The following is a 57,671-nucleotide window of genomic DNA, read 5'->3' on the forward strand; positions in this document are numbered from 1 at the left end:
GTCGATTCCGAGGCGGCAACTGCATTTCGCGGTGCGCCAGACCCTTGGTCAGGTTCCAATCAAACCGATTGAATTACCCGACAAGTAGTCTGACACAGGGGGGTGATGGTAGGCGAGCCTGACGTTCAACGGCCCTTTGGCATATCCCACCGAGCCGCCCAGCGAGCGGTTGGCGCTGCTGTCGCCCGCTACTTCTCCCGCTGCCGCCATGAAGTCGGCGCTGAAGCCATTCACGTCGACCGTGCGGAAGAGCACCGAGTTGCTGGCGCGGAAGCCGGTCGAAGGCATCAGGTTATTGGAGCGCGCGATGCCGTTGCGCAGCGGGTCGACCACGGTATTCAGGGTGGTGAACAGCGGCGTATCCTGCAGGCCGGCGGACACCGAGCCAAGCCTGGCGCTGCGCAGTCCGACAATGCTGGTGCGCCCAAACAGGGTGTTGTTCTGGGTTGAATCGCCCGCGTCGCCGTGGATGCCGCCTTCGATCACGAAGAAGGCCGACGTGCCGCCACCCAGGTCCTCGCTGCCTTTGAAGCCCCAGCGGCTTTGGGTTGCCATGCCGCTGGTCACACGGGTCGACGTGCCGGCCACGCCGCCACGATCCTGCGAAATGCCCAGGTCCATCACGCCGTAAAAGGCGACAGTGCTTTGCGCCAGCGCGGCGCTGCTGCAGGCGGTTAGGGCGAGCGCCGCCACCGCATGAATGCGTTTGTTCATTTTGTCTCCGGAGTTAAATAGGGCGGTGCGCGCTCAGGCAGGGACGGTGCTGCCGCGCGGGGAAGGATCCGGCAGCGGTTCGATTTTTCCAAGCACGAAGACAAAGGACACAATGCCAACCAGCAGGATCACTCCCGCGACCATGAAGGCATTGGCGAAGGAGTTGGTGGCGCCGACGATCATGCCGGTAACGATAGGTGCTGCAGCACCCATCAGGTTATTGGCGAAGTTCATGATGCCGCCGACCGTGCCTGCGCCGCCTTTCGGTGCGATCAGCGATGGCAGCGACCAGCCTACTGGTGCAGCGGAGGCCAGGCCTCCCAGCGCAATCGAGATCCAGAAGATAGCCCATGCGGGATCGGTGGTTTGCGTTGCACCGAAGACGGCAAGGCCGAACAGCATGCCGATCACCAGTACGCTCTTGCGCACCGTCGATTCGTTCTTGCCTTTGGCGATCAGATGGTCGATCAGCCAGCCGCCGACGAAGAGGTCGGTCACGGTGGCCACGGCCCATGGAATGGCGGCCAAGCCGGCGGACTTGATGATACTCATGTGCATGGTCTGTACCAGGTAACCCGGCAGCCAGGTCAGGAACAGGTAGAAGGTATAGCCATAGGCAGCGAAGCCGATGGTCAGGCCCCACACCTTGCGCCTGGTGAGCAGGTAGCCCAGCATATTGACTGCACCGCCTTCAGCCGGGCCTTCCGGTGCGGCACCGCCGCGTTGAATGTATTCGAGTTCGGCCTTGCTCAATTTAGTGTCGGCGCTTGGATCGCGATAGCACAGCAGGAAGGCGAAGAAGTAGCTGAAGCTCAGCACCGCAGTCAGGCCAAAGCCCCAACGCCAGCCAAAGGCCACCACGGTGACAGCGACCAGCGGCACGCCGATCACATTGGAGAATTTGGCGGCAGCATCGAAGATGGCGGTGGCGGTGCCGCGTTCATTGCGCGGGAACCAGTAGCCGGTGGCTTTGGAGCTGACCGGGAAGGCCGGCGCTTCGGCGATGCCGAGCAGGACGCGGGCCGCAAAGATGCCAGCGAAGCCGCTGGAGAATGCTGTAATGACCGAAGCCAGCCCCCACAGGAAGGCGCCCCAGCGGCCGACGCGGGTCGGGCCGAAGCGGTCCAGCACCATGCCGACCGGGATTTGCAGCAGCGAGTAAGACCAGGCAAAGGCGCTGAACAAAAGGCCCATGTCGACCGGAGTCAGGTTGAAGGCTTCCTGGATCTGGGGCGCGGCGACCGAGAGGCCGATGCGGTCGATGTAGTTGATCAGGACGCCGATGCCGAGCAGGGCGCCGATGCCCCAGCGGCGTTTAGCGACCTTGGTGGTGATGGCTGATTTCATGCGGTCTCCAATCTTGATTTTAGGCTTGCTATTGCAGGGTTTGCAGGATCATGTTGACCAGTTGCTGCGGCGACTGGGTCAGGTCAAGGCGCACGCCGTTTTCATCGGCTTGCAGTGGCTCCAGGTCGCGCAATTGGCTATCCAGGAGCGAGGCCGGCATGTAATGGCCAGGGCGGGTGCGCATGCGCTGTTCCAGGATCTCGCGCTTGCCGTGCAGGTGGGCGAAGCGCAGGTCCGGATCGCCATCGCGCAGCAGGTCGCGGTAGCGGCGCTTGAGCGAAGAGCAGGACAGCACCAAGCCTTCGTCGCGTTCGCGCGCAGCGCTGATTTTGCTGCGCAGCTTCTCCAGCCATCCGGCGCGGTCATCGTCATCCAGCGGGATGCCGGCCGACATCTTGGCTACGTTCTCCGGTGGGTGAAAGCTGTCGCCTTCGAGGAAAGGGACGCCAAGCGCGGTGGCCAGCCGGGCGCCAATCTCGCTCTTGCCGGCCCCGCTGACGCCCATGACGACCCAGCGCAAATTCGTATTGTTTTCCATATTTCTCCTAATGACTGATAGCGCTAACAGCGATGACAAGTTTAGACTAGCGCAAGAATTTGTAAAGAAGTTTGGATTGTGCGGCGCAGCAAGTGTCGCATCAATGATAGCGCTAGCATCGCGCTCACGGCGCGGCGACTGGGGCGGTATTTGAGGATTGCCGAGACGAAAGCGGATGTTTCCTGTATAATCTGCTTTTGCGCCTATAGGAAATACTATGCGTCTGCTCCAAAAAGCACTCACTTTCGATGACGTGCTCCTCGTCCCCGCGTATTCCAACATTCTGCCTGCGGATACGTCCCTCAAGACTCGCCTGACCCGTAACATCTCCCTCAATATTCCCCTGCTGTCCGCAGCAATGGATACCGTTACCGAAAGCCGTTTGGCAATCGCAATGGCACAGGAAGGCGGCATCGGCATCATTCACAAGAACCTGACGCCGAAAGACCAGGCGCGTGAAGTGTCGAAGGTAAAGCGTTTCGAGGCCGGCGTGCTGCGCGATCCTATCACCATTCCGCCGGACATGAAGATCCGCGACGTGATCAAGCTGACCGAGCAATATGGTATTTCCGGCTTCCCGGTTGTGCAGGGCAAGGAAGTGGTCGGCATCATCACCAACCGCGACCTGCGCTTTGAAAAAGAACTGGATGCGGAAGTGCGCGCCAAGATGACCCCGCGCGAAAAGCTGGTCACCGTCAACGAAGACGCCAACACCGAAGAAGCCAAGCGCCTGATGAACAAGCACCGCCTGGAGCGCGTGCTGGTGGTGAACGAAGCGTTTGAACTGCGCGGCCTGATCACCGTCAAGGACATTCAGAAATCCACCGAGCACCCGAACGCATCGAAAGACCAGCACGGCAAGCTGCTGGTTGGCGCGGCAGTCGGCGTTGGCGCAAAAGACGAAGAGCGTATCGACCTGCTGGTAGCGGCAGGCGTGGACGTGCTGGTGGTCGATACCGCCCACGGCCACTCCCAGGGCATCCTGGACCGCGTAAAGTACATCAAGACCAAGTACCCGCACGTTGACGTCATCGGCGGCAATATCGCCACCGCGGCCGCTGCGAAAGCGCTGGTTGAATACGGCGCGGACGCAGTCAAGGTCGGCATCGGCCCAGGCTCCATCTGCACCACCCGTATCGTTGCCGGCGTAGGTGTACCGCAGATCACTGCGATCTCCAATGTGGCTGAAGCGCTGGCGGGCACCGGCGTTCCATGTATCGCCGACGGCGGCATTCGCTTCTCGGGCGACATTTCGAAAGCACTGGCAGCCGGCGCATCCACCGTGATGATGGGCTCCATGTTCGCAGGTACTGAAGAAGCACCGGGCGAAGTGATCCTGTACCAGGGCCGTTCGTACAAGTCTTATCGCGGCATGGGCTCGCTGGGCGCGATGGCCGATGGTTCGGCTGACCGCTACTTCCAGGACGCCAGCGCCAAGCAGGACAAGTTCGTCCCGGAAGGCATTGAAGGCCGCGTGGCCTACAAGGGCTCCGTTCTGGCGATCCTGTTCCAGCTGGTGGGCGGCGTGCGCCAATCCATGGGCTATTGCGGCTGCGCCACTATCGACGAACTGAAAGAGAAAGCAGAATTCGTCGAGATCACGTCTGCCGGCATGCGTGAATCGCACGTGCACGACGTCCAGATCACCAAAGAAGCGCCGAACTACCGCTCCGAATAAGTACCTCCGCAAAGCGGCGACCACTGGTCGCCGCAATTTTTTTTTGCCCCCGCTATGCACTCAAAAATCCTCATCCTTGATTTCGGTTCCCAGGTTACCCAGCTGATCGCACGCCGCGTGCGCGACGCGGGTGTGTTCTCCGAGGTGTACCCATACGACGTTAGCGAAGAGTTCATTCGCAGCTACGGCGCATCGGGCGTCATCCTGTCCGGCTCCCACAATTCCACGCTGGAAGGCGATTCCCCGCGCGCACCGCAAGCCGTGTTTGAAATCGGCGTGCCGGTTCTGGGCATCTGCTACGGCATGCAGACCATGGCTGCGCAACTGGGCGGCAAAGTGGAAAACGGCCTGGTGCGCGAGTTCGGCTACGCTGAAGTGCGCGCCCGCAACCACACCGCACTGCTGAACGGCATCAACGACTTCGTTACCGACGAAGGCCACGGCATGCTGAAGGTCTGGATGAGCCACGGCGACAAGGTGCTGGACATGCCTCCTGGCTTCAAGCTGATGGCATCCACCGACTCCTGCCCGATCGCCGGCATGGCCGACGAAGACCGCAAGTTCTATGCCGTGCAATGGCACCCGGAAGTGACCCACACCGTGCAGGGCAAGGCCATGCTGGGCCGCTTCGTGCACGAGATCTGCGGCTGCAAGGCAGACTGGAATATGCCGGACTACATCTCCGAAGCAGTGGAGAAGATCCGCGCCCAGGTCGGCACCGATGAAGTGATCCTCGGCTTGTCCGGTGGCGTCGATTCCTCCGTGGCAGCGGCCCTGATCCACCGCGCCATCGGCGACCAACTGACCTGCGTCTTCGTCGACCACGGCCTGCTGCGCCTGAACGAAGGCAAGATGGTGATGGACATGTTCGCCAAGAACCTGGGTGTGAAAGTGATCCAGGTCGATGCGACCGATCAGTTCATGGGCCACCTGGCCGGCGTCACCGATCCTGAGCAGAAGCGCAAGATCATCGGCCGCGAATTCGTCGAAGTGTTCCAGGTTGAATCGGCCAAGCTGGTCAACGCCAAGTGGCTGGCACAAGGTACCATTTACCCTGACGTGATCGAATCGGCGGGCAAGGGCAAGAAAGGCCAGACCATCAAGTCGCACCACAACGTGGGCGGCCTGCCGGAGACCATGAAGCTGCAGCTGCTCGAGCCGCTGCGCGAACTGTTCAAGGACGAAGTGCGCAAGCTGGGCGTGGCCCTGGGCCTGCCGCACGAGATGGTGTACCGCCATCCATTCCCAGGCCCAGGCCTGGGCGTGCGCATCCTGGGCGAAGTGAAGAAGGAATACGCCGACCTGCTGCGCCGCGCCGACGCCATCTTCATCGAAGAACTGCGCAACACCCCGTACGAAGGCGCCGTGATGGCAGGCGAGGACGCACCGCAGAACTGGTACGACGCGACCTCGCAGGCATTCGCTGTGTTCCTGCCGGTGAAATCGGTGGGCGTGATGGGCGATGGCCGCACCTACGATTACGTCGTAGCCCTGCGCGCCGTGCAGACCCAGGACTTCATGACCGCACACTGGGCGCACCTGCCGCACACGCTGCTGGGCAAGGTCTCCAACCGCATCATCAATGAAGTGCGTGGCTTAAACCGCGTGGTGTACGACATCAGCGGCAAACCACCAGCGACCATTGAATGGGAATAACTTCCCGTCTGGCTGCCACTGGCAGCACCCGGTTAAAAACCTGAGCCAAGCCCCTGATTTTTTCAGGGGCTTTTTGGTTTTCTGGTGGCGAAATCTGGCAAGGATTGGCAGCGTCAAGCGGCTCCCAATGTTGGTGCTTCCGATGGTTTCCGCCAAAAAGGGTCTCAACAGGCGCCGAAATACCATCATCGCGAAAAAGTCGGATTGATGGCATCAGAACGCGCTGAGGAAAGGGGCTCCGTTTGTAGCACGTATTCAAGCGCGAACTGGGTTGTGCACCGGCCATGTACTGGAACAGCGTGCTCAGCCATGCCCTACAATGAGGGTCATGGCAGAGTCAGAAGAAGCGGGCTAGTTGGTCGACAGGACCAGCACGGTCACCGAATAAGGTGCGAAGTTGTAGCTGAACTGCTTACCAAGCCCCTTCACTTCGCTGGTCACCGGCACCACCTTGGTCGGCTCGGCGATGGTGTTGGTATCTTCCTTTTTCGCTGAGGCGAGCACGATCGCCTTACCTTGCGCAGCCACCTTGCCGGCGCCGGTCAGGTCGACCTGCACGGTTTGCGCACTGCCGATCGCGTTGACCACCTTCAGGTAAATCTCGCGGCGCTGATCGGACTTGGTCGCCGAGAAGAACATCGTCGGCACCTGCATGACAGGCGGCAGCTCCAGCGGCGTTTCCTTGTTGGGCGGCCGCTGCCAGCTTTGCGTGCTCACTTTCTCGGCATGCAGTGGCAGCGAAACATTGCCCAGGTAGTTGCTGAACATCTTCTGCATGTGGTACGACGGCGAGCCGTAGCTGGACTGCACATCGTAGCCGATCAAGTTGCTCGTCCACTGCATGCCACCCGGGTTCGCGTTCACCAGCAGCGGCGCGTAGCAGGACATCTCGACCACGTCGGCATTGCGTTCCATGCCGGCCATGAAAGCGGCGTCGGCCAGCGCGGAGTGCAGGTTGGTGGTCGGTTCACCTTCGCGCGCGGCCCACTCGCCAATGAAGACTTTCGGCCCTTTGCGCTCGTAGCTGTCGTAGCGCGCGGCGTCGTTCATCATCTCCATCGGGCTGTAGTAGTAGTGCTCGTCGACCAGGTCGGGCACCCGGCTGGTCAGCTTCTGTTGCTGGCTCAGCCAATCCTTGCCGTTGACGGTGGAGATCAGCTTGAGCTGCGGGTACTTCGCCCTGATGGCGTCGTGGAACTGGGTGTAGCGGCCGTCGTAGGTCTTCTGCTTGTCGAAGCCGTCCTCGTTGCCGATCTCGACGTAGCGCAGCTTGAACGGCGCCGGATGGCCATCCCTGGCGCGTTGCGCGCCCCATTTCGTGCTCAGGTCGCCGGTCACATATTCGATCTCGTCGAGCGCTTCCTGGACGAAGGGCTGTAAGTCCGGGCCGCCCGGAATGGTTTCGCCGTGGAGCGCATAGCCGGCGAATACCGCCAGCACCGGCTCTGCCCCCATGTCCTCGCACCACTCGAGAAATTCGAGCAGGCCCATGCCGTCGGACGAGCGGTAGCCCCAAGTGCCGCGATGGCCGGGACGCTGCTCGATCGGGCCGAGCGTTTCCTTCCACTTGAAGCGGGTCGCTACGGTCTCGCCTTCGAGAAAGTTCCCGCCCGGGAAACGTAGGAAGGCCGGCTTCATGTCGACCAGCTTTTGCATCAGGTCGACCCGGTTGCCGTTCGGCCGGTCCCGATAGGTCGGCGGGAAAAGCGACACCTGGTTGAACCAGACGGTGCCCGGACTTTCGGTGGCAATCACCAGGCGCGCGTTGGTGGTCGGCTTGACCTTGGCGCCGGTGTTCAGGTTGACGCTATAGCGCTTCCATTCACTGTTGATGCGGCCACCCTCGGCCTGCGCGTATACGGTCTTGCCGTCTGCGCCTTCAATGCTGACCGTCAGCGGCACGCCGCCGGCGTTGGTGGTTCTGGCGTAGAAGCTGGCGCGGTAACGGGTGTTTGGCTTGACGGGAATGCCCCAGTAGCCGGCGTTGGCGATGCCGACCCGGTGGCCCTGCGCGGCATGCATGGCGTCCAGCCGCAGGCTGGTGGTCAAAGCTGTGTCGGCGACGGGAAAGCGCTGGTCGAGCGCGATCGCGGCGCTGCCGCCGGCGTCTTGCACCACCGACCAGTGCACCGGCGCCTTGTCGTCGTCCTTGAAGACGCGGTTGCGCACCAGTTCAGCGTACAAGCCGCCATCGTAGGAGTAATTGATTTCTTCCGTCATCAGGCCGTACAAGGTCGGACTGAGGGGAATGCCAGGTTTGGCGAGGTCGATCTTGATGGCGGTCTGCGCCATCGCCAGCGGCGCGATCAGTGCCGCCAGCGACAGCAGGCGAGGGGCGCGGAAGCGGCGTCGCGCGACCGGCATAGCGGCACTGCGCGATAAGCTGTTCGGGTTCATTGGTGGGTAGGGCCTTATGTGATGTTCGCAACATTTATACCGCGAAGGCGGTGAAAAAACAGAAGGCCTGGCGCGCGACAAGATTGCGCCTGGCCCTATCGAATGGTCTCCAACCTTTGTCCACGATTCTGCGCACTCCTCATGTGCGTCGCAATTCTCAAAATCATCAATGCGCAGAATCATTTTTCATCATTCCTTCGCCAGGATCGGCGACAGGGAGCCGGCCGGCGGCCGACCTATCAGGCTGCGCGGGATGTAGCCGAAATCGGTCGCGCCCGGCTTTTTCCAAGCCAGCATCAATGCGAGATCCGGCCCAGGTCCCTGGAAGTAGCGCACGCGGAAGTTGTGCAAGCCCTGTTCCAACTTCAACGTCGTCGCCACCGGTGTTGGCACGTGGATGCCATCGTTGTCGATCACGTTTTCATCGTCAACACTGAGCACGGCGCCATCGTCTGCCAACAGCATCAGTTGATATGTGGCGGTTTCCTGAATAGTGACGGTAAAGCGAATATCCAGACCGAACCATTCGTTCGTCGAGCCCAGGCCGGGAAAGCCTTCCTTGAAAGAGCGCGGGGTGATGTCGAGCTGGGCCATGCAAACCCGCTTGATCGGCTTGCGCCGGCGTATTTCGGAGACCGATTGGTTGCCGACACTAAGGCGATAGACGTCGGCAATCATGCGCCGATCTGACCCTTCTGCGCATTCTTCAAATATCTTGGGTGGCGCGCTGGTCACGACTTCCTTCGCCGGCGCAGGAGCCGGCGGAGGCGGAGCCACGGCCAGGGCAGGGACTGGCGCCGGCGCCGGGGACCGGATAGCGTCGGGTACGATGTCGAGCACTGGCAGCGTGGGCATCACGAGTGGAGGCGGCGCGACGGTGGGAGGGGCAATATCCGGCGGAGTTTCGGCGATCTTTTCTTCCGGAATTATTTCCTGGAGCATGACCACGTCAACGGCACGCTGTGGTGGCTCAGGTTTGTGCGCGCGCGACATCATCATGGCAGCCAGCAAGGCAAGGTGGATGAGCAACACGACAACCATCGCAAGGCGCCGGTTCCCGCGCCGAAAGGTAGGCTGCCCTTCAGTTTCGGGCGGGGTCGAACTGGATTCCGGTGATGTACTCATACGATTCCCAATAACATTTCAATTGAACTAAATCTTTGGCCTTTGCGGACCGGCACGGTTTCATCGTGATCGCCCGGTCCGGTAGTAATCAAAGTCCACACGGCCGCCGGCGCTTTTCGTCGAATAGTAGAAGAGGGCGTAGCGGTAACCCATGAAGTGCGGGAAGGTGTAGGTAAGGCGCGAGGGCCGGCCGATGGCGGTCCAGGATTTGCCGTCAAGGCTGTAGGAGAAGCGGGCGACTTCGGGCTTCCCTGGTTTGCCGTAGATCTTGACGCTATGCCCGTCGATGCCGAAGCGGGCGTCATCGGGCGCAGATTCAAATTCGCATTCGACCCTGAGGTGAACGGTATTGCCGGAGAGGGGAATGGAGGCGAATTCCTCGAGCGGGCCGGCGTCGGCGCTTACCATGACGAGAGATTTGGCTCCGCCGCTCATTTTGACGCCAACAAAACCGTACTGTTTCTGAAAAGCGGACAGTCCGGCCCAGTCGCCGTCTTTCATGCCGCTCACGTCGATGCTGGTGGTGGCGAAACTGTTAGGGCCAAAGGTGCGTTGCGTGAGGGTATTCCTGGCCTCGGACAGGCCGGAGTCGATCCGGCTGGTGACAAAGCTCATGTAGCCCGGGCGCTTGGTGAGCGACCAGTTGCGCGGCTCGGGATTGTGATTCCATTGCCAGGCCAGGGGTAGGGGAGGAGCATCGGGCAGGCGGTCGAATTCGTCGTTGGCAACAATGCCGGAGGCGCCGGAGGCGCCCTGTCCGCCGGCTGCGATGTCGAGCGTCATGGGCACCTCGCCATCCTTGCCGAGCACGGGCCAGCCTTCCTTCCATGTCACAGGCACGAGGTAGGGGATGCGGCCGACGGCGCTGTTGTCCTTGAACAGGTAGGCATACCATTTGCCTTCCGGGGTGTCGACGAGACCGCCCTGGGCGATACCGCGGTCATCAAGCGCAATGCGACCCTCGTAGGGACCGTCGATGCTGTCGGCGCGGTGGATGGTGACAGTACGCGCCCAGCGGGTCTTGGGCGAGGCGATGTTGAACAGATAGTAGCGGCCGTTGATCTTGAAAAGCTGCGAGCCCTCGCCTCTGAGCCCGCCCTGGTCGGTGCCGAAGAGTTCATTGACGTTTTCGATAATGACCTTGTCTACGCCACCGGGCTTGATTCCGGAGAGATCGGGTTTCAGTTCGACGAGCGAAATCCGACCGCTTCCGCAAACCATGTAGACGCGACCGTCGTCGTCGAAAAACAGGCTGTGGTCACCCAGCGAAGGCGCGAAACTCGTCTCTTTCCACGGCCCGTGGTCCGGATCGCGCGTGCTGTAGATGTGGGTGCGTTCCGTGTTGGCGGAGAAAGTCGTGGCATAGAACACGCCGTCGTGGAATCGCAGGCTACTGGCCCAGGAGCCTGCGCCGTACGCGTTTTTGCCGTTTTCGAGACGCAAGGCTTCATTGTCAGCAAGGGTGTCATAGGCGTAGGAGGCCATGCTCCAGTTGACCAAGTCCGTCGACTTCATGATCGGCAGGCCCGGGCTCATGTGCATCGTCGTGCTGCTCATGTAGTAGGTTTTTCCGACACGGATGACTGCGATGTCCGGGACATCGGCCCAGATCAGGGGATTATGGGCAGGATGCGCCGGTGCCGCCGCGAGGGGCTGGGATGTGGCGGAGGCGAGTTCGGCAAATTGCCAGTAATCGAACTTGAACAGCTCTTTGGCGGCCGCACCGCGGAACACGAAGACGAGATCATGGATGCCGGAGGCACCGGAGACCAGCACGGACTGCGGCTTCCATTGTCCGGCCGTTCCGGAGACTGGCAGCGTGCCGATCAACTGGCCGCCGAGCTTGTCCAAACGAATCTCGACCTTCGCCCCAGTGGGCGCCGTCGCCTTGGCAGTGCTTGAGATGCTGGCCATGAAGGCGCGCGCACCGGCTGCGCCGAAATCGACATTGCGCACCCGGATGCTGTCCCCGTCGTGGATGTCTTTCACATTCTGTCCGCCGGCGCTGTTAGGCTCAATTTTGACACCGGAAGACCAGGCGATGGTCTCGGCTTCTACGCGCTTGTAGGGATCGAGGGTTGCGACCGGTGCTGGTCCTTCCTTGGTCGGCTGCACCGTCGGGACCGAACCATCCGGGTTGAACTTCAACTCTTCGACCGACACGGAACGTTTGAAGCCGTCGCCTCCCTTCAGCGCGGCGTTGTGGTAGAAGAGGTAGGTCTTGCCCTTGAAATCGACTACGCCGACGTGGTTGGTGAAGGCACTTTGCGGGGGCATGACGACGCCGCCGTAGGTCCACGGGCCTTCGGCTGTGGGACCGGTGGAGTAAGCGAGATGTTCAGGGAGGGGGCCACCGGCAAAAAACAGGTAGTACAGATTCTTGCGCTTGTAGAGCCAGGGTCCCTCTTCGTAGGATGTCCCGCGCAGAGCAGGCTTTGGTATCGTAAAACCTACCGTGTCCGGCGGGGTGCGCTTGCCCAAGGCCGCGACGGTCATCGGATGGCGCATGATGCCATTCTCCCCGACGCTGGTGTCGTAGGAAATCATGTCCTTGTTCAGCTTTACCGACCAGAGATTGGGATTGCCCCAGGCCAGAAAGGCCTGACCCTTGTCGTCAATGTAGACGGTCGGATCGATGCTGTCGTACAGGCCACCAGCGTGGCCGGCGATCAGCGGCTTTTTGATGGGATCGGTGTAGGGCCCCAATGGACTATCGGCCACCAGCACCCCGATGCCCCGGCCTTGCACCGGAGCATACAGATACCATTTTCCATCCCGCTCAATCACCTGGGGCGCCCAGGCGCCATTATCAAAACCGTCCCAGCCGGAGATCTCTTTGGCGGCCCAGGGGAAGTCGTGAAGTGAGGCGACCACGCCATGCTGCGTCCAGTTCACCATGTCCGTCGTCGTAGCGAGCACCCAATTCTTCAGGTTGAAGCTGTTTTTTTCCCCGACGTCTTCGTCGTGGCTGGAAAACAGGTAGAGCGTGCCCTCGTGGACCATGGGCGCCGGATCCGCGGTATACATGGTTTGAATAACCGGGTTGACCGCAAATGAGGCCGGGGGCAGCGAAGCCAACACGGACAAGAGAACTACAGCGGAGCAGCTTGTTTTTTTCATGAAGGTCGGAAAATCGGGGGGCGAAAAGCGGATAGGCGATTTAGGTGAACGAGCTTGCGGCATGGCCCAAGGCCGATAGCGAGCGACCAGATTGGATCATCATGATTTGCCTCGGGTGGTTTCATTTTTCGCGCACCGTGCTGCGATTCGAACCCATTGTGCGGGCCGGAATCGATCGCAGCAATTGAGAAAATCACCAACTTAGAACATGAAATCGGCCAATCCAGCCCTAAATACGCCCTTATCGACGGCCGGCGCGAGTGATGGCAAAGCCGTTGTTCTTAGGATATGGCGGGGCCCGAGTCCGTTAGCCAGGATAACGCCATGATGATGTTCTTTCCCTCAAAAAGGGCGAGACCACGCATGATTGGCACGGTCAGAATCACGGTCGACAGCGAAGCACCCAGTGCGATATTCACCACTGGTTGCATGCGATTGGCAATCGCCGCGCGCACGGCGGTGAGGATTTCAGGGCTTGCCGATATGAATGCCACCACGACAGCGGCGATGTTCGGCGGGACGCCGCTTTCGGCTAAGCCCGCATCCAGTGTCTTGGCCATGACTTCGGCCAATAGGCCGATGCTGATGACAGCAACGACCAGAAGCACGATCGAAGCGTGTGCGCTTCCCGGATGGCCGTGCCCGGCCACACCGGTTTCGGCGTAGCTGTAACTGAAGAAATAACTACCGGCTGCTGGGGACAAGAAGGCTGGGACGATCATCGAAATGCCGATAGCCGTCAGGATCATCACGACGTATGTGTTGCCTGAGTCGACGTTGTAGGGCTGCTCGCCATGGCGCAAGCCGCCCAATACAGCGGCTATGCCAAGGATAACGACTTCCACCAATACTGCCGCGAGCGTGAGAGTCATGCTGCCATAGGGTTCGCCAACCTTTTCGGCAAGGACTTCGGCGTGGTGGGCAACGCGCCGCGACGCCAGCATGATGGCAGCGATCAGGAGTCCAGCAGCTGCAAGTGATGCAGCCTGGCCCGCTGCCAGGGCTGCATGTTCCAGTGGGAAGGTGAAAGCTGCCATCGGGGCAGCAATACCCTAAGATGCCGGCGGAGCCGGTGTGGGCCGCCGCCGGTGGGGATTGTTACTTGATCGAGAAGCGCACGCTCATGGTGCTCTTGTCGGGGAACACGATGGCGGCCACCACTTTGGTGCCGGCGGTGACTTTGTCGCCAGTCTTGGCAACCAGGGTGTTGCCGCTGCCTGCGGTGAGCGGCGCTTCCGATTTCTCGGTGCCTTTCAGGACGGTCAAGGTGCCGGAGCCGCCAGCCATTGCGACTTCTTTGCCGTGATCGTCGACGTAGATCGTGGTCTGGCCATCCTTGTTGACCAGCTCAAATGACATGTCGCCGGCGGATTTGACAATGCCGCCATGTTTTGCCGGGCTTTCGTGAGCCATTGCCTGGCCACCTGCCATGGCGAGCGTGAAGGCCATGAGTGCCATTAGTTTTTTCATTGCAGACTCCTTAGAGAATTGCGGCAGCTTGCTTGGGCGCTGCCGCATGCCCATTTTGCGTCAATATGTTTCGTTGGCGCTACCCGCCACAAGTTGCTCCAGCGGCTTGCGGCCCACCTTCCAAAAGATCAGTGGGGTCAGGAGCGAGTCGAGTAATGTGGAACTCACCAAACCGCCAAAGATCACCACGGCAACAGGGTGCAGGATCTCCTTGCCGGGTGCTTCCGCCGAGAGCAGCAGCGGCGTCAAGGCGAAGGCTGCCACCAGTGCGGTCATCAGTACCGGTGTCAGGCGTTCCAGCGAGCCGCGGACGATCATCGGCCAGCCAAACGTTTCCCCCTCGAACTTGCACAGGTTGACGTAGTGGCTCACTTTGAGAATCCCGTTGCGCGTGGCGATGCCTGCCAGCGTAATGAAGCCGACCATCGACGCCACCGACAGCGCTACGCCGGCGATCCACATGGCGATGACGCTACCGACAAGCGCGAACGGGATATTGCCCATGATGACGAGTGCCAGCGTGCCAGAACGATAGCGGGAATACAGGACCAGGAAGATCATCAGCAGGGAGCCGAGCGAAAGGCCGAGGATCAGGCGTTGCGCCTGCTCCTGCGCCTGGAACTGTCCCTCAATGCTGATAAAGTAGCCGCCAGGCAGAGGAGTAGCGTCGACCGATTTACGAACGTCGCCGATAATGCGCGACATGCTGGAGCCGTCGGTGTTGGCATATACCACGATGCGGCGGCGGCCATTCTCGCGTCCGATCTGGTTGGGGCCATCGCTCTCCTCAACGGTGGCCACACTGGAGAGCGGAATGCGGCCCGCCGGGCTGTCCAGCATCAGGCGCTCCAGGTCTTGCGGCGTACGTTGCGCATCCGCCAGGCGCACCACCAGATCATACCGGCGCGCACCGTCGATTACCTGGGTGACCCGTGTGCCTTCAGCCAGCGCTTCAATGGCCGTCAGCACTTGTCCTGGCGCCAAGCCATGCTGGGCGGCCTTACGGTAGTCGATGTGTACCTTCACTTGCGGGATCAGGACCTGTCGCTCAACCGACAGGTCAACCAGGCCCGGTACCGATTGCAATTTGCCGCGCAGCGTATCAGCCAGTCCACGCAGCGTATCGATGTCGTCGCCGTAGATCTTCAATGCGATCTGCGCGCGCACGCCGGACAGCAGGTGGTCAAGTCGGTGCGAAATCGGCTGGCCGATGGCGACCGATGCGGGGATCGCCGACAGCTGGGCGCGGATTGCGGCCATGACCTCCTCGCGGCTGCGCTTGGACGGCTTGAGATCGACGTCGATCTCGGAGGAATGGACGCCTTCGGCGTGTTCGTCGAGTTCCGCGCGCCCGGTGCGGCGCCCCACCTTGGTGACCTCAGGCACCTGGCCGATTAACGTTTCGGCCAGGGAACCCAGCCGGTTGGCCTCGGCCAGCGAGGTGCCCGGCGTGAACATCATGCCCATCACCAGCGAGCCTTCGTTGAATGCCGGCAGGAAGGCGCGCGGGAAGAAGGGCACCGAGGCGGCGGCAAGTACCACGAGCACCGCTGCGCTCGACAGAATGACCTTCATGCGGGGGAAGCACCACGCCAGCAGTCTTTCATCGAACGCCTTCAAGCGCGTGACCAGCGGACTGTCGCGGTGCACTTTGAGCAGCGACGCTGGCAGCAGGTAGTAGGCCAGGACCGGTGTCACCGTCATCGATACCAGCAGCGAGGCCAAAATCGAAGCGATGTAGGCGATGCCGAGCGGTGCAAATAAACGGCCTTCAATACCGGGCAGCGCGAAGAGCGGTACGAATACCAGTACCACGGTTGCGGTAGCGTAGACGATGGCCGAGCGCACCTCCACCGAGGCTTGCCAGATCACCTCCAAGACCGACACGCCCTCTTCGCGGCGCTGGCGTAGGCGGCGCTGGATGTTCTCCACGTCCACCACCGCATCGTCGACCAGTTCTCCAATCGCAATGGCCAGGCCGCCGAGGGTCATGACGTTGATCGATTGTCCGAGCAGGTGGAAGGCGAGGGCGGTCAATGCCAGTGACAGGGGGATTGCAACCAGCGAAATGGCCGTGGCGCGTGCGCTGAGCAGGAATGCAAACAGTACCACCGCGACCAGGATCGCGCCGTCGCGCAGGGCGTCCTGTACGTTACCTATCGAAGCATCAATAAAGTTCGCCTGCCTGAACAGCACCTGCGGCGCAGCGATGCCTGCCGGCAGGCCTTGTTTGAGCTCGGCTAGTGCGCTTTCGATATCGCGTGTCAGGCGCACGGTGTCGCCGGCTGGCTGCTTTTGCACGCTGACGATGACCGCTGGCTTGCCGTTCATACCGGCGTCGCCGCGCTTGAAGGCTGGCGCATAGCGTACGCTGGCCACTTGCTCCAGCAATACAGGTGTGCCGTTGCGCCAGGCAACGGCCAAACCTTTCGCGTCCTCCAGCTTGCTGGTGCGTCCAAGATTGCGGATCAGGTATTCGCGGCTGTTCAGGTCAATGAAGCCGCCGCTGGTGTTGGCTGCGTAACCGCGCAAGGCACTGGTGACTTGCTCCAGCGTCACGTTGAATTGCGCCATGCGCGCCGTGTCCGGCGCAACCCGCAATTGCCGCACCTCGCCCCCGATGGGGATCACCTGCGAAACGCCGGGAATCGACAGCAAGCGTGGACGTAGCACGAAGTCCGCATATTCCCGTGCGCGCATCGGATCGGTCTTCGCCTGGTCGATCGGCAGCGCGATCAGCATGATCTCGCCCATGATGGACGATACCGGACCCATGATCGGGGTAACCTGTCCCGGCAATTGTTCTTTGACCAGTGCGATTCGCTCTGAAACCAGTTGGCGATTGCGATAGGGATCGGTGCCCCAATCGAACTCAGCGTATACGATGGAGAGGCCAACGCCGGACACGGAGCGCACTCGGCTCACGCCGGGCATGCCGTTGAGTGCTGTTTCAATCGGGAACGATACCAGCTGCTCCACTTCCTCGGGCGCCATGCCGCCAGCCTCCGACAGTACCGTGACCACCGGCTTGTTCAGGTCAGGGAACACGTCGACTGGAGTGCGCCCTGCCGTCAGCGCGCCATATACCATCAGGAGCGCGGCAGCGGCCAGCACGAACAGTCGGTTGCCCAGGCTGAAACGAACTAAGTAACTAAACATGGCGCTCCTAGCGGATCTGGTTGATCAGCGCGGCACCAGACACCACCACACGGTTTTCCGGGCTCAGGCCCTTAGTGACGACGACCGTGTGCGCATCCAGTGACTTGGCCTCGACAGGCTGGGCGATGAAGCGCATGGCGCCGGACTTGATCCACACCACCGTCTCATTGGCTGGATTGCGAACCAAGGCCGCAGCGGGCAAGGCGATGCCTTTCTCTGTCGTTTTCAAGCGCGCCAGCACGGTGACCGGCTGGCCCACGGCGAGCTGTAAGCCGGCTCCCTTGGCCTGGAAGTGCACCGGCAATGCACCGTCACGCAGGCTGCGCGCGCCGCCTAGCAGGCGCAGTTGCGCCTCCGGTGCCTGCACCAGGCTCGCCGTCGCAATGCGATTGGCAAGGCTGACATCTGGAGTGGTGGCCTCGACCAGCATGCGTTCCGGGTGGACCACTTCGAACAGCACGTCGCGCGACTCGACGATCTGTCCAGTCATCACGAGCGCGCTGGCCAGGACTCCATCGGTGGGGGCAACAATCGGTTCAGCACCGCCGACTGCCGCACTGATCGCTTTATCGCGCCCTTGCAAGCTTGCCAGTTCGGCGCGCGCGGCGTCGATATCCTTTTGTGGAACCGTGCCTTCCAGTGATTCGAGGCGCTTTACGCGCTGCTCAAGCAGGTTGCGGTTGGCGCGGAGGTCTGCTAGCGCCGCCTGCTGGGCGCCTCGTTCCGCCGCACTGGCGACAGGGCGCAGCAGTGCCAGGACTTCTCCTTTGCGTACCGCCTGGCCGGGCACCGGCAATCCCTTCGGACCGGCTTCGATGCGACCGGCAAACGGCGCCTGGACGCGACCTCCGGCGTTGGGATCAATCGCGGTGCGTCCATTCAGTTCGACCGTGACAGGATGTTCTCCGGCCTCCGCTCTGACGGTGCGAATCGCCATGCGGCGCTGCGCCAACTTCGGCACATTGACGCTGCCATCGGGCAGCCGCGCCAATCCGCTGGCGCTCGTGGCGTTAGCGCCGTCGAGGTGTTCGCCGTTCGGGCCGTGCGCCCCAGGGGACGCTTGTGCAGCAACGCTGGAAGCAAGCAATGAAGCCAGCGCTATTAGTTTCAGTTTCGTGTTCATGGTGTTCTATTCACTTCTTGGCAGTCAGGCGGCGGCGCAGGATCAAGCCGCCCGCCAGCAGGAACAATGCAGCGCCGCCAGCCCAGTAAGTCCAAAGCGGCAGGCCCGCTTGCGCGTGCTGCGCTGCGCGCGGCACGTCCAATGCCCCTTCCAGCAGGTCGCTTTCATTGCCTGCGACGAAGGTGAACATCAACTGGTGCTTTCCGGGGGTAGATATCGCCTGCAGAAACTTTGGATCGTCAATCGCGTAATCGCCGAGGTCCGAATGGAACTTGGCCTGCGCCTTTATCCCTTGGTATTGGACTTCCAGCTTGCCGTTCAGTACAGGCTCGTTGGTGTCATAACGGTCGATCATGACCGACAATTCGCCGCCTGACAGGTGACCGACGAGTTCAAACAACTCGGTAAAGGTTTCAATGCGTGGGACGCTGCCGGTACTGGTAACCGATGCCGGGCCGTCCAGGTGTTCGCCGTTGGGGCCGTGTGCGCCTGGCGAAGCGAAAACTGGCGCGACTAGCGCCAGCAAAAACAACAATGTGGTCAGTCGTTTCATGGAATGATTCCTAATGCTTGGTTAAGTTCAGCCCGCGCCATACCCAAGGCTACGCGCTGCTGGCGAAGCGCGATCTGGGCCTCATGGCTCAGAATCCTGGAGCGCAGCAGTTCCGGCAGCGCGCGCTCGCCTGCGGCAAAAGCTTTGTCGAAGAGTCGGGTGTGCTCCTGCATGGCGCCAGCACGCTGCTCGGCCAGGCGAAGCGCTTCTTCGGCATCGGCTAAGCGGTCGCGCGCGAGTGCAATGTCTGCCTGTGCCTGGGCCTCTAGCTGGGCCAGGTCGGCGCTGGCCGAAGCCAGCTGCGTGGTCGCGGCGGCTTCCGCGGGACGGTTGCGCTGCTGACCGATCAGCGGGATTTGCAAGGCTATGCCGATGCTGCGATCGTTTGGCATACCGACGCCATCGCGCTCACGCCGCATTGATACCGCCACCGTCGGTGCTGACGCCGGCTGGGCCCGCACTGCCGCAATGGCCGCGCGGGCGCGTAGCTCGGCGGCCCGTGCCGCTTGGAGGCGCAGGGGAATCGGTTCGCCAGATGGCGCCACAGGCTCGATTTCAACGTCGGGCAAGGTGGTCATCCCGGTCAGGACGGAAAACCGTGCCAGTGCAGCTTTCGCGTCGGTTCGGGCTGCGATGAAATTGCTGTGTGCCAGTGATACTTCTTGGCTCGCAAGCAGTACATCACTGCGCGCCAGATCGCCAGCCTTGACGCGCCGTTCGACGTCATTAGCCAGTTCTTGCAGGTGGGACCAGTGGTCGGCGCGCTCGATCTCAATTTCCTTGGCGGCGCGAGCCTGCCATAGCCGTGTTCGCACCTGGCCGGAAATTTCAAGCTTGGCCTGCGCCAGTTGTGAGGCAAGTTCGTTGGCACTGGCATTGGCGAGATCCGTGCGGCGTGCCTTTTGACCAGGAGTCCAGATTGGGGCCGATAACGATATCTCGGATTCTCGTCGCTCGTGCCGGTCTGTCCATTGGTCAGTACGCTGTAAAATGCCCAGCGTCGGCGCGCTGGCGAGCCATGAATCCGCAAGTGCCAGGCCAGCGGCCGCTTCATCCTGTCGCGCTTCCAAGGTGCGGACTTGGGGCGAGCGCTGCCAGGCGTTTTCGACAAGGATATGAAGGGTAGCCTGCGGCGCAGAGGGCTGCGCAGGCTGCGCGAACGCCAAGGCTGGCCCCAACAGGGCCAGCCCGGCGAAAGCGCGGGGCAGTCTAAAGACGTGCATGGGTACTACTCCATCGGATGATTAGGAATCAGCGAGGAATGCGGGCACGATGCGGCTTTGCCGCAATCAAAGGGATGTGCTGGGCACCCTCGGCAGTTTAGCCGAGGGCGAGTGCGGGAGGCCGGTGCGGTAGCTCCAGCATTGGATCAGGAATATAGGCGATAACACGGGCAGAAACGATCTCTACCAGCTGGTCAGGCGCTGCGGCGACTGCCGGGAGCAGCAAACCAGTAGGCTGTGGTGAACAGGAATGATCCTGCACATGCTGGACCGATTCGTCGGACGCGTCGAAGTGAATTGACCCGTCGGCCTCGTGGTGATGGCTCACGTGCTCGTCATGCAGTACCCCGTGCGCAAACGAGCGATCCCCAGTTTGAATATCCTCGCTCCAATGCCTGGCAAAGCCTTGCAATGGTAGGCAAAACATTAATAGGATACAGAGAAGTTGGCGCATAGGTGAGGGCGATTATAGCAGTGGGAACGCCACGTGCAAGTTGTACTCGACTTTGCTCGTCCGATTGGGCGCCTTATGGTTGCGGAGTCCAGAAAGTGATTGCAGTTGCCGCAACCATCCTCGCTAGCTGACCGAGAATGAATCTGGGCCGCCCCGGTGGACTATATTCGCTAGCGTTCGGCAGCGCGGACGAGCTTGTTCCAAATGAACAGGGCTGATTGCATCATCGTCGAGGTGTAGCGGGCACACGAACATCCTTACCTCGATCTCCGACCGCCTGGGCTGCAAGATATGCACGGGACGCCGCAAATGAATCGACCGCCGCCAGGCCATCGTCTAAGGTGAAGCCTTTGGTATCTTTGGGCGTTCTATGCGTGTATTGCTTTCTATTCGTCGGGTGATCGAAACGCTAGAATTGCGGAATTGCATTGTTGGAAACCCCGCGTGAAAGTCGAAACCCCTTTACTTGTTCCTGTGCTGGCCGCACTGCCGGTGTCAGCCTGCATGGTCATTTTGGGCCTACCCGCCGTCAGTGATCACTATATCGTTGCCTTTCGTACGCTGTTCCTGGTCGCCTGCATGCTATGGCTTATTCCGCTGACGCTGCTGCAGCGGGCCATGTGGCGTCGCGATTGGTCCTGGCTGCGCATGGGATTGATACTGCTGGTGATTACCTATGCCATGGCCATTACGAACGCCCTGCTGGGGCAGTCTTTCGGGATCGCGCTCGGAATGGAAACCGGCTATCAATGGGGCCGGCTGGCACGCGGACTGGATAGCTGCTGGCTGGCGCTGATCGCCTTTTGTGCGGTCCACGCGATGGGTGCCTACTATCTGTCCCTGCAACAGGTGCGTTTGCATCTGGCCCAGGCGCAAGGCGCCGCGCGCGATGCCGAGCTGCGCGCACTGCGACTGCAGGTCAATCCACACTTCCTGTTCAATTCCCTGAACGCGGTATCCGCGCTGGTGTCGGCCCAGTCCAACCGGGAGGCCAATCGCATGCTAGCGTCACTGTCCGACTTTCTGCGCGCCACCCTGGCGCATGACGGTCGCCACGAGCATGCGCTGGCCGATGAACTGGCCCTGCTCGATGCCTACCTCGCCATCGAAAAGGCGCGGCTTGGCGAACGCCTGCGCCTGACGATGAAGGTCGGCCCCGACCTGCTGGACAGCGTCGTGCCTTACCTGATCCTGCAACCGCTGGTGGAGAACGCGATCCGTCACGGCATTGCACCGCTGCCGACGCCCGGGGGGCTCGACATTCTGGTCGAGCGTGAGGGCAAGCGCCTGCTGATCGACGTAAAGAACGATGGCCAGAAGCGGCCGCACTCGGCCAGCGGCATCGGCCTGGCGAACGTCAGAGAACGCTTGCGCCACCTGTATGGCGCGGAGCATCAGGTGGATGCCGGCTGGAGTATGGACGACCGCTTCCAGGTTCGAATCGCCATGCCACTGCGCGCTATGGAGGTGGCAGCATGAACATCCGCGTCGTGATCATCGACGACGAGCCGCTGGCCAGGCTGGCAGTCAAAGTCAGGCTGGCGCGTCGCGACGGCTTCGAGCTGGTGGGTGAATTCGGGGACGGCACCAGCGCTCTCGAAGGTATTGTGGCGCTGCGGCCCGACTTGGTGTTCGTCGACGTCGAAATGCCAGGCAAGTCCGGCATCGAGGTGCTGGCCGCGCTGCCGCCGGCGCAGCGGCCGATGGCGATCCTGCTCACTGCCTACGACAGCTTTGCCCTGCAAGCCTTCGAACTGGCCGCCCTCGATTACCTGCTTAAGCCGGTCGATGACGAACGTTTCGACGAAGCGCTTGACCGCGCACAGCAGGCTTTTCCTAACCGCAGCCAGGGCCGAGCCGTTGCATCGGCCGCTGAACCGGCGCTGCAAAGTTTCAGTGTGCGCGTCGGAACGCGCACGGTGCTGGTGCCGGTGGCGGAGGTTGAGCGCATCGAGGCCGACGGCGACTATGCGTCCCTGCATTCAAATGGGACGACCTGGCTGGTGCGCGAACGCCTGCACAGCCTGGCCCGGCAGCTCGATCCGCGCCAATTCCACCGGGTACATCGATCAACTATCGTGCGGCTGGACATGATCGCCGAGCTGCGCTCGCTCACCAACCGCGATGCCTTGCTGCGCATGCGTGACGGTAGTGTCCTGCGCGCCAGCCGCACTTATATGCCCGCCTTGGCGGCTGCGCTGCAGCAGCGCAAAACGAGGCCCGATTCGCAGTCCAACTTGGAGAATGTATGTTAGTTAGTAAGAAGCTTGTCGCAGGCGCTGTATTGAGCATGCTGTTGTCTTCGTCCGCACTGGCAGCGGATGACGCTCCGTTGAACGCATCCGAGCGCGCTGCGATCGTGCAGACGCTGGTCGCGAAAATGAACGCAAATTACATTGAGCCCGCCGTGGCCGAACGCGTTGGCCGTGCGATTGCAAACAAGAATGCCAAGGGGGGATATGCGTCCGCCGCCGGCGCGAAATCATTCAGCGAGGCATTGGCCAAGGATTTGCGCGAAATCAGTGGTGACAAGCACTTCGGCGCCAGGGTGTTTGAAGGATTCAATGACTCTAACGGTGCTGCCGAGCCGCTCAGCCGTGCCCAGATCGACGACTGGCGCGAGCAGATCGAGCGGCGCGGTTATGGCATCCAAAAGATCGAGCGCCTTCCCGGAAACGTTGGCTATATCGAGCTACGCAATTTCGGCAGCCCGGAATTCGTCGCCCCGGCATACACTGCGGCGATGTCGCTCATGGTCGGAACGGATGCGCTGATCCTCGACCTGCGCCGCAACGGTGGCGGCAGCCCGACGAGTGTGGCGTACCTGATGAGCCACTTTTTCCCGGTCGGCGATCACCGGCACCTGATCGACATGTACAACCGACCGGAGAATACAACGCAGCAGTATTGGACTGTACCGACGGTCGGACAGCGTTACGACAAGCCGGTGTACGTGTTGACCTCGGCTCGCACCTTTTCCGGCGGGGAGGATTTCGCTTACGGCATCCAGGCGCACAAGCGCGGGACGGTGGTCGGGGAGGTCACCGGCGGCGGCTCCAATCCTGTGGGGTGGTTCAGCTTGGGCCATGACATTGCTGTTGCGATCCCGACCTCGCGCACGACCAATGTTGTCACCAAAACCAACTGGGAGCATGTCGGTGTGAAACCCGACATCGCGGCGACTGCGGCGCAAGCGCTGCAAATGGCACACGCCACCATCCTGCGCAACCTGGTCGCTTCCGCAAAGGAAGACAAAGGACGCACCGAGCTGCAACGCCTGCTGGCCATGGTGGAGAAGGGGGAAGCCGAGCAGCCAGTCTATTTCCTCAGGGGTGAGCGTTAATCGACTTTCCATGCGAGGATGCAATGTAGTCTGGTGAGCAGATCTGAGCTTACCTGGCATGGCCTTTGATCGCATCATCTTCGACGTGTAAGAACATCGACGCGGATCGTGAGCAATAGTGGCGTTTTGAACTAATCTCGTTGATAACCGAATGGAAGTGACAGAATATTAACTGTCGTTTCCATTGGTAACTCAATAGTGGCTCTGTTGGGGCCATTATTGTCCGCATTGCTCAAGCTCTTCGCCACACGCGGCTACCGCGTGTTGAGTGTGTAGCAGGATTATTGCCACGAGGGTATGGCAGCCTACCGTTTGGAAAAGCGCCTGCTGCCGGCCGCGCCATGCGGGTGAATCAGTCGCCCGAGGCCGACAATTGCAGCCGGTACCCGACTGCCGTCTCGGTGATCAGGTACTGGGGCTGCGCCGGATCGTCTTCCAATTTGTGGCGCAGATGTCCCATGTAGATACGCAGATAATGGCCGTTGTCTGCTTGGGCCGGCCCCCATACCGCGCGCAGCAATTGCGGGGCGGTCAGTACCCGGTTGGCATTGGCCACCAGCACCGACAGCAGGCGGTATTCGGTCGGCGTCAGGTGCACATGCTCGCCGCGCTTGGTGACCCGGCGAACCGGCAGGTCCACTTCAACTTCCCCGAACCTGACGCTGCCGGACAAGGTCGATTGCGGCTGGCGCAGGCGCCGTTGCGCGGCGCGCACGCGCGCCAGCAATTCGCCAACGCCGAACGGTTTACCGAGGAAGTCATCGGCGCCGGCATCAAGGGCCTTGATCTTGTCGGCTTCATCGACCCGCGCCGAAAGCACGATGACGGGCACATTGGACCACTTGCGCAGGTCGGCGATCAGGTCAATGCCATCGCCATCCGGCAGCCCCAGGTCGAGGATGATCAGGTCCGGGCGACGGGTGCCGGCATCGATCAGGCCGCGTGCCAGGTTGGCCGATTCGTGCACGTGCCAACCTTCTTCTTCCAATGCGCTGCGTACGAAGCGGCGGATCTGGGGTTCATCTTCGACCAGCAAGGCGGTGGGAATGATCTCGGCTTGTTGCTTGTTCATACTTCCTCAATTTCAGGGGCCTGGGGCGGGGTTCCGACAGGCAGCGTAAACACCACCGCGGCACCGCCCAGCGGCGACTTGTCGGCGCGGATCGTGCCGCCGTGGGCTTCGACGATGGCGCGGCAAATCGCTAGGCCCAGGCCGACACCAGGCTTGGCAGACTCTTTTTCGCCGCGGGTGAATTTTTCAAAGATCGCTTCCTCGCGTCCGCGCGGCAGGCCCGGGCCGTTATCGTACACCATCACACGCACCAGATCGCCGCGCTGTACGGCGTAGATCACGATGGAGGAAGCTGGCGGCGTGTACTTGGCCGCGTTTTCAATTAGGTTGCAGAGCACGCGTTCGATAAGGACCGCATCGAAGCGCAGCAGCGGCAAGTCGAGCGCCAGTTGCGTGCTAACCTTATGCTCTTGCAACTGCAGTCGGCTGGCGCGCAAGGCACTGCCCACGACTTCCTCGAGGGGTTGCCACTGTAAGTTGAACTTCAGTTCACCGCTTTCGATGCGCGCCATATCAAGCAGGTTGGCGACCAGTGCACTCATGCGAAGCGATTCCGTGTGCAGGCATTGCGCGAGATCGAGCTGTTGGGGCGACAACGGTGGACGCGAGCTGGCCAGTGATTCGGAGAAGCCTACCAGCGAAGTGAGCGGTGTGCGCAGGTCATGCGACAAAGCGGCAAGGAGCGAGTTGCGCAGTCGCTCCGATTCCATGCTGATCAGGGCATTTTGTGCCACTTCGATATAGTGGACACGCTCCAGTGCAATCGCCGCCAGAGCAGCAAACGTCTCAAGATGCTGCCGTTGTTCGGGAATCATGATCCAGCGTCGTTGCGGAGGCTCGATGGCCAGGATGCCACGTGTGCGCATAGGCGCAACCAGCGGCATGTAAAACAGCGGACTGGCGGGGAGTGTGTCGGTCCCGATGCCCGCACTTTCGGCATGGTCAAAGGCCCACTGCGCCACGCCCAGGTCGAATGCGGCGTTGGATGCTACGCCGCTTGGAAGGTGCAGGCGACCATTATCGTCCGGCACGAGCAGCGTGGCTTTGGCGCCGAACGTGCTTCGAGTGAATTGCGCGGTGGTGTCGAAGATCTGTTCCGTCTGCAGCGCGCCCGATAGTTCGCGCGCGAACTCATACAACGCGCGCGCTCGCGACTCACGGTAGGACGCAACCCGCGCCTGGAATCGCAGGCCCGCAGTCAGATGCCCGGTAATCAACCCGACTGCAAGCATGACGATGAAGGTGATCGTGTACTGCAGGTCCGAAATGGCAAAGCTGAAACGCGGTGGTACAAAAAAGAAGTCGAAACAGGCGACGCTGACGCAGGTCGCCAGTACCGACGGACCGCGGCCAAAGCGGACCGCAACGATGAACACCACCAGCAGGAACAGCATGGCGATGTTGGCGAGGTCCAGCCACCCGATCAGGGGGGTCGCGAGAAGAGCCATTCCGACGCTGGCACCGGCCGCGATCGCGTAGCCGGTCACATTGCGCTTGATGATCTCCGCCTGTTCGTCAGCATCGGTGGTGGGGGCGGGGCGCGGCGCTTCGTCTCGCCTATCGACCGCGACCTCGATCAAGTCGACGTCGGGTGCATACGATGCAAGTGAACGGATATGGGAGCGGCGCCATGGCCACGTCGTATGGCCGCGCCCCATCGTGATCTTGGACAGGTTGTGGCTGCGTGCATAGTCGACCGCAGTGGCCGCGATGTCGCTGCCGGAAAGCACTGCAGTATCAGCGCCAAGGTCCTGCGCCAGCTTGAGCGTTTGCAGGATGCGTTCCCGCTCGGTCGTCGGGAGTCGTTGCAGGCTGGGCGTTTCGACGTAGATGGCATGCCACTCCGTGCCAAGCTGTCCGGCCAGGCGTGCGGCGCTGCGCACCACCTGTTCGCAGCCAGGGCGTGGGCCCACCAGCGCCAGGACCGATGCTCCGGTCTTCCAGATATTGTCGATGGACTTTTCGACACGGTAGGCGCGTACATCGTCCTCGATGCGGTCGGCAGTGCGACGCAGGGCCAGCTCACGCAGGGCAATCAGGTTCCCTTTGCGGAAGAAGTTGTTGGCGGCGCGTTCCGCTTGCTGCGTGTGGTACACCTTGCCGCCCTTCAGGCGAGCCAGCAATTCGTCGGCGGGGATATCCACCAGCACCACTTCATCGGCGGCATCGAATACGGTGTCCGGCACCGTCTCGTTAACCTGTATGCCAGTAATGCCACCGACCACGTCATTGAGGCTCTCCAGGTGCTGCACGTTGACTGTGCTGAAGACATTGATGCCGGCTTCCAATAATTCCTCGACGTCTTGCCAGCGTTTCGGATGGCGCGAACCAGGCGCGTTGGAATGGGCCAGCTCGTCGATCAAGACCAGCGGTGGCTGGCGCTCGAGTGCGGTGTCGATGTCGAATTCGCCGAGAGACTTGCCCCGGTAGGCAATCTGCTTGAGGGGCAGGATGTCCAGGCCATCGAGCAGTGCAGCAGTCTCGCTGCGGCTGTGGGTCTCGACGATGCCGACCAGGACCGGTTGCCCAGCGGCCTGCAGCTGGCGGGCGGCTGACAGCATGGCGTAGGTTTTGCCCACCCCAGCCGACGCCCCGAAATAGATACGCAGTTTGCCCCGCGCTGCCTTGCGCTCCTGTGCCTGTACTTGCGCCAGGAGTGCATCGGGGTCTGGGCGGTCGTCGTCGAGTGGAATCATATCAGCGAGTATGCGGTGTTTTACCGTCCAGCGCCAGGTTCAGGGCCAGGACGTTTACGCGCGGTTCGCCGAAGACGCCGAAGTACTGCTTGTTCGAATGCTGTTCAACCAGCTTTTGTAGCAGCTCCGGCGTCATACGGCGCTGGTCCGCAACTCGATGGAGCTGGTACTGCGCGGCTGCCAAGCTGATTTCGGGGTCCAGCCCGCTGCCCGAAGCAGTCACCAGGTCGACCGGGATCGGCGCCTTGTTATCTGGATCGGCTGCCTTCAGCGCATCCACACGGCCCTTGACGGCGTCCGTGAAGGCCGGGTTCTGCGGCCCCTGGTTGGAAGCGGAAGAACCGTTGGCGTTATATGGCATCGGGCCAGTGGCAGACGGCCGTCCCCAGAAGTATTTGGGCGAGGTGAACTGCTGGCCAATCAGCGTCGAGCCAATTGCCTTGCCGTCCACTTCAATGATGGAGCCAGACGCCTGGTGGGGGAACAGGGCCTGGCCAGCGCTGGTCACGGCCAGCGGGTAGATTACGCCAGTGGCCAGGGTCAGTGCCCCGAACAGCACGAGGGCGGGGCGGAAAGTCGAAATCATAGGGTTCTCCAGCTTATACGAGGTTGAGTGCTGCCAGCAGCAGGTCGATTAGCTTGATGCCGATGAACGGCAGGATCAGGCCGCCGATGCCGTAGATCAGCAGGTTGCGGCGCAGCAGCACGGTGGCGCCGATGGCGCGGTAGCGCACACCTTTCAGGGCCAGCGGGATCAGGAAGACGATGATCAGTGCATTGAAGATCACCGCCGACATGATGGCTGAGTTTGGGCTCGACAGGTGCATGATGTCCAATGCCTTCAACTGCGGGTAGGTACCCACGAAGGCCGCCGGGATGATGGCGAAGTACTTGGCCACATCGTTGGCAATCGAGAAGGTGGTCAGCGAGCCGCGCGTCATCAGCATCTGTTTTCCGATCTCCACGATCTCCAGCAGCTTGGTCGGGTTGGAATCCAGGTCAACCATGTTGCCGGCCTCTTTCGCGGCCTGGGTGCCGGAGCTCATGGCGACCGCCACATCGGCCTGAGCCAGCGCCGGGGCGTCGTTGGTGCCGTCACCGGTCATGGCCACTAGCCGGCCGTCGGACTGGTAATTGCGGATCAGCTTGAGCTTGTCTTCCGGGGTTGCTTCGGCCAGGAAGTCATCCACACCCGCTTCGGCGGCGATCGCGGCAGCGGTCACCTTGTTATCGCCCGTGATCATCACAGTCTTGATGCCCATGCGGCGCAGCTCGGCAAAACGTTCCTTGATGCCGCCCTTGACGATGTCCTTCAGTTCCACCACGCCCATGACGTGGCCGGAATCGGCCACCACCAGTGGCGTGCTGCCGCGGCGCGACACGTCGTCGACGCTACGCAGGACTTCAGCGGGAAATTCCTTGCCCATTGCTTCCACGTGCTTGCGCACGGCTTCGGCGGCGCCCTTGCGCACTTCACGGCCATCCATATCAACGCCGCTCATGCGGGTATTGGCGGAGAACGGCAGGAAGGTGGCGTGAACCGGCGACAGCTCGCGTTCGCGGATGTTGAACTTCTGCTTGGCCAGCACGACGATGCTGCGGCCTTCCGGCGTTTCATCGGCCAGCGAGGCAAGTTGCGCCACATCTGCCAGCTCACGCTCGGTGACGCCTGGCGCCGCAAAGAAGGCCGAAGCCTGGCGGTTGCCGAGGGTAATGGTGCCAGTTTTGTCCAGCAGAAGGACGTCGACGTCACCAGCGGCTTCCACCGCCCGGCCCGAGGTAGCGATCACGTTCGCCTGCATCATGCGGCTCATCCCGGCCACACCAATGGCCGATAGCAGACCGCCGATGGTGGTCGGAATCAGGCAAACCAGCAGCGCGATTAGTACTGTGATGGTGATGGGGGTGCCGGATTGCGCCACTTCCACCGAGAACATGGACATCGGCAGTAGGGTTGCGGTCACCATCAAGAACACGATCGTCAGTGCCACCAGCAGGATGGTCAGGGCGATCTCGTTCGGGGTCTTCTTGCGCTTGGCGCCTTCCACCATGGCGATCATGCGGTCGAGGAAAGTCTCACCCGGATTGGCGGTGACCTGCACTACCAGCCAGTCGGACAACACGCGAGTGCCGCCCGTAACGGAGGAAAAGTCGCCGCCCGATTCTCGGATCACGGGCGCTGATTCTCCCGTAATGGCGCTTTCGTCCACCGAGGCCACGCCTTCGATGACGGTGCCGTCGATGGGGACCACGTCGCCGGCTTCCACCAGCACGTAGTTGCCCTTGCGCAGATCGGTGGCAGGGCATGGCAACCACGTGGTGCCATGCTTGGGCATCGACAGCTTCTTCGAGGTGACGCTCTGCTTCAGGCTGCGCAGCGAAGCGGCTTGTGCCTTGCTACGGCCTTCAGCCAGCGCTTCGGCGAAGTTGGCGAAAAGGACGGTGAACCACAGCCAGATGCTGGTGGCCAGGATAAAGCCCGAACTGGCTTCTCCTTGGCCAGTCAGAGACTGGATGTAGAGCAGCGTGGTGATGATGCTGCCGACGTAGACCACGAACATCACCGGGCTGCGGAGCTGCACCGCTGGACTGAGCTTCTTGAAAGAGTCAACAATGGCAGGCACCACCAGTTGCGAGTCAAGCAGCTTCAGGCGTTTGCTCGGCTGCAGGGTATGCATCGCCATTTCTTGTTGGGTTTGAGCTTGCGACATAAAGGCGCTCCTTATTTATACAGTTGCAGGTGTTCGATGACCGGGCCGAGGGCCAGGGCAGGAACGTAGTTCAGGACGCCGACCAGCAGCACCACGGCCACCAGCAGGAATACGAACATCAGGCCGTGGGTCGGCATGGTGCCGGAAGTGACTTGCAGGCGTTGCTTGCCAGCCAGCGAACCGGCGATGGCCAGCACTGGCACAATCATGGCGAAGCGGCCGAACCACATGGCGATCGCCAACATGGTGTTATAAAACGGTGTATTGGCTGAGATGCCGGCAAACGCGCTGCCGTTGTTGTTGGCGGCGGAACTGAAGGCGTACAGGATTTCGGTGAAGCCATGCGCGCCAGGATTGGCCACCGCTACCTTGCCCGGTTCTGTCATAACGGCAATCGCGGTACCCACGAGCACCAGGGTCGGCGTGACCAGGATGGCGATTGAGGTCATCTTCATTTCATAGGACTGAATCTTCTTGCCGAGGTATTCTGGGGTGCGTCCAATCATCAGGCCGGCGATGAACACTGCCATGATGGCGAAGATCAGCATGCCATACAGGCCCGAGCCAACGCCGCCGAATACTACTTCGCCCAGCTGCATCAGCAGGGTCGGGCCCATGCCGCCCAGGGGGGTGTAGGAATCGTGGAAACTGTTCACCGCGCCGCAGGAAGCGGCGGTGGTGACGGCCGCGAACAGGCCGGAGGCCGAGATGCCGAAGCGCGCTTCCTTGCCTTCCATATTGCCGCCCGGCTGCAGTGGGCCTGCCGACTGGTCGATCCCCATCGCTTGCAGGGCCGGGTGGCTGGTCTGTTCAGCAGCCATAATGCCCCCCGCCGCCACCACGAACATGATGCTCATGGCGCCAAGTACTGCCCAGCCCTGGCGGCGATCGCCCACCAGGTGGCCAAACGCAAAGCACAATCCGGCGGGAATCAGGAAGATCGCCAGCATCTGGCTGAAGTTCGACAATGGGGTTGGATTTTCGTAGGGGTGCGCCGAGTTGGCGTTGAAGAAACCGCCACCGTTGGTGCCGAGCATTTTGATCGCTTCCTGGGAAGCGACCGGGCCCATGGCGATCAACTGGGTGCTGGCAGATTTATCTTCCATCACAGGCTGGCCGGCTGCATCCTTCAATGGCTGGCCCTCAGCATCGGTCTTCGGTGCGGAATAGGCAACGCTCTCGACCAAGTTTACTTCCTGGTACGTGGAGAAGTTTTGGATCGCGCCTTGGCCGACCAAGAACACGGCGTAGACGAAAGAGAGCGGCAGCAGGACGTACAACGTGATGCGGGTCAGGTCGACCCAGAAATTGCCGATCGACTTGGCGGAGCGCGCGGCGAATCCGCGAATCAGGGCAAATGCGACGGCAATACCGGTGGCGGCCGACAGGAAGTTCTGCGGCGCGAGCGCGAGCATCTGGCTCAGGTAGCTCATGGTTTGTTCACCCACATAGCCCTGCCAATTGGTGTTGGCGACGAAGCTCACCGCGGTATTGAACGAGGAGTCCGGGCTAACGTTGCCCAGCCCTTGCGGGTTGAGTGGCAGCCATTGCTGAAGGCGCTGTACCGTGTAGGCAAAGAGTGTTCCTAGAGTGTTAAATGCCAGCAGCGAAATCGCATAGGCTTTCCAACCCATGCCTTGCTTCTCGGACTCCAGTGGAACGCCGGCCGCGCGGTAGAGCAGCCTTTCCACAGCGCCCAGTAAGCCCAGGCCCGGCACCTTGCGGCCGTCGGCCACGCGCGCCAGCCAGCCGCCCAGTGGCCAGGCGGCGGCGATCAGCACCACCATGAAAACCGCCAATAACAGGAAGGATTGGGTGGTCATGTTACAGGTCCTCCGCTTTCAAAAGGGCTACCAGCAGGTAGACCAGAAGGCCCGCCGTGGCGACCGAGCCGATGAGATAGAAGATAGTCATTGCTGGCCTCCCAGCTTGTCGCAGCCGTTGGCCATGGCGACCACCAGTGCGAAAAAGGCGACGATCGCGCCGATAAATACGAAGTCCATTGCTTTCCCCGAAGGTCTTGTTTGGATACTGACTAGCTTAGTGATCACCGCCTAAAATCGGTGTAAACACTTGCCAAGCGCATGTAAAAAAGGTGTAAAAAACGGCGCCATCGGGCGCCATAGATGCGGACTTTGCCTTAGAAGGTTTTGCTGAGGGTCAGTTGCAAGGCATTCTTGCCGAGGAACTTGCCGTTGGCCGGCGAAGCGTAGGCGATCTTGCTGCCGTTGGTGCCCACCGCGGCCAGCTGCAGGCTGGCGAACCCTAGATCCTTGGTAATGCCGACTTTCCAATCGGTGTAGTTGGCGATCCTGTTGTGGCTCACCTTCTGATGACCTGCGTGCAGGTTGACGGTGTAGCCTTGGCATGCGGGGAAGTTGGCGCTGAAGTCCAGGTAGCCGGAGTTCTTGCTGTCAACGTACCCAAACAGGTTGGTGACAGAGTGTGAATACTTCACTGTCGCTGGGCCGTAACCGAGTTGGCCGTAAACTTCCGTCGTGTCGGCATTGGCGAAGCCGGGCACATGTTTCAGGCCGTTGTTCGCGTAAACATAGGTCAGCACGCCCACGTCGTAGCTGACATCGGCAGTGACCTGGCCGCGCTTGCCGCCGTAGATGTCCAGTTCGACGTTGCCGTCGCCACCGGCATCCTTGGTCCACTTGATGGTGGAGGCCCAGGCGCCAACATACAGGCCGCTTGGATTGTTCACGTAGTCGGTGCCGCCTTGCAGCGCAGGCTTCAGGCGGGTCTGGGAAATGCCGCGGTAGCGGTAGTCGGAGCTGACGGCGGCATTGAAGCTCATTTCGTTGTCGGGCTTGGCGTCTTGCGCGTGGGCGGAGGCGGCGCAAAGTGCGAGCATTGCGGTGGCGAACATGATCTCTTTCATGAGGTGGTACTCCTTTGGCAAACAGTGAACCGCAGTTGCGGGATGTTGCCACTCTAGAGATCGATGCGTAAAAATGGTCTAAAAAGACGGTGCTATGGGATAAAGAGCTTGTATACGGCGCGGGCGCCGATGGCCGCACGCATCGCCAAAATACGCAATTTTTACACCTTTTTTACAGCGGCGAAGTGTAAGCTGCCCCCGTTGGCATTCTTGCATGGAGCAAATTTGAGCACTGAATCTAAACGCAGTTCACTGGCTGCGTTGACGCTGGCTGCAATCGGTATCGTCTACGGGGACATCGGTACCAGTCCTTTGTATACGCTGAAAACCATTTTTGACGTGGAGCACGGTCTGGCGCTGAGTCAGGATAATCTGCTCGGTGTGATCTCGCTTGTTGTCTGGGGCCTGACGATTATCGTTTCCTTGAAATATGTAACGTTAGTGCTGCGGGCCGACAACAAAGGGGAGGGCGGCATCATGGCGCTGATGGCGCTGGCGCTGTCCTCCTTGCCCAAGCCCTCGCGTAGCTACACCGGCCTACTGCTGATTGGTGTTTTTGGGGCAGCCTTGTTTTACGGCGACAGTGTGATTACGCCAGCGATTTCGGTGCTTTCTGCCGTCGAGGGCCTGGAAGTGGCAACTCCAGCGCTCAAACCCTACGTGGTGCCGCTGACCATTATCGTGCTGGTGCTGCTGTATGCTGCGCAGAGTCACGGCACGGCGGGTATTGGCCGCTGGTTTGGCCCGGTCATGCTGTTGTGGTTCCTCGCGCTTGCAGCGATGGGCGTGGTCAACATTGTGCAAAGGCCCGAAATCCTGGGAGCGCTCAACCCCTGGCATGCTGTCCAGTTTGTGATGCATAACAAGCTGGTAGCGTTCATTGCCCTGGGCGCCATCGTGCTGGCCTTCACCGGTGCCGAAGCGCTGTACGCGGATATGGGGCACTTTGGCAAGCTGCCGATTCGCGTGGCATGGTTTACTGTCGCTTTTCCTGCGCTCGCATTGAATTACATGGGGCAGGGTGCTTTGCTGCTTGCCCATCCGGAAGCGATCTCGAACCCGTTTTATCAGCAACTGGGCGCGTGGAGCATCTATCCCCTGGTGGTGTTGTCGACCTGCGCCACCGTTATCGCATCGCAGGCCACTATTTCCGGTACCTTTTCCATGACCAAGGAAGCGATCGCGCTTGGCTTCTTGCCCCGCATGCGCATCCTTCACACTTCAGCCACGGAAATGGGCCAGGTATACATGCCGGCAATTAACTGGCTGCAGCTGGCGGCAGTGCTATTGGCAGTGATCGGCTTCGGCTCGTCCGAAAATCTGGCAGCGGCATACGGGATTGCAGTGACGGCCACGATGTTGGCGACAACGGTATTAACGTACTTTGTTGTACGCCATCGTTGGAAGCTCAACATTGTGGTGTGCGTGCTGGCGACAGGTTTCTTCTTTGCGGTCGACGCGGCATTCTTCTCGGCCAACGTGTTGAAGCTGATGCATGGCGGCTGGTTCCCGCTGGCCATGGGCGGGGCGTTGCTTCTGGTGATGCTGACGTGGAAGCACGGCCGCGCGCTGGTCTTCGCAAACCTGCAGAAGCATGCCATTCCTCTCGAAGCGTTCCTGGAATCACTGTTTGTTTCGCCGCCCGAACGCGTTCCCGGTACGGCTATCTTCCTCCGTGCGGAAAGCGATGGCGTTCCACACGCAATGCTGCACAACCTGTCGCACAACAAGGTGATCCATGAAAGGGTGATCTTCTTGACGGTCCACATTTGCGACCAGCCTTGGATTCCAGCACGTGAACAGATTGACGTTGTGGCGCTCGGCCACGAATGCTACCAGCTCAATATGCGCTTTGGTTTTAAGGACGAGACAGACATCCCCGCAGTACTGGCACGATGCGAAGATCACGGTTTAGTGTTCCATATGCTTGAAACCTCGTTCTTTATTGCTCGCCAGACCGTGATTTCTGCGCCAGGTGAAGGGATGGCGCCGTGGCGGGAGCATTTGTTCGTCGCTATGTCGAGGAATGCGCGCGATGCGGCCGATTATTACCACATCCCTACGAATCGCGTCATCGAGCTGGGTACGCAGGTAGAGATTTGATGTCGTTCATCGGTGCCGACTTGGGTTTTTTGGTCGGCACCAGGATGAGCGTGTTGTCGAAGCGCGCTGGCTACACAAGGACATTGCATTCTCGTTGATAATCGAGTGGGAATAATTTCCCGTTTGGCTGCTAATGGCTGCAACCGCTTAAAAACCTGAACCAGGCCCCTGATTTTTCAGGGGCTTTTTCTTTTCCGAAGGCGAAATCTCACAAGAATTGGCAGCGTCAAGCGGCCCTTCTGGTGGTGCGCTGTGGCAGCTGGCGCGGTTGCCGGGCGCCAGCACCGTGAAGTATGCGTCGATCGCGGAGACTTCCACGTTACCGTGGTGCAGGCGTTCCATGCGCAGGGTGTCCCTGTCGACCCGGCTTTTCGTTACGGGAACAAACTCACGCTCAAAATTCTGAAACTGATATTATTGCGATAATGATATTTTTATCAATTCACTCAATTAGGATAGTCGAATGAGGTTACGTGTCGTTTTGCCTTGGGTCGTAGTGGGAACTTTGGGTGCATTTGCTCTGTCAGGTTGCAAATCCAAAGAAAAAGCGTCTGTTGAACCACGGACGATGGTAACCGAGGTGAGCGATGCCGCTGCAAGCGCGGTGTCGACGCCAGTTGTCGTACCTGGCCAGGTCAAGGCTTTCGATGTCACATCCGTGCCGATGTCGACAGCTGTCATTCCTCCCTTCCCCTTCGTTGAAATGCCGGCAGGGACCGATGGCTACCATACAGATGCGAAGGATTTCGATCGCGCGTGGGTCGTCGCAGGTGAAGAACTGCGCGCCGTTGAGGGCCGCACCTCGGAGCGTTGGTTCCCGCCGAGCGCTGCGAACATGTCAATGCTGGCAGCGTTCCGCAACTATGAGGCTGCCATTAAATCGATGGGCGGCGTCCGGGTCGATAAGGTGCATCCACTTGACCCCGCGTTCATCGCGCGTAATGGTGGAGATAAGGAAGCGCTGCTTAAGAAGCTGGCGATCCCCAATAGTCACGTTACGGCGCCAGACGAAACGCCTTCGTTCTCGCAGTACCTGGTGCGCACTCCAAAAGGGAACATCTGGATCGCGTTGTTCTTCTTTGACGACGATTTGAACATGTCAATCGAAGTGGTGCAGGAAAAGGCAATGGAGCAAACGGTCGCCCTGGTGAAGGCTGACGACATGGCCGCGGCGCTGGCCAAGGATGGTCATATCGCGCTTTACCTGAACTTTGACAACGACAGTGACATCCTGCGCGCCGACAGCAAGCCGGCCATTGACGAAATCGTCAAGATGCTGGCCGCTGATGGAAGTCTCAAGGTGCGCGTGGAAGGCCATACCGACAATACCGGTACTGCCGCCCGCAATACAGCATTGTCGCGTGCGCGCGCGGAGTCGGTTGTGAAGGCGATTAGCACCTTGCAGATTTCCAAAGACCGGCTGAAGCCGGAGGGCATGGGCTCCGGTCGTCCGCTGGCTGATAATTCGAGCGAAGAAGGCCGCGCCAAAAATCGTCGCGTGGAACTCGTCAAGATATGAACGCTGCGCGCTGATTTCGCTATGCCGACGCCGATTCCGGGCGGCATAGCCTTCATAAGCGAATCGCAAAAAAAATGGCCTGCCTTGCGCAGGCCACGTCGTTTGCTGAACTTGAGCTTGTAAGTGGCTCCACAAACCGGCAAGTCAATTAGTCCATTTTCTAGGGAAACACCGAAAAAAGTGGATCGAACATGTCCGTGGGGCGGCGGAATGTGCCTGTGATGCCGGCCTATCTACAGGTTCAGTATGAGTAGAAACTTGGCGGCATAGCGGAAAACTAAAATAAAGCTAGGTGATGTCTGGAAAGACGCGTATATTGCATCTCGTACTTGCATCAAGTCGTAATCTTGTTGGTCCCAATTCCGCATGGCTGTCTTTTCTGGTCGTTCAGTTTTTTTCCTTCGGTTTTAATTCTTGGTTTCAAGTGCCCTTATGGCAATGTTGCCTATAATTTTAATTAAGGAATTAATCATGAGCATTCAACAAACTGGTATCGTTAAATGGTTCAACGACGCTAAAGGCTTCGGCTTTATCACTCCGGACGCAGGCGGCGCCGATCTGTTCGCCCATTTCGGGGACATCCAATCGAACGGTTTCAAGAGTCTGTCCGAAAACCAGCGCGTCTCGTTTGTGCGCAGCGTTGGCCCTAAAGGCGAAAAGGCTGGCAACATTCAGGTTTTGTCCTGATCGCTGATGTGCCAGTGCCCGGCAAAGCCGTGCGCGAAAGGTCTTTGCCGTCGAAGACAAGTTACACGCATATGAAGGTCGCATTGCCCTGCGCCCTAATGCGCCGTCCCCCTCCAACCGGCTACGGACACCTGGCAGATAGCCTGGGTCTGGAGAAAATGGTTTAGCGGGACAATAGCATGCATTAACTGGCAACACCGAGCAGATAGCGCGGGTTGCGGATGGCTGATGATACCCGGCAGATAGCCGGGGTGATCGGTGAATAATGCGTCTTACTGAATAGATAAGCCCGCCTCGCGCGGGCTTATTTGTGCTTGCAAGACTGGTTCATTTCATTTTGCCAGATTGCAGCGAAGCGATTGTCAATTTAGCGCCGCGTCAGCTTCCGGCTTACACCTTTTGAAGCTTCTACCGACAACAGTGCTGGCGTTACGCTTACGATCAGACCGATCTTCAGTCCATATGAAAGTCAGTGCAAGATATAGTTTGAGCCACGGCCCTAAAGGTTCAATCCGTTCACTCAAATCTACCGCATTCAGCCCTGTACTCACAATGCCCGCATCGTGTACCCAGGTAGCGAGGTATCGACTTCGATGGCCAAACACTCCTTCGTAAAATCATCCACGATGTTCAGGCAGCGCAACCGCCTGCCATCGACAAAGCCATCCGACACAAAGTCCATCGACCAGCTTTGATTCGCGCCCGTGGCCAGCACGCGGATCGTACGTTCGACCCCGGCGATGCGCTTGCGCTTCCTGCGCCGAACCATCAGGCCTGCCGCGTGGTACACGCGGTAGGTAACAAGCCCGCGTCACGGCCAACGCATGCATGGCCATTAAATGCGCCACAGCGAGCCGCTTAGCCTGCGGGGCTACCACTTTCGGCAAACTGCTGCGGCCTGGGACGATGTCCAAGTAGTTACTTGTCGAGAATGACGATCGGCTGGTTCTTCTCCACCAGGTAGGTCGCCAGCTCCGAGGTTGTTCCGGATGAGACGTTTTTGGCCGAATGCACCGCGCCGGCGGGGATATACAGTGACTCGCCAGCCTGGAGGCGGAACGTCTTGCCGTTCATCTCATATTCGATGACGCCGCTCAGCACGTAGGCGATTTCGACGCCGGGGTGAGAATGCTTGGGGAAGGATGCGCCTTGGGCAAAATCGACGCGGACCTGGATCGCCACTCGCCTGTGATCGAAGTCACTGCGCACGGTTTCCGTACGGGCGATACCTTTAGCGTCAAACTTTGGCGTTGGCAGGGCGGCGGCCGCGTGCATGTGCGGGTCTGCCGCGGACTGCGCCGCGGCGGTGCCGCCGAAAATCATCAGCGATACGGCGGCCATAGCGATGTTGCTCATAATTGAATTCATGTTTCTCCAATACGCGGCTTAGGCCGCATGATTTCTGGTTAAAGTCGAAAGGTGTCAGGGACCAAATTGTCACCTTGGATGAGTTTGGTTTAAACTGATGAATGTCTCACCGCCAACCCCGGAGCACCAGTGTCAAGCAGCATCGCAACATCCAGCAGATCCACGCCAGTACGTATTCTTAACGTTGACGATCACCCCTTAATCCTGGCCGGACTAGCCGACACAATTGCAAGCCAGCCAGATCTGCGTCTGGTCGGCGAACTTGAAGACGGTGAGGGCATCGTGGCAGCGTTCGAAGCGCTGCGGCCAGACATCACGATCATGGACATTTCCATGCCGCGAACGAGCGGCCTGCAAGCACTGGAAGCGCTACGCCGGGCTTACGGCCATGCCCGCGTTATCATGCTCACCACTTTGCCCGGCGAGCATTACGTGCGCCGCGCAATCGAGCTGGGCGCCGCCGGTTTCTTGATGAAACATAGCCTGCGCAGGGATCTGCTTGATGCGATTCGGGCGGTGCACGCCGGTAACCGCTGGATTCCCGCCGACGTCGCGCGCACCCTGGCTGATCACTATGGACAGTCTTCTTTGAGCGAGCGCGAAATAGAAGTGCTGCGCAGCGCCGCCGCCGGCAACTCCAACAAGCGGATCGGCGTGCACCTGGGCATCGCGGAAGACACGGTAAAGGCCCACGTACGTACCATCCTTGCCAAGCTGGACGCGCGTGACCGCACGCATGCGGTCGCTTTGGCGGTCAAGCGGGGTATCATTTCGCTCTAGTGCAAGCGCCATCAGCCCTTGATAAAGGCCAGCAGATCGTTGTTGACGCGATCCTTGTGGGTGTCGGTCAGGCCGTGTGGTGCGCCCGGATAGACCAACAGTTTGGCGTGCTTGACGATCGCGGCGGCAGCGCGGCCCGAGGCATCGATCGGCACGATCTGGTCGTCGTCGCCGTGAATGATCAGGGTCGGCTTGTCGAACTTCCGCAAGTCGGCACGGAAGTCGGTTTCGGAAAACGCCTTGATCGAGTCGAAGGTGTTTTTGTGGCCAGCCATCATGCCTTGCATCCACCAAGCGTCAATCAGTCCTTGCGAGGTCTTGGCGCCCGGACGGTTGAAACCGAAAAATGGGCCGGCGGCGATGTCTTTGTACAGCTGCGAGCGGTTGGATAGCGACCCTGCGCGGATGCCATCGAATACCTCGCGCGGCAAACCGCCCGGATAGTCGGGAGTCTTAAGCATCAGCGGCGGCACGGCTGACACCAGGGCCAGGCCGGCGACGCGCTTGGTGCCGTGGCGGCCGACGTAGCGCGCGACTTCGCCGCCACCGGTGGAAAAGCCGACCAGTACAGCGTTCTTCAGATCGAGCACTTCGATCACGTGCGCCAAGTCATCGGCGTAATGGTCCATATCGTTGCCATCCCATGGCTGGGAGGAGCGACCATGGCCACGGCGGTCGTGCGCGATGCAGCGATAGCCTTGGTCGGCCAAGAAGATCATTTGCGATTCCCAGCTATCCGAGTTCAATGGCCAACCATGGCTGAATACGACCGGCTGACCATTCTTCGGCCCCCAGTCCTTGTAGTACAGTTCCACCCCGTCGCGCGTGGTAACGCTGGCGACCTGGCGGGTCTGTTTGTCCGAGGCGGCTGCACCGGCGCTCAGTGATACGCCCGCCGCCGCCGCGCCGGCAGCCGCCGTAGCCGCGCTCTTCAACACATTGCGTCGGAGCTGATCCGGATTGGTAACGTTGCTCATGCTTTTCCTCTTTGTCAGTTGAAATGTTCGGCATGTCTGACATGCCACCCATAGCGTACTGGGGAGAGGAGGGCCCGCCATCGTCACGAAGAGTGCCGCGTCGATAGCTCTTTCGGGCTATCGGGCTTAAGCGGCGTCCACTGCCGCACGGCGCAGCTCGCGCAGGCGGGCGAACAAGGCCGCTGAACTACGGCCGGGATAGGCATACTCGGCAGGGATATCCAACCGCATCACTGTGCCCCGCCCAGGGGTGGAATCAAGCATATAGCTAGCCCCGGCCGCCTTGGCGCGTTCACACATGCCGACAATGCCATAGTGTCGCGGTTTTCCGCTATCCAACAACGCAGCCGGCATGCCGCAGCCATCGTCCCGGACCTGCAGCATGAAGCCATCGGGACGATACTCGATGGTGAGTTCAACTTGTTTCGCATCGGCGTGACGCGCGGCATTGAACAGCGCTTCGCGCGCGATCGCCTTGACCTCTTGGCGCACCCGTGGACACAGCGGGCGTGACGCACCCGACACGCGGGAGGTGAACTTTTGCTGCAGCAGCAGGCTGGCATACTGGCACAACGCATGATCGAGGTCCCCGGAGTCGCCGTTATGGCGGAGGTCCGACACGCAGTCGCGGCCTTCAGCCAGTAATTCGTCGGCGAAGTCAAGCGTTTGCTCGATCTCGCTCCGCTGCGCAGCGCTGATCGGCAAGTTACGCACTTGCCGCTCGAACAGCATGATCAGCCCCTGCACGCTTTGCAGCACAGTGTCGTGCAGGCCGCGCGCAATGCGCTCGCGTTCGGCCAGCCGCTCTTGCATGCGTTCCTGCACGCGCGCGGTAAGCCGGCGTACCCGCAGCAGATACAACGCCCGGATCAGCACCAGCGCCGCCAGTGCTATCAGCAAGATAAACCAGCGAGTTTCGATAAACCTCGGGGGCAGACTCAGCTCCAGTGTGGCGCCGGTTTCGTTCCATACCCCGTCCTCGTTGGCGGCGATAACGCGGAACCGATAATCACCGGGCGGCAGGTTGGTGTAGACCGCGTCACGCCCGATGCCCGCGTCTTGCCAATACTGGTCAAACCCTTCAAGTTTGTAGCGGAAACGTAGCCGCTCAGGGATCGCCAAGCCAAGCGCCGTATAGGCGATGCGCAAGTCGCGTCGGCCCACGGGCAGGCGCAAGCCATGGCGCGGCGCGTACCTGACGTCTCCCGCGCGCACCGACAGGATCTGTACAGGTGGTGCTAGTGGATTGCGTGCGATGGTCGCCGGGTCTATGTTGGCCACGTCGCTGGCAGTTGCGAACCACAGGCGGCCATCGGTGCCCTGTGTGATGGAGGGCAGTGGGCGCAATTGCTCGGCGGTGCCAACCAGTCCGTCGAGCGCGTCGAACCTCTCGTACGACACGGCCCCTCCAGGGGCATGCGTCAGTCGATCAACATCGTCATTTGCGATGCGGGTGATGCCATCCGAGCCGTTCAGCCACAGGTCGCCATTTCGGGGGCGCACCATTCCCGAGACGCCGCGTAGCGACTGGCCGCCAGCCAGTGTGACACCGTGCCAGCGCCGCCCGTCGTAACGGGCCAAGCTGTCTACCCCGCCCGCCCAGAGCTGGTTGCCGTCCGCCAGCAGCGATAGCACATTGCCCAGTCGGAGTCCCTCGGCGGCGCCGAACAACTGCAAGCGCTGGCCGTCGATCAATGCGATCTGATTCTCCGCGAATCCAGCCCAGACCCGGCCCGCGCGGTCGGTGGCGAGCGACAGTGCGAGCCTGTCCGGTATGCCGGTCAAGCTTCCATGCTTGCGCCAAACGCCGTCCTCAATCACGAACAGCCCCTGCCGCGAGACCGACACCCACATCCGGCCACGGCCATCGATGGTCATGGCTTGCGCGGCATAGCCAACCAGGTGTTTTGGATGAGGTATCCGCTCGTAGGCGCCCGACGCATCGCGTCGCCAGCGCTCGCTGGCATTGGCAAGCCACAGCGTACCGTCGGCGGCGCGGTAGGCGCAGGTAAAGCGCAATGGCTGCAGCGCCTCCTGGCGGCCGGATGCATCGTAGCGGCGCAAAGGCCGCCGCCAATCACCGATAAGAACGCCGCCACCCTCGTCGGCGACCACGCCAGGGTGGTCGAACGCAGTTTCAACCTTGACGCCGCTTAGCCGGATGCGCCGCAGGCGGTCTAAGCCACCCGAGGTACCGAGCCAAATATTTCCTTCCCGGTCCTCGAACGCGCTTTGCACCAGTGCGCCGCTCATGCCGTTTTCCCTGGTGAGCTCGCGCGCGTCGGCCGCCTTTCCGACATACGGCGCGCGGCGGCGTTCTACCGCGTTTACTTTCAGGATCCACATATTGCCGTCACGGTCGAACATCGCACCGTTGCCGCCCAGTTCGGCGTGTGGCGCAGGATTGCCGGGCGGCGCGCTGGTCAACACGCGGTAATGCTTGTCTATCCCATCTGAGGCCCATAGCGTGCCGTCCGGCGCCTCGGCTATCGCCATCAAGTCGATATACGGCCACGCCCTTTGGAAACGTGCGCGGCCGGGATCACGGAAATAAATTCCCCCGCTTAGCGAAACCCATTGGCGGCCATCCCGACCGAACAAGACCTTCTGTGTCAAGGTCTCTGGCAAGCCTTCCTGCTTGCCAACGCGGCGGAAATGCGTGGCACCGGGCTGCAGCACGCCCAGCCCGGTGCTGGTGGCAGCCCATACGCTGCCATCGGGACCTTCGGACATCGTTAGTACCATCCCGCGCGGCAAGCCACTGTCCTCGTTAAACACTCGGAAATGGTCTGCGGCAATCATGCTGATGCCACCAAAGCGTCCGCCAACCCATAGCCGGCCGTCGCGCGTGGTCAGTAATCCAACCGTGTTAGTCGTGTGCAGGCGATGACCATGCACGCTATCCATGCGTTCAAAATCGACTCCGTCGAACCGGAACAGGCCGTTCGGCGAACTGATCCATAGCCAGCCGTCCTGGGTTTGAGTGAATTGCAGGACGTCTGCAGGCGCACCGCGCTGCCCATTCCACGCAGTGTGGGCGTAACTTCCCATAGCCGGAGTGATTGCACTTGCGGGTTGGGACTGCATTACAACTGCCAGCGCTATCAGCGTGAGCCAGTGCGGTAATGAGATGGCCGGGATTGTGAGGAGCGCAATCAGACGCGTCGCTATTTTCCCGTATTTCAACAACATTTAAATTCTATTAGAGTGTTCAAGGCGAGACACCAAGCCATGAAGCCGGCGGCTACTGATATATTGCCTCTATTATATGATGAGTTAGTTCAGAAAACATTTGATGGAGGCTGGATGGACACCTCACGCTTTCGGTATCTGAACTTGGTAGTCATGCGCCATCGTTAGCCGAATCCCAGGTAATTTTGACTGCTTCATCAGTGACATGTCATTTTCCTTAGGTGATCGCTGTGAACTGCTGTACAGTAGCGCATCCATTTCGGTACTTTGTCACCGTCCTGTCTCCTTCCTGTTGAGGCCGCTTCGCCACTCCTGTCTGATTCTCGACCACTGGCTCTACTTGAGAAGTGGCTCCGTTCGTCTATAGCAAGGAGCAGCATGATCACACATACGGGAACAATTCATTGGTTCAGCAGATTGAAAGGCATTGGTCAAATCAGGCCGGATGCGGGTGGCCACGATCTCTTGGCAGATATCGGGGACTTCGTTGAGGTGCAGCCAGCAGGATCCCTCGAGCATAAGCTTGTTGCTTATCAATTGGATGAGTCGGTTGTTGGCGGGCGCGCTACGCGGATTCACATGGTGCAACGGCTCTGAACTTGGCTAAAGAAAGCCTCATCGATATGCAGGGCATGATCCAGGAAGTCTCGGCGGACGGCGTCACCGCGTTGAACTGGAGAGCGGCGTTCGGCTGATTGCCTATTCTGAGGCCGCATGAAAAACCTTATCGGCATTCTAGCCGGTGATGTGTCCTTGAAGCTGTCCGCTTACGAACTATGGACAAGGGTCGAATTACCTTCCGCCATCTCGACGCTCCTAAAGGGCCGGAATGCGCGGGACAATTCGGCGCACCCACTGAAGCTCATGTCGCTATGGACCGCGGCTAATGCAGGCCGCGGCGCCTGCGCTCGTGGATGGCACGTCAGCTTGCCGGATGCTTGTTCGGTGTGATTGCTTCCGAAAGGGATTGCTCTGCACTTTCTCGCCTGCGTAACGCGGGTTGCGTAAGAACGCGCGCGATCACCCGAGCGGGCACATGTTTAAATTCCATGTAGCGTCGAGCCAGACTGGCATTGCGCACGGCCAAGATATTGAGTCCACGGGCGACGGCGTTTGCGGTCACCTCATCAGTGCGTCGTTGCCGTTCAATCATGGGACGCCAGCCGGGCTGCCTGTGCGATTGAGGGGGGCGTTGACAGACGTTGCGCGCAAGCGAGTGCCTGCTCGAGGAAATCGTAGTGGAACTCTTTGTACCGAGAGGTTCCATGCGCGTAGACGATGATAAGTTTCATTGATCTCGAACTCTTCGCTGGCGGGGCCCGTCTGTTGCTCCCGGCACAGGGCAATGGCATCGACTGGTAGTCGGGCCGGCGCTGGTCTACCTTGGCGTAAGCAATAGCATCTCTCAATGTGTCCGGAGCGATACTGTTGGTAGTGGAAGCTGCGGCCTTCGAACCAAATGCCCAGGGCCGCGTTGGCAAGCGGCGGCGCTCCGTTGAATTGCGCGCTGTCCATCTGGGTTCCTATTCACTGGGGAATCGTACGCCGCTGGCTCTCGATAAATACAGGGAACACGCGATGGCGCTCGTAAACATAACTTAGACTATACCCCTTGCGGCCAAGGTCTAAGTTCTTTTTGGGTGCGAAGTGAGCGTTTTCCGGCACATAGTATTTTGTAGACAGCCGCTCCAATATTCATGCTAATGCAAGACTGACCAGCGGTCCTCACCCAGGAGGGAGCCGTGAGAAGGGACCTGTCCGCGGGCGCAAAGTCTGCGGTATCAGCAAAGCTATCTGCGGACAGCGACAGCAGGCGCTTGCGCAGACACTCCTTGGCGGCAGGGCCTTGGCACGCAGATTTCGGACGGCCCAGAAAAAAACGGATTTACGTTGAACGTAAATCCGTTTTTTTCTAGTCGGTAGCACGTAGCGGCGACACACCCGGGCTATCTGCACGGCGCATGCTTCCGCCAGATCAACGGCTTAAATTGCGCGGATCTCTCCGGCTTTGTCACCTTTGGGACCGGTCGAGCGCACGAAGGAAACGCGCTGGTTTTCGGCCAGGCTTTTGAATCCTTGCGATTGAATGTCCTGGAAATGGGCAAAGAGATCGCCGCCGCCTGCGTCAGGTGTGATGAAGCCGAAGCCTTTGGAGTCATTAAACCATTTTACGGTGCCAGTTTGAGTAGTCATTTTCGTTCCTTTTAGATGATGGGCAAGCGCCCGAATCGCACGTTCGACCAAGAGGGCAATGAGAGGAAATCAAACAGGACCGCCAATAGGCGAGACGGGAGAGAAAGACCAACAATAACGGCGACTTGATGTAGTGCGGGATTCAATATACACGGTTTTCGCACTGTCACCTTTGTTTTTCGGATTATTTTTCGCGGCTGCGACTTCAGATGCTACTTATCGCAATCACATCCGAACTCCGTAGGCAGCTTTTCCAAAATTGCTGTATCTTGCTGGCGAGACTAGAGGAGTTACGCCTCTGCTCATACCAATTTCCAGCCAAGTACATAAATCAGGAGCCTGGAAACGACATGGAAATATACGATCGAGAAGCCTACGACGTCGAGGATGTAGAGACAGCTCTGCATGTGCTTCACTCCGCGTTGACAGACGATCTGGAAGTTCTAGAAGCAAAGATTCGCGCAGTAGGCCTTACCATGCCTGCAGCGCCAACTCAGGCTGAGTCCGAGATGTCCGAATACCATGCGGCGCGAGCGGCTTTGCATAGCGGCTTAGTGAGCATCGCCGAAGTACTCGGATGGATCCAATGGAAGACTGAAGAAGAGCCCGAAGGCGAAGTTGCAGTTGCCCTTCAGCCGCTGCCAACGCTACGCGGATGCTCTATCCATTAATTCTACGATAGCAAATGGCAGGCGAGGCAAACTTTAACTGGAGAAAATGATGAGTAAAAGCCAAGACGCGAAGAAATCCCCGAAAAAGGAACCAGTAAAAACTCCGAAGGAAAAGAAAGCGGACAAAAAAATCAAAAAGGCGGAGAAGATGCGCCAGCAGTAATAAGCGCTATCTTAGGCAGGAATTCGCGGGAACCCATGTGGATTTTTCAGCATCGGTTCTTGCTATTACAGCGGCATCTTCCTCCTCCGCCACAGCATTGAGCAGGCCACTGAGAGTCGCGCCGAAATGCTCGAAAAATTTCGCCAAGTCATCCTCGGCTCGTCGGAAAAATTCTGAGACCATAAACCCGCGAAGTGCCAGCTACCTAACCCGAGCCTCTGTGCGGACCACCCAACGGCTCTCGGTGACCGGCGGGCCGCTAGCTTTACTGAATCGCCACCGCTATCCTGGACGCCCCGAAGCCTCTGAGAATGCCGCTTTTCAAACTCGATTGGCGACAGCTTTTTGTTGAACTCATGTGACCAGGCGATGGCGCGGCCAGCGTACGAGCGCTTGGGCGGCTAAGTGAAAGTGGACGAAACCTCCTGGCCTTCACCGTCCGGGAACGGCCCCGGGTTGGGTAGTTAAACGCTCGCGCGCTGCTGGCGCATAAGAAAGCTGCACCGGACTTTTTCGCGACGAACCGGTGGGGCCGTAAGTGGAAGCGCCCGTGCACCCTGGAACGTGAGCTGCGGTGACGGGCGAATACGATCAGCAACGCGGAGTGATGGTGTGATTACTGCACTACGAGTTCCACCCGGCGGTTCATGGCTCGTCCAGTTTCGTCTGCGTTCGAAGCGACGGGGGCCAGGCTGGCGACGCCTTTGCTCGCAAGGCGAGTTGCAGGAATCTGGTATTGCTTGGCTAACGCTGAGACCACCGCCTGTGCACGTTGCTGTGACAGCGCCTGGTTGGCGTCCAGGTTGCCCTGGTTATCCGTATGGCCGACGATGTACACCTTGAGTGCGGGCTGGGTCTTCAGGAGTTTCGCCATTTCGTCCAGCTGGGTTTTGGATTCAACTGCTTTGATGTCCGCCTTGCCGGTGTCAAAGTAGATGCCGTACAGGGCGATCTTGCCGCTCGACTGCAAGGCAGACTTCAAGCCATCTGCATTGACGGTAACCTGGCCGCCCTCCATCGCTTTAGGTTCGGCAATCTCGATGTAGGTCGTGGTGAATTCAGTGTTGTGGACTTTGCCCGAATTTAGCATCACGTGGACGGTGGCACCGTTTTTGGCCAGGGTGCCGTATGTGAAATAAAGGTCATCGGTGCCAAGCATATTCGAACCGCCCAGCGAGCCCATCTGTCGATCGAGCGCGGAGCCGTCAGCCTGACGATCCCGGTTCGCATTGAAGTCGGCTTCCTTCATGGCTCGGTAACGATCGTTTAAACCGAAGCGCATGTACTCGCAATCTTTATCGCGTGGCGTGCAGCTGATGCTGGCCTTGAATCCAGCTGCCTTCAATGCCTGTTCGTAGTTTCGATGAACTTCCAGCGGTGTCTTGCCGAGCGGGGCGAAATAAACCATGCGGGTGATCTGGCCTTCCACGGTGATCGGCGCGATGAAATCATTGTTGCTGTTCAGGCCCAGCTTGCCGGGAAAAGTCGCCTGGTCGAAGTTGATCTTCTTGTAGGCCATCATCCAGGAATTGTTGTAGCGCTGGAGCAGGGGATGATCCTGGCCACCGGCGACGTCGATTGCCCAATTCGGACCGGCAGAAGCGGTAGTGGTGAATGCGAAGGCGGATAGACAGAGTGCGGTGGAGAAGATGCGGCGTGCCAGATGGGAGGACAGCAGTTTCAAGGTTGATCCTTTCTCAGAGAACGGCAAAGCATGGATGTAAATTGCAACGATGGCAATTTTATACCGCTCAGCCCGCGGATTCGTCGGTAATCGGAGCGACTATTTAACGATGCCGCGGAGTCTGCTGAAATTGAAGGTTCTACCTCAGTTCGACGCCGCTATCAGTCGTGTCATCCACTTGCGCGCCGACCCATATGGCGTGGCAGCTGACCGGCTGGGGCTCGCTAGCCCAGAAGTTCGCCAGCGATGATTTCGGCAACTCAAAAACATGTCGGCTATTGGCGAAAAACATAAAAGACTGCCGCGATCGCCGCCGTTAGAATCGAGCGCGAAAAACGAGTAGAGGAGGCGCCGACGCGCGCACAGATAATCGGTTTCTTACCGCGCATGGAAGGTTTTGATGCACCGCGCAGCTTTGCCCTGATCGCCTTGTTCCTCGTTAGCACGACCGAACTGGACGAGCTTCCCTGATCGTGTCTGGTCACAGATCCGATCTTTGATGCGACGTCGTGCCGTCTTCTTTCTGCTGCAGCAGATCCCGGTCCTCTGCATCCCATGGCTGTCACGGTGTGTGCTGGGGCAAATTTTAATCAAACAAGGAAAAGATATGAGATATGTATGGGCCGCGCTGCTTTCCACCGCGCTCGTTGCCTGCGGCGGGGGGGCAAGCTCCGCCAACCCTTCCGCACCAATCCCAGCGTTGGGTTCCACACCGGCGTTGGGCGCTGCGCCGTCAACCCCCGTCATACCCCCCGTCGTCGTGCCGCCTGCGAGCCCTGCGGGCTGTGGCAGTGGTTCCAAGCTGGCCACCGGCATGCATTCGCTCACCAGCGACAGTACTTCGCGCAGCTACTGGATCGAGATGCCGGCCAACTATGACCGTAACAAGGCCTATCCTTTGATCATCGGGTTGCACTGGCGTGATGGCAGCGCTGCCGATGTCTACGGTTGGAGCGGCTTTTTCGGTCTGAAGAATCTGTACGGCGACAATGCCATCTTTGTTGCTCCGGAAGGCCTGGATAAGGGTTGGGCCAACACCGGTGACCGTGACATTCGCTTTCTGCGCGCGATGATCAGCGAGGTACAGCAGGGCGCGTGCACCGACACCCAGCGTGTTTTCGCTACCGGTTTCAGCTTTGGTGGCATGATGTCCAACGCCATCGGATGCCAGATGGGCGACGTGGTGCGAGCGATCGTGCCGATGGCCGGTTCGCTCTGGAGTGGCTGTGCCAGTTCTTCCAATAAGGTGGCGGCCATGTTCATTCACGCCAAAGACGATAACGTAGTGCCTTATTCAGCGGGGATGGAGGCGCGCGATCTTTTCCTTAAACGTAATAGCTGTAGTGCCAACACGGTTCCAGTGGGCAGTAACGGCTGCGTAGAGTACCAGGGCTGCGACAGCGGCAAGCCCGTGATTTGGTGCGGTACCGAGACAGGCGGCCACTGGTATCCCAATTTCTCGGCGCAGGAGTCCAAGGCCTTCTTTGAACGGTTCAAGTAGTCGAACAACGCTAAACGGCAGCTTCGGCCGCCGTTCTTTTGTGTGCCAGCTATGGACGGTCTCGGAACGTCTCTTTGCGAAGGTGCCAATAAACGGAATAGCGTTGGTGATGCAGGTCAAATAACGGCCGAACGACAATTCCGGTTGCCGGACCAGCGTCCTTGATTCTGAACGCGGACGGATCGCCGGGAACCGGAGCGAGCCAATCGGCCGGATTGCCGGACGTGCTGACGAGATTGGGAACCGGCGCCGCAGCGATCTTCAGGAAGGCATCCTTGTCGCCCACGTCGCTACCGGGCATTTTGTCCTTGCCAAGTTCACCAGCCAGCAATAGGGGACCATGGAATATGGAGACCATCGAAGATGCGTCCCTGGCTTGCTCCAGCCGCAGCCCCACCGGGAGCGTAAGATCGATGACGTCGCCGGCTTTCCATTGCCGACTTAACGAGATATAGCTTGCGGGCTTCGCGTCCACCGCTTGCGGCTTCCCATTGATGCTCAATGCAGCCGGTTTGGCGATCCATGCTGGGATTCGCAAATTGAGGGTAATGGCATGGGCGCCAGTTTTGAGCACCGTCAAGCGCACCGGGTCACCGCGCGCGATATCCCCTTCCTGCCGCAAAAGCATCCCGGCTTCCGGCCAGTTGAGCTCTGATGGGATATACAGGTTCACCCAGAGCGTATCATCCTTGCGAAAGTAAATTCCTTCGTTGTAGCGTGCGGTGTTTTCAATACCGGTGCCGTTACAGCAAAAACTGCCGTTAAGATAGGTGCGAAAGTCGCCATGGAGCGGCGTGAAGTACGTCACGGCGCCCGAATCGGGCGCCACCGAAGCCAGCACGTGGTTATACAAGGCGCGCTCGTAATAGTCAGCGAGCTCCGCGCGGCGGTTGCGCTCGAAAAGCCTGGTGGTGAGCTTGAGCATGTTGTGGGTGTTGCAGGTTTCGGCCGTAGTCGGGGACAAGACTTGTGGTCATCGATTGACGGGCCGGCCTCGACGCCGGGTTTGTCGAACCATTCGTTAAATGAGTTGCCTCCGTTGGTGAACGAATGCTTGTGCACAACCAGCCGCCAGAAATTTTCGGAGGCCTTCAGTTCCAGCGGGTTGCCATTGGCGTTAGCACAGTTTGCCAAGCCCACTGCTTGCGCGACGTGCGTATTGGCGTGTACGCCGCCCAGCCGATCTTCGCCCGCGGCAAGCGGGCCGACAAACCATGCGCGATTGAACCTACGGGCGGCGGCGAGATGCCGGGGATCGTTGTCGATTTTGAAGAGTTCCGCCAGAACGTCACTCATCGCACCAAATTCGTTTTGCGGATTGCGGCTGCCGTCCGTGCGGAACAACCTGTCAATCTGTGCGGCATCAAGCGCTGCGAGCCGCTTCCCAAAGTAGTCTGCCATCCGGCTAGCTACCTTGAGCGCCTGCTGGTTCCCGACATAGGCATGGGCGTCGAGGAGGCCCGACATAATCTTCTGGACCGTGTAATAAGGCACCAAGATGCCCTCCGCATCGGCCCCAGGCTTACCTTCAAGCTGGTCAAATGCAGCTGTGGGAAAAGCCGCCAGGTAACCATCCAGATCCAGGCTGCCCTGGCATTTGGAGAGCTCACCCACCAGGTAGTTCACCCGGTCGCGAAACAGCGTGCTGCCGGTAGCCGCCGCCATGCGCGAAGCGGCGGACAAATAGTGCCCCGTCATGTGCCCGCGCAGAAAACCACTATCCCAACCGTCATAGCCGCTTGCGATGCCTTCTTTTTGGGGAAGTTTGGCCAGGGCGCGATAGGGATAAAGTAACTTGTCGGGATCATAAGAGGCCAGCACTCCTTTGCGCTGCAGCTCCTGCCGTATGTAAAACGGACTTCCCGGCAGCAAGCGCACCTGGGTCGCGAGGAAGGCGTGCGCCGCATCAACAGGAACAGGGGCCGGCACGGAAGGTACAAGTTGGCCAAGGTCGCGGGCGGCGCAATGCGCCGGCAGCGCCGCGAGCGTGGCTTTGAGCATCGATCGCCGGGTGAAGGACATTGGAACGCCTTTCGTGAAATGGGATTGCCAAGGTGGGAATTACTCTTCTGCCAGGCTCCGGGATAGTGCTGTATGGGGATGAGGGCGCGAGTGCGGCTATTTTTGCGACGCGATGCGCGATAAGGCAATTATGAAAATTGCCGGTGGCGAGAACGATTTTGCTCGAGCGTTTAACGTTCCGCCAAACGCTGTTCGCCAGAAATCAAACCGCGGATGTGATTTGCACTGCCTGCGCCCAAAGAAAGCACGCGATTTCACCTTGGGTGGTGACCCGCATGCAGGGCAGTGTGGGGGGGCAGCCCGGCAATGCAATCGTTAACTTTCATTAACGACTTACAAGGCCGGGCCGCACGCGGTTTTCACTGCGGCTTGGACGCGAACAGACCGAATTCCGCGAGGTCGGTAAAGGTGGCGTCGCCGTTATTGGCCGTGATGTTGAGCCGGTAGTAGCGATAGGCACCGGGCCGGGAGACAGGGTAGTTCTTCGGCGCGAAGCGTCGGCCGAACACCTGATTGCTTTGCGCGTCGAGTGTTTGCCAGGCCACGCCGTCGTTGGAACCCTGGAGCTCCCAGTCCTTCGGATCGCGCGGAACCTGGTCGTTGGAACTGATGACGGTGTAGCTCTGGACTGTCTCCGTATGCCCGAGGTCATATTGCAGCCAACCCTGCACACCTTTGTAGAACCATTGCGTCGCCGAGTTATGGTCGAAGGCGCGCTTGGCGTTGTCGGCATTGTTCGCACTGTCGTTGGCAGTGCCGCCGGCGGCGACATTGACCATCGGGTGGAACGGTGTGGCCGAGTCCTCGGGGGAATCGGCGCCAACGCCGGCGGAGTTTGCCGCTGCGACGGTGTAGTAGTAGGTGGTGCCGTTGGCCACCGATTTGTCCGTGTAGCTGCCGCCCTTGACATCTGTTGCGATGGCAGTATAGGGGCCGCCGCTGGACTTGGCGCGCTTGACCACGTAGCGCGTAGCGCCGGATGAGCGCTGCCAGCGCAGGGGAACAGCGCCATCGCCCGGCGAGGCCAGCAGCGCTGCCGGCGCTGCCGGGATCACGCTCGGGGCATTGCCGTCTCCTCCAGTGATCTGCACGTTGCTGAAGATCGAGCTGTTAGGTGTGCCGTTGACCGTCGAAGAGACTACCAGGCCTGCGTAGATGGTATTCGGCAGGGGGCCGTCAATCCGGCCGACGTCGGTGGCGGCCCAGTTGGTGCCATCCGGAGACAGGTAGCCGGTGATGACGTTGCCGATGCGCTCGAGCTTGACCCAATAGGAGGCCGCAGTGTTCGCAATAGGAAGGACTTTGTTCGCGTAATTGCTGCCGCCATAGGCTGTAAGATTCCGCATATTCTGCTCGGCGGCGCCGCGACTGGCGATGGCCATCCACGCACGCGGGGCGCCTTGGTCAAGGCTGGTGCGGATCATCACCCCCGCCTTTGCAGACGGGCCGGTGTTCTGGACCGATTCAACCTTGGCGATGATGGCGCCGTCGCCGACCAGAGCCTTGTAGGCGAAGTAGCAACTGTCGTTAGTGCCCCAAATCTCTGCTCCGCCGCCCGTCACAGTCCATTTGCCGGCGGCATAGCTGGCGGACCCGCTTGGGATGGCGCCGCCGAGGTCAATGCTGCTCAAACCCGTTGTCAGCGAGGCGGTCGATGGAATGGCAAGCTGTGGCGCCGGCGCCGCGACGGAGGTGTCGGCGTCCTTCAAGAACATGAAGCTGTTGCCGTCCACCGGCATCCAGAGGCGCCGTTGTGCGATAAATGGTGCCTGCACGCCCTTGCGGATGGCGTAGGCGGCATGGATCTGGTTGAGCAGGACGTTACCGCCACCCCAGCCGTCCCAGCCGCGGTTGGTTCCGTCAGCGATGTAATAGGCATCGGTGGTGCCAAACGGGAGTGCAGTGGTCGGCACGAGTTCGTTGACCCGCGCGAAATATTCACCAGCTGCCAGCAGCCGGTCGTCGAAATCGGAATAGATGTCGATGCCTTGCTTCCAGAGTGCCTCGGCGAGCATGATCAGCGATTTGAGCTGCCCATGGAAGTGGCCCTGGTCGCGCAGGGAGTCGCCGAGCATGCCGATATCGTTGGAATTGCGCAGTCCGATGTGGGCCAGCGTGCGCACCTGGTACACAACCTTGTCCACCGCCGCTGCATCGTCGTTGAAGATGGACATCAAACCGAGGGCAACCATTGCCAATGCGCCCTTGTTGGCGGCGCCAAACTGGTTTTCGCCATAGGGGTTCGATGCCGGGATCAGGACATTCTTGAAGTATTTCTTCATTGTGGCAGTGTCGGCTTCCGTCCAGCCCGGCCACGTGCCGCGCAGGATGTCGGCACCGCCCACGAACATATAGGCGTAGTCGCCCAGGTCGAGCATGGACTCGCGGCCGGAAAACTCGACCTGGGTAGTCGCCCAGGCCATGAGGATCTGGCGCGCCTTCTTTGCGTATTCGTCGTTGCCGGTGAAATGCCACATGCGCGAGAGATTCCAGACCGCCATCATGTCGCTGCGCCATGCCCATAGATTCACGTCGGGCGCGCGACCGACTGTCGCGTACGGCCCCTGCATGGCATAGGTGAGCTTGGACCTGCCTTCGTTTGCCAGCTGCTCGTAGGCGGACTTCCATGGTTGCCGGCCCTGGTCGACGTAGGCCTTGAGCGTGTTGAGGTCAGAACGGGTGAGCGGGGCGCCGGGGTGGTTGAAAACGCGGGCCGCCGTGCCGCCGCCAGGCGTGCCGCCAGCGCCGGGCGTCGTGTCAGCCCCGGTCGTGGTGCCAGTGCCGGGAGCGCCGCCGGTGTCAGGCGCGCCGCCAGCGCCAGGCGTGCTGCCAGTGCCAGGCGTGCTGCCAGTGCCGTTTGCAGCCGGTGTGTTGCGGGTGTTGCTGCTGTTGTCTGGTGCAGTCGTACTGGTGGCTTCTTCGAAGCCGCCGCCACAGCCCGCGGCGAGACTCGCTGCGAAAATCGACAGGGCGATCGTTCGCATCTTATAATTTTTCATGCCATCCTTCCAACGATTAATGTTGCCTGGCGGCAATTGTCGGTGCGACAGCCTGTCTTGGCAATTATGAATATTCCCAACTGGCATAATGAAATTGACCAGGGCGGTCAAGGCGCCAGGTCAGCTGCCGCCGTAGTGAGCCTTCTGCGCAGCGCCCGATTCGCGCAGGCTGTTGGCGGCGAGTACGTAGCGCGCGAGGGCGTCATCCAGCGTCGGCATCAGGATGCCGCGTTCGCTGCCCAGAGCCGAGAAGCGCGGCTGTGCGGCGTGGCCGTCGAAGGTAACGGCTGCGCAGGCTTCCAGTTCGTCTGTGCCGACGTCGGCCATCAGGCAGACGCGCTGCGCCAGCTGGTGCCAACTGAGCGCTTCGCCGTTGGACAGATGCCAGATGCCGCTTTCCTGGTCGATCAGGAGATCGAGGCAGGTCTGGACCAGGTCCGGTACATACGTGGGTGAGACGATCACGTCGTCGGCTGCGGCGAAGCGCTCGCCGGCGGCCAGCGCCTGCAGCGCGTTTGTTACAAAGTTGTGGCGGTCCCATGGTCCGAAGAAGGCGCTGGTGCGCACAACAAGTGTGCCGGGGTGGATGGACAGCATGCGTTGCTCGGCCTCCGCCTTGCTGCGCCCATAGACATTCAGCGGCGCTGTACGATCGCTTTCCACGTAGGGCGCGCCCTTGCCGCCGTCGAACACCAGGTCGCTGGAAAATCCAAGCAGGCGCAAGGCGTGGCGCGCACAGGCGACGGCCAGCACGGCCGCACCGTGTGTATTTTCGCGCAGGCAGCGGGCTTGCTCCTGCTCGGCCTGGTGTACACGCACATAGCCGCCGGCATTGATGATGGCCCAGGGCTGGTAGAGCCGGATGGCTGCCTCCACCGAAGCTGGATCGGCAATGTCCATCTCCTGGCGCGTCAGGACGCGGTACGACAGGTTGCGTTGCTCGCAGATGCGCGCAAACGCCGATCCCAGCGTGCCGGTGGCGCCGCTGATCAGGATCGGCTGTGCGGGGCGCTGCGGGACCTGGCGTTCGGCTGGCAGGGCTGCCAGGCTGGTGCTGCTGGCCGCCGGCGGGCAGAGAAAACGGCCGGGGCGGCGCCACCAGCCGGCGCCTTGCAAGACCGGGCTCGATAGCGGGCGGCCGGTGGCCAGCTCGCGCATCATTGTGGCCAAGGCGGTAGGGCGCGGAAGCGGTGCGCGCAGGTCGAAGGCGCCCGTTTCGTAATACCCGCTGCACTCGGTTACCAGGCAATTCCAATCGAAAGAACCCAGCAGCGACCATACCGTCACGGCGCGCACGTCCGCGCCGCGCCGGCTTGCTTCCTCGGCCGCGTTCCACACTTCGAGCAGCCAGCGCAGCTGGTCTTCCCGGTTGGCGTCGATATGGGCTTCGGTCACGGCCATTGGCAGCTTGTAGCGTTCCCATACTTCGTCGAGCAGCGGTCCAATGCCTGGCGTGGGAACGGCCAGGGCACGCGCTGTTTCGATGTCGGCAAAACCGTCTGCGCCTACGTAGCGCTGCGGATAGCGCTCGGCGCGGTGATCGAGCCAGCGTTCGCTGGTGATGTAGTAGTTCAAGCCGATGATGTCGGGCGGGCACGGGTTCTCGCTGAACCACAGCAGCTCTTGCGCGCTGAGTCCGCCGCGTTCGGTGAGGTAGGGCCACAAGGCATGTTCCTGGTTGACGCGCCCGCACAGCAGGTCCCAGGCCAGCCAGCGGCGATCATTATAGAAGTCCGCCCAGTCGGACAGCTCTGGCGTGCTATAAGTCTTACCGAGGTCATCGGTCTGGATCAGCTTGGCGTGCGGATTGACGGCACGGATGGCGCGCATCGCCAGCACGGTGCCTTGGCATTGATGGAGCAGGGCGCGCAGGAAAGTCTTGTCGTCGCGCCCGTGCGGATACCACAGTCCGTAGAGGCCGCAAAAGCGTGCCGTCGTCAAGGGTTCGTTGACGGGCGTGTAGTACTGGATCCAGGGATAGCGCTGCGCCACCGCGCCCGCGTAGCCGGCCAGCTGCTCGGCGAAGGCCGGATCCACCAGGCTGGTATGCAAGGGGCCACTGCCGTGATGCACCAGGCCCACAATCGGGGTGACACCCAGCGCCTGCAAGACCGGCAATCGCTTGTCCGGCTGGGTCCAGTCGGCACTGGCCAGGCCATTCGGCGCCACCCGCTCCCACAGCACGGGGTAGCGTAGCGCGCGAATACCCAGCGCCGCAAAGCGGTCCAGGTCGTCCTCGCGCCGGTCGTGGCCGTTGCGCTCAATCTGGCTGAAGTATTGGTCGGCTACGCGGTTGACGGTGCCTTCCAGTCCGCCCCACAGTTCTACGGTGGTTGGCTTGTTTGTTGACATTGTTCTGGGCTTGCGAGTCGAGGTGGCGAAAGTATCCCGAACTTTTCCACTGGCTGGCGCAACCTTGCCGGTAGTCATGCGTGCGCAGTCACCGGCCCCGCTTCGCTACACTGCGCGGATGCGTTATACCTTTCTCGGAAATTCGGTCGAAGAATGGGGCACGGCGCTGGCCGTGATGGCAGCGGCGGCGGCCG

Annotated in this window: 41 protein-coding genes and 2 pseudogenes (1 of these 43 running past the window's edge); 13 read left to right on the plus strand and 30 right to left on the minus strand. The window is 60.3% G+C overall.

Translation table 11 applies throughout. From position 1 onward, the window contains the following. Positions 1 to 48 precede the first annotated feature (48 nt). Genes ASE26_RS17860 through ASE26_RS17870 form a run of 3 tightly spaced genes read right to left on the minus strand, consistent with a single transcriptional unit; the run spans position 49 to position 2,599 of the window. On the minus strand, positions 49 to 714 hold the full coding sequence (locus tag ASE26_RS17860; protein ID WP_229208175.1) for a porin: 666 nt from the start codon (positions 712 to 714) through the stop codon (positions 49 to 51). A gap of 33 nt (positions 715 to 747) precedes the next feature. Then, on the minus strand, positions 748 to 2,061 hold the full coding sequence (locus ASE26_RS17865; protein WP_055924151.1) for an MFS transporter: 1,314 nt from the start codon (positions 2,059 to 2,061) through the stop codon (positions 748 to 750). A gap of 28 nt (positions 2,062 to 2,089) precedes the next feature. Next, positions 2,090 to 2,599, minus strand: a complete 510-nt coding sequence (locus tag ASE26_RS17870; RefSeq protein ID WP_229207023.1) for a gluconokinase — start codon at positions 2,597 to 2,599, stop codon at positions 2,090 to 2,092. A 217-nt stretch (positions 2,600 to 2,816) separates the two neighbouring features. Between ASE26_RS17870 and guaB the strand changes: the two genes are divergently transcribed. Beyond that, entirely contained in the window at positions 2,817 to 4,277 is a 1,461-nt protein-coding gene (guaB, locus tag ASE26_RS17875; protein WP_055924148.1) for an IMP dehydrogenase, read from the plus strand. Between the two features lie 54 nt (positions 4,278 to 4,331). Then, entirely contained in the window at positions 4,332 to 5,933 is a 1,602-nt protein-coding gene (gene guaA / locus ASE26_RS17880; protein ID WP_055924145.1) for a glutamine-hydrolyzing GMP synthase, read from the plus strand. Positions 5,934 to 6,284: 351 nt separating this feature from the next. On the opposite strand, the gene ASE26_RS17885 is transcribed toward guaA, so the two are convergent. The 9 genes from ASE26_RS17885 to ASE26_RS17925 form a co-directional block, all read right to left on the minus strand. Continuing rightward, positions 6,285 to 8,297, minus strand: coding sequence for an alpha-L-arabinofuranosidase C-terminal domain-containing protein (locus tag ASE26_RS17885; protein WP_156409963.1), 2,013 nt, complete (start codon positions 8,295 to 8,297; stop codon positions 6,285 to 6,287). Between the two features lie 222 nt (positions 8,298 to 8,519). Further along, entirely contained in the window at positions 8,520 to 9,371 is an 852-nt protein-coding gene (locus tag ASE26_RS17890) for a PA14 domain-containing protein (protein WP_057246659.1), read from the minus strand. 144 nt (positions 9,372 to 9,515) lie between these two features. After that, on the minus strand, positions 9,516 to 12,575 hold the full coding sequence (locus ASE26_RS30075) for a family 43 glycosylhydrolase (RefSeq protein ID WP_082591401.1): 3,060 nt from the start codon (positions 12,573 to 12,575) through the stop codon (positions 9,516 to 9,518). Positions 12,576 to 12,856: 281 nt separating this feature from the next. After that, positions 12,857 to 13,612 carry a hypothetical protein gene (locus ASE26_RS17900; protein ID WP_057246660.1) on the minus strand — a complete coding sequence of 252 codons (756 nt, stop codon included), beginning with the start codon at positions 13,610 to 13,612 and terminating at the stop codon, positions 12,857 to 12,859. Between the two features lie 61 nt (positions 13,613 to 13,673). Beyond that, a complete protein-coding gene (locus tag ASE26_RS17905) occupies positions 13,674 to 14,045 on the minus strand; it encodes a hypothetical protein (protein ID WP_055924124.1) in 372 nt (123 codons plus the stop codon). A gap of 60 nt (positions 14,046 to 14,105) precedes the next feature. After that, positions 14,106 to 17,204: an efflux RND transporter permease subunit gene (locus tag ASE26_RS17910; protein ID WP_057246661.1), complete on the minus strand. Its 3,099-nt coding sequence runs from the start codon at positions 17,202 to 17,204 to the stop codon at positions 14,106 to 14,108. 7 nt (positions 17,205 to 17,211) lie between these two features. Beyond that, positions 17,212 to 18,327, minus strand: coding sequence for an efflux RND transporter periplasmic adaptor subunit (locus ASE26_RS17915; protein ID WP_057246662.1), 1,116 nt, complete (start codon positions 18,325 to 18,327; stop codon positions 17,212 to 17,214). Between the two features lie 10 nt (positions 18,328 to 18,337). Then, on the minus strand, positions 18,338 to 18,880 hold the full coding sequence (locus ASE26_RS17920; RefSeq protein WP_055924116.1) for a hypothetical protein: 543 nt from the start codon (positions 18,878 to 18,880) through the stop codon (positions 18,338 to 18,340). Beyond that, positions 18,877 to 20,103: a TolC family protein gene (locus ASE26_RS17925; protein ID WP_082507050.1), complete on the minus strand. Its 1,227-nt coding sequence runs from the start codon at positions 20,101 to 20,103 to the stop codon at positions 18,877 to 18,879. The genes ASE26_RS17920 and ASE26_RS17925 overlap by 4 nt, the downstream gene beginning before the upstream one ends. An 898-nt stretch (positions 20,104 to 21,001) precedes the next feature. On the opposite strand from ASE26_RS17925, the gene ASE26_RS17935 reads away from it, so the two are divergent. Genes ASE26_RS17935 through ASE26_RS17945 form a run of 3 tightly spaced genes read left to right on the plus strand, consistent with a single transcriptional unit; the run spans position 21,002 to position 23,900 of the window. Continuing rightward, positions 21,002 to 22,036 (plus strand): sensor histidine kinase, encoded by a 1,035-nt coding sequence (locus ASE26_RS17935; RefSeq protein WP_229207021.1) that lies wholly within the window; start codon positions 21,002 to 21,004, stop codon positions 22,034 to 22,036. Beyond that, positions 22,033 to 22,812 (plus strand): LytTR family DNA-binding domain-containing protein, encoded by a 780-nt coding sequence (locus ASE26_RS17940; protein WP_057246663.1) that lies wholly within the window; start codon positions 22,033 to 22,035, stop codon positions 22,810 to 22,812. The genes ASE26_RS17935 and ASE26_RS17940 overlap by 4 nt, the downstream gene beginning before the upstream one ends. Then, positions 22,806 to 23,900, plus strand: a complete 1,095-nt coding sequence (locus ASE26_RS17945; protein ID WP_082507049.1) for a S41 family peptidase — start codon at positions 22,806 to 22,808, stop codon at positions 23,898 to 23,900. Before ASE26_RS17940 ends, ASE26_RS17945 begins: the two co-directional genes overlap by 7 nt. A 352-nt stretch (positions 23,901 to 24,252) precedes the next feature. Here the strand turns inward: ASE26_RS17945 and kdpE are convergent, their stop codons facing one another. The 7 genes from kdpE to ASE26_RS17980 form a co-directional block, all read right to left on the minus strand. Further along, the gene (gene kdpE, locus ASE26_RS17950) at positions 24,253 to 24,972 is read right to left on the minus strand and encodes a two-component system response regulator KdpE (RefSeq protein ID WP_055924104.1); all 720 of its coding nucleotides are present in this window, start codon (positions 24,970 to 24,972) and stop codon (positions 24,253 to 24,255) included. Then, entirely contained in the window at positions 24,969 to 27,668 is a 2,700-nt protein-coding gene (gene kdpD, locus ASE26_RS17955; RefSeq protein ID WP_055924101.1) for a two-component system sensor histidine kinase KdpD, read from the minus strand. The genes kdpE and kdpD overlap by 4 nt, the downstream gene beginning before the upstream one ends. A gap of 1 nt (position 27,669) precedes the next feature. Beyond that, positions 27,670 to 28,254 (minus strand): potassium-transporting ATPase subunit KdpC, encoded by a 585-nt coding sequence (kdpC, locus tag ASE26_RS17960; RefSeq protein WP_057246665.1) that lies wholly within the window; start codon positions 28,252 to 28,254, stop codon positions 27,670 to 27,672. A gap of 13 nt (positions 28,255 to 28,267) precedes the next feature. Beyond that, positions 28,268 to 30,379, minus strand: a complete 2,112-nt coding sequence (gene kdpB, locus ASE26_RS17965) for a potassium-transporting ATPase subunit KdpB (RefSeq protein WP_156397810.1) — start codon at positions 30,377 to 30,379, stop codon at positions 28,268 to 28,270. Positions 30,380 to 30,390: 11 nt separating this feature from the next. Then, complete coding sequence (gene kdpA, locus ASE26_RS17970) at positions 30,391 to 32,202, minus strand: potassium-transporting ATPase subunit KdpA (protein WP_055924093.1); 1,812 nt, start codon at positions 32,200 to 32,202, stop codon at positions 30,391 to 30,393. 1 nt (position 32,203) lies between these two features. Further along, positions 32,204 to 32,293 carry a potassium-transporting ATPase subunit F gene (locus ASE26_RS17975; RefSeq protein WP_055924090.1) on the minus strand — a complete coding sequence of 30 codons (90 nt, stop codon included), beginning with the start codon at positions 32,291 to 32,293 and terminating at the stop codon, positions 32,204 to 32,206. A 226-nt stretch (positions 32,294 to 32,519) separates the two neighbouring features. After that, on the minus strand, positions 32,520 to 33,266 hold the full coding sequence (locus tag ASE26_RS17980) for a TorF family putative porin (RefSeq protein WP_055924088.1): 747 nt from the start codon (positions 33,264 to 33,266) through the stop codon (positions 32,520 to 32,522). A gap of 129 nt (positions 33,267 to 33,395) precedes the next feature. Between ASE26_RS17980 and ASE26_RS17985 the strand changes: the two genes are divergently transcribed. After that, positions 33,396 to 35,369 (plus strand): potassium transporter Kup, encoded by a 1,974-nt coding sequence (locus ASE26_RS17985; RefSeq protein ID WP_373922422.1) that lies wholly within the window; start codon positions 33,396 to 33,398, stop codon positions 35,367 to 35,369. Between the two features lie 147 nt (positions 35,370 to 35,516). On the opposite strand, the gene ASE26_RS17990 is transcribed toward ASE26_RS17985, so the two are convergent. Next, positions 35,517 to 35,711, minus strand: coding sequence for a hypothetical protein (locus ASE26_RS17990; protein WP_057246666.1), 195 nt, complete (start codon positions 35,709 to 35,711; stop codon positions 35,517 to 35,519). Between the two features lie 121 nt (positions 35,712 to 35,832). Here ASE26_RS17990 and ASE26_RS17995 point away from each other — a divergent pair, with 121 nt between their 5' ends. Both ASE26_RS17995 and ASE26_RS18000 read left to right on the plus strand, forming a co-directional pair. Beyond that, the gene (locus ASE26_RS17995; protein ID WP_082507048.1) at positions 35,833 to 36,888 is read left to right on the plus strand and encodes an OmpA family protein; all 1,056 of its coding nucleotides are present in this window, start codon (positions 35,833 to 35,835) and stop codon (positions 36,886 to 36,888) included. Between the two features lie 471 nt (positions 36,889 to 37,359). Further along, positions 37,360 to 37,575, plus strand: coding sequence for a cold-shock protein (locus tag ASE26_RS18000; RefSeq protein WP_055925223.1), 216 nt, complete (start codon positions 37,360 to 37,362; stop codon positions 37,573 to 37,575). A 568-nt stretch (positions 37,576 to 38,143) separates the two neighbouring features. Here the strand turns inward: ASE26_RS18000 and ASE26_RS32090 are convergent. Together ASE26_RS32090 and ASE26_RS18010 are read right to left on the minus strand one after the other, a co-directional pair. Beyond that, positions 38,144 to 38,272, minus strand: a pseudogene (locus ASE26_RS32090) (IS3 family transposase); the annotation flags it as partial. 221 nt (positions 38,273 to 38,493) lie between these two features. Then, positions 38,494 to 38,931, minus strand: coding sequence for a cupin domain-containing protein (locus ASE26_RS18010; RefSeq protein WP_229207020.1), 438 nt, complete (start codon positions 38,929 to 38,931; stop codon positions 38,494 to 38,496). A 141-nt stretch (positions 38,932 to 39,072) separates the two neighbouring features. Here ASE26_RS18010 and ASE26_RS18015 point away from each other — a divergent pair, with 141 nt between their 5' ends. Further along, the gene (locus ASE26_RS18015) at positions 39,073 to 39,723 is read left to right on the plus strand and encodes a response regulator transcription factor (RefSeq protein ID WP_229207019.1); all 651 of its coding nucleotides are present in this window, start codon (positions 39,073 to 39,075) and stop codon (positions 39,721 to 39,723) included. An 11-nt stretch (positions 39,724 to 39,734) separates the two neighbouring features. On the opposite strand, the gene ASE26_RS18020 is transcribed toward ASE26_RS18015, so the two are convergent. Together ASE26_RS18020 and ASE26_RS18025 are read right to left on the minus strand one after the other, a co-directional pair. Then, positions 39,735 to 40,700, minus strand: coding sequence for an alpha/beta fold hydrolase (locus ASE26_RS18020; RefSeq protein WP_055924072.1), 966 nt, complete (start codon positions 40,698 to 40,700; stop codon positions 39,735 to 39,737). 126 nt (positions 40,701 to 40,826) lie between these two features. Then, positions 40,827 to 43,892, minus strand: a complete 3,066-nt coding sequence (locus tag ASE26_RS18025; protein WP_082507047.1) for a sensor histidine kinase — start codon at positions 43,890 to 43,892, stop codon at positions 40,827 to 40,829. Between the two features lie 378 nt (positions 43,893 to 44,270). Here ASE26_RS18025 and ASE26_RS18030 point away from each other — a divergent pair, with 378 nt between their 5' ends. Continuing rightward, a complete protein-coding gene (locus ASE26_RS18030; RefSeq protein ID WP_055924067.1) occupies positions 44,271 to 44,489 on the plus strand; it encodes a hypothetical protein in 219 nt (72 codons plus the stop codon). Between the two features lie 1,386 nt (positions 44,490 to 45,875). On the opposite strand, the gene ASE26_RS18035 is transcribed toward ASE26_RS18030, so the two are convergent. Then, the gene (locus ASE26_RS18035; RefSeq protein ID WP_055924064.1) at positions 45,876 to 46,085 is read right to left on the minus strand and encodes a cold-shock protein; all 210 of its coding nucleotides are present in this window, start codon (positions 46,083 to 46,085) and stop codon (positions 45,876 to 45,878) included. A 350-nt stretch (positions 46,086 to 46,435) separates the two neighbouring features. Between ASE26_RS18035 and ASE26_RS18040 the strand changes: the two genes are divergently transcribed. After that, positions 46,436 to 46,756, plus strand: coding sequence for a hypothetical protein (locus tag ASE26_RS18040; protein WP_156397809.1), 321 nt, complete (start codon positions 46,436 to 46,438; stop codon positions 46,754 to 46,756). Between the two features lie 779 nt (positions 46,757 to 47,535). Here ASE26_RS18040 and ASE26_RS18045 read toward each other — a convergent pair. After that, positions 47,536 to 48,603, minus strand: coding sequence for an OmpA family protein (locus tag ASE26_RS18045; RefSeq protein WP_055924059.1), 1,068 nt, complete (start codon positions 48,601 to 48,603; stop codon positions 47,536 to 47,538). A 499-nt stretch (positions 48,604 to 49,102) separates the two neighbouring features. Between ASE26_RS18045 and ASE26_RS31220 the strand changes: the two genes are divergently transcribed. Further along, a complete protein-coding gene (locus ASE26_RS31220; RefSeq protein ID WP_200953737.1) occupies positions 49,103 to 50,104 on the plus strand; it encodes a PHB depolymerase family esterase in 1,002 nt (333 codons plus the stop codon). A 49-nt stretch (positions 50,105 to 50,153) separates the two neighbouring features. Here ASE26_RS31220 and ASE26_RS31865 read toward each other — a convergent pair whose 3' ends face one another. The 4 genes and pseudogenes from ASE26_RS31865 to ASE26_RS18070 all read right to left on the minus strand — a co-directional run bounded on the left by ASE26_RS31865 (position 50,154) and on the right by ASE26_RS18070 (position 57,477). After that, entirely contained in the window at positions 50,154 to 51,029 is an 876-nt protein-coding gene (locus ASE26_RS31865; RefSeq protein ID WP_055924053.1) for a beta-L-arabinofuranosidase domain-containing protein, read from the minus strand. An 89-nt stretch (positions 51,030 to 51,118) separates the two neighbouring features. Then, positions 51,119 to 52,126 (minus strand): annotated as a pseudogene (locus ASE26_RS31870) (beta-L-arabinofuranosidase domain-containing protein); the annotation flags it as partial. 359 nt (positions 52,127 to 52,485) lie between these two features. After that, positions 52,486 to 55,125 (minus strand): discoidin domain-containing protein, encoded by a 2,640-nt coding sequence (locus tag ASE26_RS18065; RefSeq protein ID WP_057246667.1) that lies wholly within the window; start codon positions 55,123 to 55,125, stop codon positions 52,486 to 52,488. A gap of 120 nt (positions 55,126 to 55,245) precedes the next feature. After that, positions 55,246 to 57,477 carry a family 1 glycosylhydrolase gene (locus ASE26_RS18070; RefSeq protein WP_055924044.1) on the minus strand — a complete coding sequence of 744 codons (2,232 nt, stop codon included), beginning with the start codon at positions 57,475 to 57,477 and terminating at the stop codon, positions 55,246 to 55,248. A 118-nt stretch (positions 57,478 to 57,595) separates the two neighbouring features. Between ASE26_RS18070 and ASE26_RS18075 the strand changes: the two genes are divergently transcribed. Beyond that, on the plus strand, positions 57,596 to 57,671 hold the beginning of the coding sequence (locus ASE26_RS18075; RefSeq protein WP_055924041.1) for a mechanosensitive ion channel family protein. 1,016 nt of this gene lie beyond the right edge of the window; only the first 76 of its 1,092 coding nucleotides appear in the window; the start codon lies at positions 57,596 to 57,598; its stop codon lies beyond the right edge, outside the window.

The organism is Duganella sp. Root198D2 (genome assembly GCF_001428585.1).
GTDB lineage: Bacteria > Pseudomonadota > Gammaproteobacteria > Burkholderiales > Burkholderiaceae_D > Rugamonas.

Bases quoted from the DNA above. Each gene is read 5' to 3' on its own strand.
- ASE26_RS17860 (WP_229208175.1), bottom strand. From the start codon at position 714: ATGAACAAACGCATTCATGCGGTGGCGGCGCTCGCCCTAACCGCCTGC.
- ASE26_RS17865 (WP_055924151.1), bottom strand. From the start codon at position 2,061: ATGAAATCAGCCATCACCACCAAGGTCGCTAAACGCCGCTGGGGCATC.
- ASE26_RS17870 (WP_229207023.1), bottom strand. From the start codon at position 2,599: ATGGAAAACAATACGAATTTGCGCTGGGTCGTCATGGGCGTCAGCGGG.
- guaB (WP_055924148.1), top strand. From the start codon at position 2,817: ATGCGTCTGCTCCAAAAAGCACTCACTTTCGATGACGTGCTCCTCGTC.
- guaA (WP_055924145.1), top strand. From the start codon at position 4,332: ATGCACTCAAAAATCCTCATCCTTGATTTCGGTTCCCAGGTTACCCAG.
- ASE26_RS17885 (WP_156409963.1), bottom strand. From the start codon at position 8,297: ATGCCGGTCGCGCGACGCCGCTTCCGCGCCCCTCGCCTGCTGTCGCTG.
- ASE26_RS17890 (WP_057246659.1), bottom strand. From the start codon at position 9,371: ATGGTTGTCGTGTTGCTCATCCACCTTGCCTTGCTGGCTGCCATGATG.
- ASE26_RS30075 (WP_082591401.1), bottom strand. From the start codon at position 12,575: ATGAAAAAAACAAGCTGCTCCGCTGTAGTTCTCTTGTCCGTGTTGGCT.
- ASE26_RS17900 (WP_057246660.1), bottom strand. From the start codon at position 13,612: ATGGCAGCTTTCACCTTCCCACTGGAACATGCAGCCCTGGCAGCGGGC.
- ASE26_RS17905 (WP_055924124.1), bottom strand. From the start codon at position 14,045: ATGAAAAAACTAATGGCACTCATGGCCTTCACGCTCGCCATGGCAGGT.
- ASE26_RS17910 (WP_057246661.1), bottom strand. From the start codon at position 17,204: ATGTTTAGTTACTTAGTTCGTTTCAGCCTGGGCAACCGACTGTTCGTG.
- ASE26_RS17915 (WP_057246662.1), bottom strand. From the start codon at position 18,327: ATGAACACGAAACTGAAACTAATAGCGCTGGCTTCATTGCTTGCTTCC.
- ASE26_RS17920 (WP_055924116.1), bottom strand. From the start codon at position 18,880: ATGAAACGACTGACCACATTGTTGTTTTTGCTGGCGCTAGTCGCGCCA.
- ASE26_RS17925 (WP_082507050.1), bottom strand. From the start codon at position 20,103: ATGCACGTCTTTAGACTGCCCCGCGCTTTCGCCGGGCTGGCCCTGTTG.
- ASE26_RS17940 (WP_057246663.1), top strand. From the start codon at position 22,033: ATGAACATCCGCGTCGTGATCATCGACGACGAGCCGCTGGCCAGGCTG.
- ASE26_RS17945 (WP_082507049.1), top strand. From the start codon at position 22,806: ATGTTAGTTAGTAAGAAGCTTGTCGCAGGCGCTGTATTGAGCATGCTG.
- kdpE (WP_055924104.1), bottom strand. From the start codon at position 24,972: ATGAACAAGCAACAAGCCGAGATCATTCCCACCGCCTTGCTGGTCGAA.
- kdpD (WP_055924101.1), bottom strand. From the start codon at position 27,668: ATGATTCCACTCGACGACGACCGCCCAGACCCCGATGCACTCCTGGCG.
- kdpC (WP_057246665.1), bottom strand. From the start codon at position 28,254: ATGATTTCGACTTTCCGCCCCGCCCTCGTGCTGTTCGGGGCACTGACC.
- kdpB (WP_156397810.1), bottom strand. From the start codon at position 30,379: ATGTCGCAAGCTCAAACCCAACAAGAAATGGCGATGCATACCCTGCAG.
- kdpA (WP_055924093.1), bottom strand. From the start codon at position 32,202: ATGACCACCCAATCCTTCCTGTTATTGGCGGTTTTCATGGTGGTGCTG.
- ASE26_RS17975 (WP_055924090.1), bottom strand. From the start codon at position 32,293: ATGACTATCTTCTATCTCATCGGCTCGGTCGCCACGGCGGGCCTTCTG.
- ASE26_RS17980 (WP_055924088.1), bottom strand. From the start codon at position 33,266: ATGAAAGAGATCATGTTCGCCACCGCAATGCTCGCACTTTGCGCCGCC.
- ASE26_RS17985 (WP_373922422.1), top strand. From the start codon at position 33,396: ATGGCCGCACGCATCGCCAAAATACGCAATTTTTACACCTTTTTTACA.
- ASE26_RS17990 (WP_057246666.1), bottom strand. From the start codon at position 35,711: ATGGAACGCCTGCACCACGGTAACGTGGAAGTCTCCGCGATCGACGCA.
- ASE26_RS17995 (WP_082507048.1), top strand. From the start codon at position 35,833: ATGAGGTTACGTGTCGTTTTGCCTTGGGTCGTAGTGGGAACTTTGGGT.
- ASE26_RS18000 (WP_055925223.1), top strand. From the start codon at position 37,360: ATGAGCATTCAACAAACTGGTATCGTTAAATGGTTCAACGACGCTAAA.
- ASE26_RS18010 (WP_229207020.1), bottom strand. From the start codon at position 38,931: ATGAGCAACATCGCTATGGCCGCCGTATCGCTGATGATTTTCGGCGGC.
- ASE26_RS18020 (WP_055924072.1), bottom strand. From the start codon at position 40,700: ATGAGCAACGTTACCAATCCGGATCAGCTCCGACGCAATGTGTTGAAG.
- ASE26_RS18025 (WP_082507047.1), bottom strand. From the start codon at position 43,892: ATGTTGTTGAAATACGGGAAAATAGCGACGCGTCTGATTGCGCTCCTC.
- ASE26_RS18030 (WP_055924067.1), top strand. From the start codon at position 44,271: ATGATCACACATACGGGAACAATTCATTGGTTCAGCAGATTGAAAGGC.
- ASE26_RS18035 (WP_055924064.1), bottom strand. From the start codon at position 46,085: ATGACTACTCAAACTGGCACCGTAAAATGGTTTAATGACTCCAAAGGC.
- ASE26_RS18040 (WP_156397809.1), top strand. From the start codon at position 46,436: ATGGAAATATACGATCGAGAAGCCTACGACGTCGAGGATGTAGAGACA.
- ASE26_RS31220 (WP_200953737.1), top strand. From the start codon at position 49,103: ATGCGACGTCGTGCCGTCTTCTTTCTGCTGCAGCAGATCCCGGTCCTC.
- ASE26_RS31865 (WP_055924053.1), bottom strand. From the start codon at position 51,029: ATGCTCAAGCTCACCACCAGGCTTTTCGAGCGCAACCGCCGCGCGGAG.
- ASE26_RS18065 (WP_057246667.1), bottom strand. From the start codon at position 55,125: ATGAAAAATTATAAGATGCGAACGATCGCCCTGTCGATTTTCGCAGCG.
- ASE26_RS18070 (WP_055924044.1), bottom strand. From the start codon at position 57,477: ATGTCAACAAACAAGCCAACCACCGTAGAACTGTGGGGCGGACTGGAA.